The following is a 47,523-nucleotide window of genomic DNA, read 5'->3' as shown; positions in this document are numbered from 1 at the left end:
CCGCTTTAAGGCGACAACGCGGCGGGGAAACTAATTGAGAACGCCCCCTAGGGGCCAGTTATTATTGGTGACGCCGATACTCCGTGGCTGGCGCTACTCTACCTCGCTGCTTGCACGGTTTGAATAGGGCGGATGTGCTGCTTTCGGATAGTGGCGTTTGGCTATGGTTCGGGCGCCAGCATCTTTGTTCGAGGCTTTCCATCCGCGTTGTGTTGGTAAATCTCATCCGGCTGGCCCTGTTCATTGAAAAACACCTGGCCAATTCCCGCGCTATTCCACAGCCGCTCACCCGCCTCGGCATGGTCCGGAATATACGGGACTACCTGCATGGTACGGCGGCGGGTAAACCAGTTAAGCGGCGAGCGTGGGGAATACAGCCAGCGGTTGAGACGGTCGAACCATTCCAGCAGGCGCGGCGGGAACTCATTCTTGATGCCGCTGCTGGTGATTTGCCAGATCCTCGGGCCGCCGTTGCGGTGACGGATCAGCACCTGGTAGACGAACGAGTAATGCACATCGCCGGAGAGGATCACGTAGTTACCGGGCGTGCGCGAGTGGCGGAAGATGTTCAGGATCACTTGGGCGGCGCCGCGATGAGCCATCCAGTTTTCGGCGTCCACCAGCAGTGGGAAGCCGCACCAACTGAAGACCTTTTGCACCGTTTCGATCAGCTTGACGCCAAAGATCGGCGCAGGCGAGACGATAATGGCCGACGGATGGTCGAGCAGCTCCTGTTGCAGTTCGCTCAAGGCTTCCCAGTCCAGCAGGCCGGAAGGTTGCTTGAGGGTAAATTCGCTGCGCCAGCGCCGAGTACGGGTATCGAGTACCACCAGGGCAGGGGTGGTGGGCAAAACGTAATGCCATTGCTGGAATTTCAGAAGCACCTCCAGCAGATCATCCTGGGCAGCAGCGTCCAGATGATTGCCCTGCGCCTGGCCAGTCAGTGCCTGGGTCTGGGTCAGCAGTTCGCCGAACACCTGGGGTTGGTTGCCCCAGCCCTGGCATAACAGGTACGCCAGCAAGGCATTGCCGATGATGCGTTTGGAGAAGGGATGGCCGTAGGCGGTTTGCTCCCACTGAGCGCTGAGGTTCCAATCGTCGGTGATGTCGTGATCATCGAAGATCATCAGCGTCGACAAGTGGGCGAACACCCGGGCTACCCCCGGCAAGCCGGTGCGCAATTGATCGATCTGCACTTGTTCGCGGGCATAACGCAGTTGTTCTTGCGCGCTCAGTTGCGGCGGTCGTGGTGTGATCAGCGTCCACGGGGTGGGCGACCAGACCAGCAGGTACATCGCGATGACTTCGGCGAAGGTCACCAGGTGATTGTCAGCGGTGCTGCTGGTGAAGATCGGCTTCTTCACGCCGCCGAAAAAGCGTTCGCGCAGGGTCTCGTTACTGTCCAGCGCCGGAAGCAGGTCGGCGCGGTGGTAATAGCTGGCGCGATGCCCATAGAGGCTGACGCTGTCGTCTACCACGGCGCCCTCCAGGAACTCGTCGAACAGGCCCAGGTGCGCGATCAGCGCATGGATGGCCCGCAGCATGGGCCCGGCGACATCGTCGGCGTAGACCTGGTCGCCGCTCATCATCAGCAAGGCGGGGCGTTCGAGCGGGGTGCGGGCCTGCGCCAACAGGCGGTCGACGCACAACAAACCTTCATCTGCACGGTGATGGGGTTTACGGCAGGAGCCATGTACCAAGTGGTTGATGCGGCTATGCAGCACGAAGCTCGGCGTTGTGGCGTCGGCATACAGCAAGTGCGGCGCCCATTGTGCGATGCCGATGCCGTCGACGATCAGGTCGTAACCGATGACCTCGTCCTGGGGCAGAGCGTCGCTCAGCGCTACATCGATCAAGTGGATAACGGCATGGCGCCCGACGGGCACGACTTGGCAGTGCGTTGCATCGAGCGGGATATTCAGCGTCTCGCCCTGGGGTAATTGCAGCCTCAAGCACAGTGGCAGGGCACGACTGCCCACCAACCAGATAACCAGGCGTTGCGGCTCCAGGCGCCGTAGCAGGGGGCCGGCGATGACGGCGGGCAGGGTGTCGGGTTGATGCATGAATAATGCAGCTCATACCAAGTTGAACTGGAGAGGGTAACGCAGAGGATGTCAGTGTTTCGTCAACAGAGTGCAACGCAGGGCGCTGCACTTATCGCTGGTGACTCGTAACGCTTTAAAGTTAAAGCACTTGGCCCTTTCCAAGGGAATCCAGGTTTGAATCTTTACGTTTTGTTGGTTGCGTATTTTGTTCCTGTTGGTTGCTGGCAACCGGCGAAGATGTTTGCGTAGGATTGACTGGGGACTGAGTGTTCTGTGTAGCACGCTCGATGTTGTAGCTGTGGAATGAACTACCGATGATCATGGTAAAACCCCTTACTCAATTGGAGGACTGTTGTCGCATCAATACTCCCTTTGAGTGCGCACTGATTGAGTGGAGTTGGCCGGGTTTTTCGTTCCCGGCCATAGGTAACCATATGTTTGGCTAGTAGGAATTTGGTGTGTCTCAAGCAGGCTTAGGCACCGTAAACCTGAATTCACTGCCGCGCCCCAATTCACTGTCGGCTTCGATCCGACCACCATGGGCCTGGACAATCCCCTGGGTGATATACAGCCCCAGCCCGCTGCCGGTGGGATTGTTCTCGGACTGGGTCCAATAGCGGTCGAACACATGGGGCAAATGATCCGGCGCAATGCCTTCACCGGAATCGCGTACCGAAAACACGATCTCTTCGCCGTTGCTCATGGCGCTGATACCGATGTTGCCCTGGCGGGGGGTGAATTTAATGGCGTTGCCGATCAGGTTCGACAGCACTTGGAACAAGCGCTCCGGGTCGGCGCTGATCTGCAGGCCAGGCTCGGCGTTGAACGACAGGTCGATACCTTTTTCCGAGGCCAGTGGCGACAGCAGCGAGTATGCCTCTTCAAATATCTGGCTGACGTCCAGCGCAACCGGCTTGACCACATAGCGTCCGGCTTCGATTTTCGAGGTGTCGAGCAAGTCCTCCAGCAGCACATTCATGCGCCCGGCGGCCTGTTGCATGGTGTCGATGGCCGAGGAAATCCGCCGTGAGGTGTGTGGGCCGTCGGAGCTGAAGGCTTTCTGCATCATGCCGCAGAGCATGGAAATGACTGTCATCGGGTTGCGCAGGTCGTGGGAAACCACTGCGACCAACTCGTCTCGGGCACGCACCGCTTGTTGTTCGCGCAGCACCTGGCGGGCCAAGTCATTCTCCAGGGCCGAGCGGCGCAGGTCATTGGCGGCAAACAGGTCGCCGTGGCTCCACTTGGTGGAAATGCCGGCCATTTCCACTTTCCAGATTTCAAACGACGTGCGTGGGCGAAGGCGTAGGCCAGTGTCAGAAGTTTCCAGATTTAGCGGCTTGCTCGGGTCACCGCTCCAATTGATGTTCTCTTTGACTTCCGGGCGAAACCACAACACACCGTTATCCACAGGCTTGGGCAGGCTCATGGCGAGCACACCACTGGCCACCGCCTGATACTCGGCGGCCGGTGGGTACACCGAAGCCAGGTTGTGGTTGGAAAATACCGGCTGGCCCAGCGTTTGCAGCCACTTGTGCAGCGCCCGGATTTGCGCTGGTTCCGGGCAGTTGCCGTAACGGTGCAACTGCTTGTCTTCGATGATCGCCACACCGCCCGACAAGGTCAGGTCCATCAGTTTTTTACCGTGGTGGGCCAGGCTGTCGAACACATTGTCGTCGCTGGCTTTCATCGCCCGATCAAGCAACGCCAGGGTTTCGACTTTCTCCTCTCGCTGGCGGCTTAACTCCAAGGCTTCCATGGCACTGATCTGCAACGACAGCACCTGACCGATGGTCTGGCAGGTCATACGCAGATCGTTCGGCACCAGCAGCGGCTCGCGGTTGCCGCAGCTGATCAGGCCCCAGAGTTTGTCGCCCTTCATCAGCGAAATACTCATGGACGACAACACGCCCATGTTCTGCATGTATTGGCAGTGAATCGGCGACACGCTGCGCAGGGTAGCGAAGCTCAGGTCCAGCGGTTGGCCGGTGTCCGGGCGCAATTTTGGCAATAGCGGTACGGGTTCGTAGGACGCATTCGGGATGATCCGAAGCCAGTTGGTGCGATACAGCTCACGGGCTTGTTCGGGGATGTCGGACGCGGGGAAGAACAGGCCGTTGAATAATTCCATGGCCGGCGCCGAGGCTTCAGCGATTACCTGACCATGGCCTTCGTCTTCGAAGCGATAGATCAGCACTCGGTCATAACCGGTCATGGCCTGGATTTCATCCACGCTGATGGCGTACAGCGCTTGCAGTGTCTTGGCCGATTGCAGGCGTTGCAGCATTTTGCTCAGGTTGCTGGTGAGACCATTGCGTACCTGGGGTTTGAAATCCGCGAGCAAGGGTTCGAATTCCAACACCAGCACGTTCTGATGACGATGCAGCAAACCTTCGAACTGAGCACCGTTGAGCGTGACATGCAGGGGTGGGGCGTCGATAAAGGTATTGTGCTCGGCCATCGACTGCACCACCTGAGCGTGTTCACTGCCAATCAACGTGTGCAACGGTTGATTCAACAAGGCCTCGGGCGTGTGGCCGAACAAGGTGCCGACGTTGGCACTGACCTGAATGATGTTCAGCTCAGGCTCCGACAGCGTCAGCAACACGCCATGAGGCTGGATTGCCCCGGGGAAGCGGATGGGCTCGTCGGCACAGTTGGCAAGCAGCTCTTCAAAATCTTCGGGTTTCATAGCAGTACCTCCTGGCGTTCGAGCCATTGCTCAAAGCCGCTGAAAGTGGACCGGGCAGCCATCACTGCGCGCGCTCGAGCGCTCGCATCCAGTGGCTGATGAGCCAGGTAGTCGAGAAAGTCTTTCCAGCGCCGGCCGGTCTCGGCACCGTAGACATCGAGAAACGCACCGCCGTTGTCGGCTTCGATCGCCAGGCGTGACGCCATCTCCCGGCGTAATACCTGGCCGCCGAGCGTTGCACCTTCCAGTACATACAGGGCGCCGAGGCAAGCGGCAGGAGTGTCCAGCGCGGGGAGTTGGGTGCAGCGGGGAAGGGCATCGAGGGTGGGACTATCCAGGCCCAGGGCGCGCAGATCGTTGACCAGCGTCGGCGTTTTCACACGTGATGCAATGTCAATTCCATCTGGAATCAGGCCACCGTCGTACAGCGCCGCCTCCATGGGTTGATAAAAACCGTAGTACGCCTGCAGCAATCGCCGATACCACTGGGCATCCAGGCGTTCGGAAAAAAACGGCAAACGCTTTTCCAACGCGACATGCAACAGGCCGGTACCCGTGCGCAACGTTTCCAGCAAGGATGGCGCACCAACGTCATGGGCCTGTGAGTGCATTCAATGAGCTCGAACTGTGGGCCTGTCGGCCAGGAATGACGCATGAAAATGGGCGACAATTCTACACAACTCGTTGTCGTCAGCTGAGCGCAAGAAGCGAAAAGGCTGACCAGTGGATCAGAAAAGTCGCTCCCTGTATTCCAAATGACCCCACGGCACGCCACGAGTTCGGTCCGGATGATATCGCGACGCTATCAATGCATGGGCGTTCCCTGCTGGGTCAATGCCGTTTGCACGCACTCAAGCAAGTGATCGGTGCTCCATGGTTTAGGTAGAAACCGCACCGAGCTGCCCAATTGAGTGGCGATCTTCGTATTGCCGGAAGTCAGCACCACCTGCACCTCAGGCCAGCGATGAGCCACTACGCGGCTCAAGTCGTAGCCATTGAGCAGGCCGGGCATTTGAATATCACTGACAATCAAGTCCACAGGATCGTCGCCCCGCTCCAGATAAATCATCCCTTCATCCGCCGAAGGGAATGAAGTCACCACCGCACCGAAATCCTCCAGCACATCCACCATTAACGCCCGAATGATCTCGTCGTCTTCCAATACTAAAATCGATGGCTGAACCATGATCCTTACTCCACCATCAGGGGTTCAGTAAGGTGGAGTGGGGGTTGGGTATATAGGTTCGATTGGATGTTTTTTAAACGATGGGTGGTCATTCGGCTGGTTCCAGCATGTGGTCTTGCCCCACGCCGTCAGCACGATAATCCGTTAAGGTAAGCGCCACTGCGACGTCCAAGGAATGCCATGTTTAAGCGTAATCCCCTCGTGCCAGAACTCATCGTTACCCACCTCGGTGCCAGCCTGGCATTCTGGGTTGACCAGTTGGGTTTCGGCATCGCCTATCAGCGCGCTGAAGAAGGCTTTGCCTACCTCGACCTGCACGGTGCGCAAATCATGCTGGAACAATACGAGCCGCACGCCGGGCAGTGGTTGACCGCGCCCTTGCAGCAGCCTTTCGGGCGTGGCATCAACTTGCAAATCGACGTGCCTGCCGTAGCGCCTATCTTGCGGCGCCTGTCGGAGATCGGCCGCCCGTTGTTCCGTAACGTCGAGGATGCCTGGTACCGCGCGGGCGACGTAGAGGCCGGGCAGCGCCAGTTCATCGTGCAAGACCCGGACGGTTATCTGGTGCGCCTGGTGGAACGGCTGGGGGAGCGGCCGTTCAAGCAGGCATAATTGACGGCAATAACCCATAGGGAGACCCTGATGAAGTACGTGTTATTGACTCTCGCCCTCACCGTTGTCGCTGCACCCGCGTTTGCAGCTGGCGACTCCGAAGCGGGCGGCAAACTCTTCACCAAGACCTGCGGCGGCTGCCACAGCATCGGTGAAGGTGCGCGCGGCGGTTTTGGGCCGCAGCTGAACGGCATTATCGGCCGACCTGCCGGTACGACCCCGGACTATCAGTATTCGGATGCGATGAAGAATTCGGGAGTGGTTTGGACGCGGGACAAACTAACGGCCTACATCGAAGACCCGAAATCGGTGGTAAGTGGGACGCGGATGATTTTCTGGGGGATCAGTGATCCGCAGAAGATTGAAAATATCCTGGCGTACTTAGATACATTCCAGCCCAAGTGAGCTGCCCAGGCTGACGGCTACCACCGGGCACAACGCGATCAGAAGGTGCCGGGGCTTGCCGTCATGCCAGTCAGTTAAGCGCAGGCTCCCACATTGAACTGGGTTCGGCTTAAGGTATCGCCGTCGGTTGTCATTAGGCTCAAGCATCAATAGCGAACCCGCGACGCAAGCTCCGGGTAATGGGTCGCAAGCTCAGCCAAGCACTGCCGCAGCATCTTGGCATCGTGGGGTAGGTGCTCTGAAAAAATATCCCAACCAGAAAACTCAAGCGTCTCCGGCATTTCTACCAAGCCGCTGATGGCGTCCCAAAAGGCATCCCAGTTTCGGCCATACCAGTTGGGGAAGTTGAGTGAAGTGCACAGTGTGGCGTGAAGTTCTTTGGGGTTTTGGATGCGGCTCAGGTCTATTTTGATGATGGATGATCGGGTCACTTGTGCACCATTTGCTGATTTACAGGCGCCTTGAATATAACCAGGACAAATGCACCCGTCCTCATGTTTCACAGCACGTGATTTTAGGCCTTTCATTAACATTATGAGCCTTGGCCTGCATCCAAAGCCTACACGCAAGTAGGACCGTTCTGATTTGCGCCTGACCTCAGTATTAGCGGCAAAGCGTTTGCTACGTTCGTGTGAAAAATACGCGATGGAAGCGCTTAATGCTGACGTTCAACTCCCTATGGAAAAACCATCCGGAAATCTTCGGAGACGCCGCCCCTTGTAGAACCAACGGCGCCAAAAATTTCAGTGACCAATGCGCCATTAACCTGGGCGTAGCACTGCGCAGGTCAGGCGCCGACCTGAGCAGGTTGAGAGGTGTGCGCTATTGTTGGCAGCATGCCAAGAGTGAGGGCCATGTGTTGGCAGCTGAGGAGATGGCCAAACCTCTAAGTGACGCGAATATCCCCGGTTTGCAGCGCCCGAAGAAGATAAAACCTGAGGATTTCGAAGAGGTGTTGGCGGGGCAGCAAGGCATTATCTTTTTCAAAGACTTTTGGCGCCGAGGGAATGAGACGTCTGGCAATCGCAGTGGTGACCACATTGACCTTTGGAATGGGCGGCGGTTGACGAATTGGCTGAGTTATCCGCGTATTCAGTTGGGGTTTTCGATTGAGGGGACGTTCTCGGACTATCACGAGTCCAGGGAGATAGGGTTTTGGAAAGTCATATGAAGGTGGTTAAGGGCGTGCTCTTTGTGATCGGGATGGTTGTGGTGGCGCTGACGGTGTTTAACGGATTGGTTGTGGCAGTGTCGGCTTATTTCGGGCCGTTTTATGAGGGGGATGCGCAACAGAATCGAAATTTTGGATTTTGGTTGGTGGGTAATGGGGTTGTGATGCTGGCTACGGTGTTGCTGGGAGTGGGTTGGTATCGCAGATATTTGCGCAGGCGTGGGGTGTGAGTTCTCAAGTGTTCGGCGGATCATGTATTCATGGGAGGGCGCCATCGGGAGCAAGCCCCCTCCCACATTATGATCTGGTACATCTGTTGAATCGTGTAGGCAAAAAAAAGGCCTTGGTGCGCCAAGGTCTTTTTTTGCCCAAGGTTCAGGTCAGCAGATGCTTTGAAATCAGCCGCGAGATCTCCACAATCGAGGTTTTCCCAGTGAACTCGAACTTCACCTTCCCCAGCGACGAAAAGTAAATCTCCAGCTCCGAATCCAGATCAAACGTCCCTGACGTTTCCACCGAATACGCCACGATGTTTTTGTAAGGCAGCGAAGTGAAGTCCTTCTTGCTGCCGGTAATCCCCTGCACGTTCACTGCGATGATGCGCTTGGTGGTGAAGACCACGCCGTCGCGCATGGCCTTGTACGCGTCGACCACTTCTTCGCCGTCCATCAGCAGGGCCGAAACGCGTTCGGCGTATTCGTTGTTTTGTTTGAGCTTGAAGAAGCCTTTGTTGTTGAAGTCGATCATGTGCCTGTCCTGGTTGAAGGGTGCCGCTGGTGTATGGCGTTTTGCTCGCGGATCTGTATCTAACGGCTGAGCCTGCAAGGCTCTAGCATGGCGCGTAACACTACAGTGCTGGCGAAGGATTTTACGCCGGCAGCATAGAAATCCAGGAGCTAAACAATGCCCGATATATCCAGCTTGCTTGCCTACGGCCTGATTTCACTCGGCATGGTGCTCACGCCCGGGCCGAATATGATTTACCTGATTTCCCGCTCGATCTGCCAGGGGCGCACCGCAGGGCTGATCTCACTTGGCGGGGTGGCGCTGGGCTTTTTGATCTATATGGTGTGCGCGGCGCTGGGTATCACCGCGCTGGTGATGGCGGTGCCGCTTGCCTACGACGTGCTGCGGTTCGGCGGTGCGCTGTATCTGGTGTACCTGGCGTGGCAGGCGGTCAAGCCGGGCGGGAGTTCACCGTTTCAGGTGCGGGACTTGCCCAAGGACAGCCCGCGCAAGTTGTTCACCATGGGCGTGGTGACCAACCTGCTCAATCCCAAGGTGGCGGTGATGTATCTGTCGCTGCTGCCCCAGTTCATTGAACCGAACGGCCATGGCAGCGTGCTGTTGCAATCGTTGGTGTTGGGCTCTCTGCAGATTTTCATCAGCGTCAGCGTCAATGCGGTGATTGCTTGTATGGCCGGCTCCATCGCGGTGTTCTTCGTGACTCGGCCGGGGTGGCAGGTGGTGCAGCGCTGGGTGATGGGGTCAGTGTTGATGGGGTTGGCAGTACGGATGGCGGTGGAAGGGCGCAAATAAGGCTGCTTTCAGCGTGCCATGACGTTGACAATCACATGCAGGATGAATGCAGGTCCATAGCAGGGGCGCCCGTGTTCATCTTCGATACGCCATATCGAAGTGACCGTGCAGGTCTCTTTCGGCGCTCCAAACTCTACGGTGATATGCACCGGTTGGCCGGGCAGGGTTTCGGCAATCGGTACCTCGTTGTTAAGGCTGCGCAGGTGGCTGTCCATCACCACTTCCAGGGGCTCGCCTGTAGCCGTGCGACGGGCGATGACGTATTCACCGTCCACTCGAACCAATCGTCGACCGCGCCAGGGGCGGGTACCGACGTTCTGGATCTCCCAGGTTTTCTGAAACGTTTCGCCAGGCAGCACGACGGTTTGGTCGGGCGTGGTGACGTCGGCGTTAAACACCACAATGTCGCCAAGATCATGCAGGCCGATGGCTCGGTTGGTGGTTGCCATTGAATGGGTATCGACCGGTGCGCCTGCCAAATCGGCGAAGTAGCGGAACAGCAATAACGGGGACACCTGCAGCGCCTTGGCCAGTTTGATCAGGGTGCGTACCGAGGGATCCTGTGAAATGCCACCCGCTAATCCGTAAAGATAGGTACGCGAAATACCGGCTTCCTTGGCCAGGGTTGTCATGGATTTGCCCAGTTCCCGGCTGCGTCTTACGACCAGTGCTCGGAGTGTGTCGCGGGTTTTGATGCTCATATCCGTACGTTGATCCCCGTCCTTGAAAAATCATCATCTTGTTCGCCAAAAAGGACAACTTGCTCGCCGTTGCGTGTAGTGAGCCCTGCACACTCGCAACCTGCTAGCGCCGTTGTGAAGGACATGGATCAGTCCCTTTCTGTTTGGCTATATCCAGTGTCGCGGTTTCTCGCATGCTTGCGAACCTAGTGTGTTGCATTCCTTTACAACTATCTTTGGGTATAGCTATGTCTCGATTAAAAGCATGCTGCGAATCCATAGCCCGATCAGGCTTTGGCATTCTGCAAATTCCTGATGCGATGTTGCAGGACTACAAAAAGATCATCGATGGGTATTCGGCCATTCCCCAGGCCATCAAGGATGAATTTTCCTTTGCCCAGGACACGGATGGGTTTTTCCCTTTTGGCGCCGAGTACTCCCTTGTCGAGGATCACCCTGACCTGTGCGAGCGGTTTTGTTACTGGCCCGCGCACGCTTCAAAAAGAACCGCTTTCGAATTCACCCGAAGTACTTTCGTTGCCGCAGTCGGCAGTTTTGAACGACAGATGAGCGAGTTGGCCCAGGGGGTGATGGATGGCATTTGCGAGGAATTTGGCGTGGCACCCTTGGCCCCCTTTCGCGCGGCATCGTATATCCAGTTGTGTGTCTACGGTCCACAGGCCAAAGACCATTCTCGTAAATTTGCTCAAGATCCTCATGAAGACGGGCATATGCTTTCGTTTATCAAGCCTACCCGCGAAGGGCTGGTCTTGATGAAGGGACGATCGTTGGAACCTGTACGCCTTCTGGAGAACGAGGTCGCGGTGCTGGCCGGCTCCTTGCTGACAGAGCTCTCCGATCATGCCGTGCCTGCCGCCTACCATGCTGTACTTGCGCCCAGCAAACCGGTCGCCAGAAGCTCATTGATTTACTTTGCAAACCCCAATCCGGACCAGTTGCTGACGACCTTTTACCGCCAGAAACCCATTGACCTGGGCAGCACGGTGAATGCTCGTCATACCGGTTTCGGTAATCAGCCGATTCAACTGCGCTAAATAGTCCTGGAGGGCTCGAACAGTCCATGTTTCCTCATTTCAATGCCCTTTACATCGAAGGTTTGCTCTTGGGCATCGGACTGTTCGCCGCCCCAGGCCCGAAAGACACCCTGGTGATCCGCCAAGGTGTCGGTCGCGGGCCGATCTGGGGCGTTGTCGCCATTTGCGTATTGGCCGATATTTTCCTGATCGCTTTCGGGGTCACGGGTTTAGGGTCGTTATTGGGAAGTCGGCCTGAGGTGATGGCGCTATTGCTATTGTCCGGAGCGGCCTATCTGCTTTGGTTTGGTGGCCAGCGTCTGTTGGCTTGTATCCGGGATCAGTCCATGCCGGATGCTCAAGGCGGCAATTCGCAAAGAGGGCTGTTGCGCTCGGCGGTCATACTCGGCTTTGCCAACCCTTATGCATGGCTGGATACCGTGGTGCTGATTGGTTCTATCGGGGCCACGAAACCTGCGGGCCAACAGGCACTGTTCGCGACAGGCGCCATGACGGCATCACTCGTGTGGTTTGTGGTGTTGGCGCTGTGCTGTCAGCGGTTGACAGTATTGTTTCGCAAGCCAGCGGTCTGGCGTTGGCTGGATGCAGGGGTGGCGGTATTGATGGTGTACCTGGCCGTTATGCTGATCACCGATTCATTGCACATCTTTCAGATAGCCCTTTAGAACGGTCAGCGGACAGATCAACTCATCAAGGTGAGAGATGTTTTGCACAGGGGTGGATAGCTTTAGCAATTCACGCCCGAGCACGCTGTCCGCTCCACCCAATGCAATCAACGCCTGGGTGATGCACTCATCGAGCTTCAACTGGATCTCAGCCAAGTTTCCCTGGCGCACCAACAACCCAAACACTTCACGCTCATAGCCATCCATTGCAGGATCATCGCGCAGCAGCGGGCTGCCGTCCTCGGTTTCATGCGCCAGCTTCAGGGCGAACAGTGCAACCGCTTCAAGCATCAATTCCATGGTCTCACTAACCCCCCACTGCCACGCCCGGCACTTTTTCACAGGCGAAAAAAAAGACCTTGAATTTCAAGGTCTTTCTTTAAGATGGTGCCCCGAGGGAGACTCGAACTCCCACTCCTTTCGAAAACGGATTTTGAATCCGCCGCGTCTACCAATTCCGCCATCAGGGCTCAATGGCGGCGAAGTATAGAGATGAGATTACCGTTGGTCAATCACGTTTCATGGTCTATTTTCACTATTTCCGCTAGACTTCCCGGCCCTGCTAGACGAACCCCATCATGCGCGTTGCTGACTTTACTTTTGAGCTCCCTGATTCGCTGATCGCTCGCCACCCTTTGGCCGAGCGTCGCGCCAGTCGACTGCTGACCCTGGACGGGGTCAGCGGTGCCCTCGCACACCGTCAATTCACTGATTTGCTTGAGCATTTGCGCCCGGGCGATTTGATGGTTTTCAACAACACCCGGGTGATTCCGGCGCGGCTGTTCGGCCAGAAAGCTTCCGGCGGCAAGCTGGAAATTCTGGTGGAGCGGGTGCTGGACAGCCATCGTGTGCTGGCCCATGTGCGCTCCAGCAAGTCGCCCAAGCCGGGTTCGAGCATCCTCATTGATGGCGGTGGCGAAGCCGAGATGGTTGCGCGCCACGATGCCTTGTTCGAGCTCAAGTTTGCCGAAGAAGTGCTGCCGTTGCTGGATCGCGTCGGCCATATGCCGTTGCCTCCTTATATAGACCGCCCCGACGAAGACGCGGACCGCGAGCGCTATCAGACGGTGTACTCACAGCGCCTCGGCGCTGTAGCGGCGCCGACTGCCGGGCTGCATTTCGACCAGCCGCTGCTGGATGCGATTGCCGCCAAGGGCGTCGAGACGGCCTATGTGACCCTGCACGTGGGGGCCGGTACGTTTCAGCCGGTGCGTGTGGAGAACATCGAAGACCACCACATGCACAGCGAATGGCTGGAGGTCAGCCAGGACGTCGTGGACGCGGTCAATGCGTGCAAGGCGCGCGGCGGGCGAGTGGTGGCCGTGGGCACCACCAGCGTACGATCACTTGAAAGTGCGGCGCGTGATGGTGTGCTCAAGCCGTTCAGTGGTGACACCGATATCTTTATTTTCCCGGGCCGGCCATTCCATGTGGTTGATTGCCTGGTCACCAATTTCCATTTGCCCGAATCCACGCTCTTGATGCTGGTGTCGGCATTTGCCGGTTACCCGCAAACCATGGCTGCTTACCAGGCCGCCATTGCCAACGAGTACCGTTTTTTCAGCTACGGTGATGCGATGTTTATCACCCGTAACCCGGCGCCACGCGGCCCAGAGGAACAACTATGAGTCGTATGTCGTTTGAATTGTTGGCCACCGACGGCAAAGCCCGTCGCGGTCGCCTGACCTTCCCGCGCGGCACCGTGGAGACCCCGGCGTTCATGCCGGTCGGCACCTACGGCACCGTCAAGGGCATGTTGCCGCGCGACATTGTCGCTACCGGTGCCGAGATTATCCTCGGCAACACCTTCCACCTGTGGCTGCGCCCGGGCACGGAAGTGATCAAAAAGCACGGCGATCTGCATGACTTCATGAAGTGGCAAGGCCCGATCCTCACCGACTCCGGTGGTTTCCAGGTGTTCAGCCTGGGCGCCATGCGCAAGATCAAGGAGGAGGGCGTAACCTTCGCCTCGCCGGTGGACGGTGCCAAGGTGTTCATGGGCCCGGAAGAGTCGATGCAGGTGCAACGTGACCTGGGCTCCGACATCGTGATGATTTTCGACGAATGCACGCCGTACCCGGCTGACGAAGACGTAGCGCGCATCTCCATGGAGCTGTCCCTGCGTTGGGCCCAGCGCTCGAAGAACGCCCATGGTGACAACACCGCGGCGCTGTTCGGGATTGTCCAGGGCGGGATGCACGAAAGCCTGCGTAAACGCTCGCTGGAAGGCCTCGACAAGATCGGCTTCGACGGCCTGGCCATCGGCGGTTTGTCGGTGGGCGAGCCCAAGCACGAAATGATCAAGGTGCTCGACTACCTGCCGGGCCTGATGCCCGCTGACAAACCTCGTTACCTTATGGGCGTTGGCAAACCGGAAGATCTCGTAGAGGGTGTGCGCCGCGGTGTGGACATGTTCGATTGCGTGATGCCAACCCGTAATGCCCGCAATGGGCATCTGTTCATCGATACAGGCGTGCTCAAGATCCGTAACGCGTTCCATCGCCATGATGATTCGCCGCTGGATCCCACCTGTGACTGCTACACCTGCCAGAACTTCTCCCGTGCCTATCTGCATCATCTGGACAAGTGCGGGGAAATGCTGGGTAGCATGTTGAATACCATCCACAATTTGCGTCACTACCAAGTCCTGATGGCTGGTTTGCGCGAGGCTATTCAACAGGGTACATTGGCCGCCTTCGTCGATGCCTTCTATGCCAAGCGCGGGCTCCCTGTGCCGCCCTTGGACTGAGTTTTCCGACCCTAAGATTCACTATTTGCAACTGGAGTGCTAAATGAGCTTTTTTATCTCTAACGCCATGGCTGACGCCGCTGCGCCTGCTGCTGCCGGCCCTATGGGCGGTGGTTTCGAGTGGATTTTCCTGGTCGGCTTCCTGGTCATCTTCTACCTGATGATCTGGCGTCCACAGGCCAAGCGCGCCAAAGAGCAGAAAAACCTGCTGGGCAGCCTGCAAAAAGGCGACGAAGTCGTGACCACTGGCGGCATCGCCGGCAAGATCACCAAGGTTTCCGATGCTTTCGTGGTACTGGAAGTCTCCGACACCGTAGAAATGAAGTTCCAGAAGGGCGCCATCGCCGCCACGCTGCCTAAGGGCACGCTCAAAGCGATCTAAGTAACAACCTTTACCAATCGACGGGGCGCGCAAGGCGCCCCGCGTTATAAGCGGGCGGCGTGATGCTGAACAAATACCCTCTGTGGAAATACGTACTGATCCTGGCGGTGCTGGCGATCGGTTTTATTTATTCCGCTCCCAATCTCTATCCTGATGACCCGGCGATCCAGATCTCTGGCGCCAGCACTTCGCTGCAGGTCAATCAGGCTGATCTGGAACGCGCTAGCAAAGCGCTGACTGACGCGGGCATCCAGGTTAAAGCGGCAACCTTGGCAGCTGGTTCCAAAGGCGGCTTGTTGCGCCTGACCAAGCAAGAAGACCAATTGCCGGCCAAGGACGTTGTACGCAAGGTCATGGGTGACGACTACGTCGTTGCATTGAACCTGGCACAGACCACGCCTCAATGGCTGCGCAGCATTGGCGCGCACCCGATGAAGCTGGGCCTGGACTTGTCCGGTGGCGTGCACTTCCTGCTGGAAGTCGACATGGACAAGGCCCTCGACGCGCGTCTGAAAGTCTATGAAGGCGACGTGAAGAGCCTGCTGCGCAAAGAGAAACTGCGTTATCGCAGCTTGCCGCAGCTCAACGGTGCCATCCAGCTGGGTTTTGCTGACGAAGCTTCCCGCGAGCAGGCCCGTGCGCTGATCCGCAAGAATTTCAATGACTTCGACATCGTGCCGGCCGACTTGAATGGTCAGGCTGTGTTGCGCCTGGCGATGAGCCCGGCCAAGATCGCCGAGATCCGCGAGTACTCCATCAAGCAGAACTTGACCACGGTACGTAACCGCGTCAACGAGCTGGGTGTGGCCGAGCCGATCGTGCAGCGCCAGGGCGCCAACCGTATCGTGGTTGAGTTGCCGGGCGTACAGGACACTGCTGAAGCCAAGCGTATCCTGGGTAAAACCGCCAACCTGGAATTCCGCCTTGCAGCTGATCCGGGTGCCACTCGTGCGACCTCCGAAGAGTTCGAGTTCCGCGAGGGCAATCGTCCTCCTGCGTTGATCGAGCGTGGCTTGATCATCACTGGTGACCAGGTGACCGACGCCAAGGCTGGTTTCGGCGAGCACGGCACCCCTGAAGTGAACATCCGCCTGGATGGTCACGGTGGCGAGCTGATGAGCCGCGCCACGCGCAGCAACGTCGGTCGCAGCATGGCGGTGATCTTCATCGAGCAGCGCCCCGTTACCACCTATACCAAGCAGATGGTCAACGGCGTCGAGAAAGACGTGCCGGTGCAGACCTTCAAGGAAGAGAAAAAGATCATCAGCCTGGCGACCATCCAGTCGCCGCTGGGTGCGCAGTTCCGCATCACTGGCCTGAACGGCCAGGGTGAGTCCTCCGAGCTGGCGCTGCTGCTGCGTGCTGGTGGCCTGGCGGCGCCGATGTACTTCGCTGAAGAACGTACCATCGGCCCGAGCCTGGGTGCCGACAACATCACCAAGGGTGTGGATGCGGCGCTGTGGGGCATGTTGTTCGTGTCGCTGTTCATCATCGCCATCTACCGCTTCTTCGGCGTTATCGCCACCGTCGCACTGGCGGGCAACATGGTGATGCTGCTGGCGCTGATGTCGCTGCTGGGCGCGACGCTGACCTTGCCGGGTATCGCCGGTATCGTGCTGACCATGGGTATGGCGGTTGACGCCAACGTGCTGATCTTCTCGCGTATCCGTGAAGAGATCGCCGCCGGCATGACCGTACAGCGTGCTATCAACGAAGGCTTCGGCCGGGCATTTACCGCGATTCTCGACTCCAACTTGACCACTTTGCTGGTCGGCGGGATTCTCTTTGCCATGGGCACCGGCCCTGTCAAAGGTTTTGCGGTGACCATGTCCCTGGGTATCTTTACCTCGATGTTCACGGCCATCATGGTGACCCGCGCAATGGTCAACCTGATCTTTGGCGGGCGTGACTTCAAGAAGTTGTGGATTTAAGGGGCTGCCATGTTACGTACAATCAACTTCATGGGCGTTCGCAACGTTGCGTTCGGCGTCACCGTGCTCCTTACCGTTCTGGCGTTGTTCAGCTGGTTCCATAAGGGCCTGAACTACGGGCTGGACTTCACCGGCGGTACGCTTATCGAGCTGACCTACGAGAAGCCGGCCGATGTCACCCTGGTGCGCAATGAGCTGGTCAAGGCCGGCTATCACGAGGCGGTGGTGCAGAGCTTCGGCGCCACTACTGACCTGCTGGTGCGTATGCCTGGCGAAGACCCGCAACTGGGTCACCAGGTAGCGGAGGCCTTGCAGAAGGTCGGCGGCGACAACCCGGCATCGGTCAAGCGCGTCGAGTTCGTCGGCCCGCAGGTCGGTGAAGAGCTGCGCGACCAGGGCGGCCTCGGCATGCTGATGGCGCTGGTCGGCATCATGATCTACCTGGCCTTCCGCTTTCAGTGGAAGTTCGGTGTCGGCGCCATTGTGTCGCTGATCCACGACGTGATCGTGACCGTGGGGATCCTGGCCTACTTCCAGATCACCTTCGACCTGACCGTATTGGCGGCCGTGCTGGCGATCATTGGTTACTCGCTCAACGACACCATCGTGGTATTCGACCGGGTTCGTGAGAACTTCCGGGTGCTGCGCAAGGCGACGTTGATCGAGAATATCAACATCTCCACCACCCAGACGCTGCTGCGGACCATGGCGACGTCGATCTCCACCTTGCTGGCGATCGCCGCGCTGATGATCTTCGGGGGCGACAACCTGTGGGGCTTCTCGCTGGCGCTGTTCATCGGTGTTCTGGCGGGTACCTACTCGTCGATCTACATTGCCAACGTGGTGCTGATCTGGCTCAACCTCAACAGCGAAGACTTGATCCCTCCTGCTGCTACTGGCAAGGAGGTCGACGACCGCCCTTGATGGGCGTTAGTTGATCGGCTGTTACAAGAAGGGCGCGAGTATTGAACTCGCGCCTTTTTTTTTGCTCCAAGGCTGGGTATAGCGCGGATCTTTCGATCCGTTTGTGATGGTCAGGAGGTTCAACGTGAACAAGTCGTTGCTGGTTGGTGCGGTATTGGGTGCTGTCGGTGTGACTGCCGGGGGTGCTGTTGCCACCTACAGCCTGGTAAAAAGCGGCCCTGAGTATGCGCAAGTACTGGCGGTACAGCCGGTTAAAACCCAGATCAAAACCCCGCGTGAGGTCTGCAAGGACGTCACTGTGACCCGGCAACGTCCGGTGCAGGATCAACATCAAATCGCCGGTACCGTGGTCGGCGCCCTTGCAGGTGGCCTGTTGGGTAACCAGATCGGTGGCGGTAATGGTAAGAAGCTGGCCACCGTGGCCGGTGCGGTTGGTGGCGGTTACGCCGGTAACAAGGTTCAGGAAGGCATGCAGAACCGTGATACCTACACCACCACGCAAACCCGCTGTAACACTGTTAACGACATCAGCGACAAGGTTGTCGGTTATGACGTGCGTTACAACCTGGATGGCAAGGAAGGGACTGTGCGTATGGAGCGTGATCCAGGCGGCCAGATTCCAGTCGACAAAGAAGGTCGTCTGATCCTGGGTCAGAACCAGCAGTAATCCCCAGGCCTGGCTTCGATCCAAATGTGGGAGCTGGCTTGCCTGCGATAGCGGTGGGTCAGCAACTAATCAGTTGGTTGGCAGCCCGTCATCGCAGGCAAGCCAGCTCCCACATTGGATTGTATTGAGCAGTTGGAATTGGTTTTTTGCTAAATCCCACGCATAAAAAAAGCACCCCTAGGGGTGCTTTTTTGTGCTCGCTCGCTTAACGCTTCAGCGAAGCCGGCAGGTGCGGCTGGATCGCCGTCAGTACGGCCTTGAAGCATTTGGTGTTGCCGGCAACCACGTGGCCTTTCTCCAGGAAGTCGTGACCGCCGGTGAAATCGCTCACCAGGCCGCCTGCTTCCTGGATCAGCAGAGCGCCTGCTGCCATGTCCCACTCGGACAGGCCCGATTCCCAGAATGCATCGAAACGACCGGCGGCGACATAGGCCAGGTCCAGGCTGGCTGCACCGGCGCGGCGGATACCGGCGGTCTGGCCAACCAGGGCACGGAACATGCCCAGGTAGTTTTCCAGGTTGTCCATCTGGTCGTCACGGAACGGGAAGCCGGTGCCCAGCAGGGCGCCTTCCAGGCTGGTGCGACCGCTGACGCGCAAGCGACGACCATTGAGCTGGGCGCCACGGCCACGGCTGGCGGTGAACTCTTCCTGGCGCACCGGATCCAGCACAACAGCGTGTTCCAGGCGGCCACGGTATTTGCAGGCGATGCTCACAGCAAAGTGCGGGATGCCGCGCAGGAAGTTGGTGGTGCCATCCAGTGGGTCGATGATCCACAGGTAGTCTTCGCCTTCGCCGCTACCTTTGTGCAGGCCGGTTTCTTCGCCGAGGATGCCGTGGGTAGGGTAGGCCTTGCGCAGGGCGTCGATGATCTTCTGTTCGGCGGCGCGATCCACCTCGGATACATAATCCTTGGCGTCTTTTTCGTCGACCTTGATGGTATCCAGGCGCTCGATGGAGCGGAAGATCAATTCACTGGCGCTGCGGGCGGCGCGCAGCGCGATATTCAGCATGGGCTGCATGGATGTGTCACCTAAGGTTGTTAAAGAAAGCCGGGCATTCTAGCAGAAACTTTCCTCAGGTGAAGGACGACGTTAGCTTTCATGGCATAACCTTAGGCTGTTCTGTAAGATTTGCTCCCCTTTCCCGTGTCCGAGAGCGCCTCCCTTGCTGCAAAACATTCGTGTCGTCTTGGTCAATACCAGTCATCCCGGCAATATCGGCGGGGTGGCGCGAGCCATGAAAAACATGGGGCTGACGCGCCTGGTGCTGGTCGAACCGCGGGTGTTCCCGCACCACGAGGCCGATGCCCGTGCATCCGGCGCCAATGACCTGCTGGCAAACGCCCAGATCGTCGCCACCCTGGAAGAGGCTCTGGTCGGCTGCAACCTGGTGCTCGGCACCAGCGCTCGCGATCGGCGTATCCCCTGGCCGCTGCTGGATCCGCGTGAGTGCGGCACCAAAGTGGTGGAAGAGGCCATCGGCGGTGCCGAAATTGCCTTGGTATTTGGCCGTGAAGATTCCGGCCTCACCAACGAAGAGCTGCAGCGATGTCATTATCACGTGCATATCCCCTCAGACCCTGAGTTCAGCTCGCTGAACCTCGGGGCGGCGGTGCAAGTGTTGACGTACGAAGTGCGCATGGCCTGGCTGGCTGCTGCCGGCCAGCCGAGCAAAGTGGAAAAGGACGAAGTGGCGTCGACCAAAAGTGGTGAGCTGGCCACCATGGACGAGCTGGAGCGGTTCTATGAGCACCTGGAGCAAACCCTGGTGGCCATCGAATTCCTCGATCCTGAAAAGCCACGGCACTTGATGGCGCGCCTGCGTCGTTTGTACGGTCGCAGCTCGGTGAGCCGGGCGGAGATGAATATATTGCGTGGCATCCTCACGGAAACCCAGAAAGCGGCCCGTGGTGAGCTTCTTAAGCGGAAGGATTAAAAATGTTCGAGCGTTTGCGAGAAGATATCCAGAGTGTTTTCCATCGTGACCCGGCGGCGCGCAACGCCTTTGAAGTGCTGACCTGCTATCCGGGCCTGCACGCGATCTGGATTCACCGTCTGTCCGGCGCCTTGTGGGGCATGGGCTGGAAATGGCTGGCCCGGCTGGTGTCGAACTTCGGTCGCTGGTTGACCGGCATCGAGATTCATCCGGGCGCCAAGGTGGGCCGTCGCTTCTTTATCGACCATGGCATGGGTATTGTCATAGGCGAGACCGCCGAGATCGGTGATGACGTGACGCTTTACCAAGGTGTGACCCTGGGCGGTACTACATGGAATAAAGGCAAGCGTCACCCGACCCTGGAAAATGGTGTGGTGGTGGGGGCGGGCGCCAAGGTGCTGGGGCCCTTTACCGTGGGTGCCGGTGCCAAGGTAGGTTCCAACGCCGTGGTGACCAAGGCTGTACCTGCTGGCGCCACCGTGGTGGGTATTCCGGGTCGCATCATCGTCAAACCAGAGGTCGGCGACGAGCAGGAGGCCAAGCGCAAGGCCATGGCCGAGAAGATCGGTTTTGACGCCTATGGCGTCAGCGAAGACATGCCCGATCCGGTGGCTCGCGCCATTGGTCAGCTGCTTGATCATCTGCAAGCAGTGGACGGCAAGCTGGACGGTATGTGTGGTGCGCTGAAGGATCTGGGCAGCCCATACTGTGCGAAGGATCTGCCTGAGTTGCGCGAAGAGGACTTCGCCGAGATCAAGGACGAGGCCGCCACCAAGGCAAGCTGAGGTCCCCTGTGGGAGGGGGCTTGCCCCCGATAGCGGTAGGTCAGTTGATGCCTGATTGGCTGACACTCAGTCATCGGGAGCAAGCCCCCTCCCACATTTTGATCTCCATTGGTCTCGAGATCTCTGCCAGGCCTTGTTCCCGCTGGTCCATCCCACCCCATCCTGCTATGATTCGCGCGCCCTTTTTACGGGTATTCCTGACTAAAGTACTAGGTCTTATAGTTGACTTAAATACTCGGGAATCGCATACTTGCTCCCATTCTGAAACACCTTGGTACTTGTCCATGAGACTGACTACAAAAGGCCGATACGCGGTGACCGCCATGCTTGACCTGGCCCTGCACGCGCAAACTGGGCCGGTGTCCCTGGCCGATATCTCCGAGCGCCAAGGCATTTCCCTGTCCTACCTCGAGCAGCTGTTCGCCAAATTGCGCCGCAGCAATCTGGTTTCCAGCGTTCGTGGTCCAGGTGGTGGCTATCAATTGTCCCGCGACATGCAGGGCATTCAGGTGGCCCAGGTGATCGACGCGGTCAACGAATCCGTCGATGCCACCAAATGCCAGGGTTTGGGTGATTGCCACGCCGGCGACACCTGCCTGACACACCACTTGTGGTGTGACTTGAGCCTGCAGATCCATGAGTTTTTGAGTGGTATCAGCTTGGCTGATCTTGTGACTCGCCGTGAGGTGCAAGAAGTAGCCCAGCGTCAGGACCAGCGCCGTTGCAATACCAAGGCGCCGCGTCTGGACAAGATCGAAGCGTCCGCCGTCGAGTGACAGCCGAAGAGCTAACGGCGTGCCAGCCAGCCTGATTTAGGAGAAAGTCCATGAAATTGCCGATTTACCTTGATTACTCAGCGACCACCCCGGTTGATCCGCGTGTTGCGCAAAAAATGAGCGAATGCCTGCTGGTTGACGGAAACTTCGGCAACCCGGCCTCCCGTTCCCACGTATTCGGCTGGAAGGCCGAGGAAGCGGTCGAGAACGCGCGTCGCCAGGTCGCTGATCTGGTCAACGCCGACCCGCGTGAAATCGTCTGGACGTCCGGTGCTACCGAGTCCGACAACCTGGCTATCAAGGGTGCGGCGCATTTCTACGCAACCAAGGGCAAGCACCTGATCACCACCAAGATTGAGCACAAGGCTGTCCTCGACACCATGCGCCAACTGGAGCGTGAAGGTTTCGAGGTGACTTACCTTGAGCCCACCACCGACGGTATCGTCACCCCTGCGATGATCGAAGCCGCGATGCGTGAAGACACCATCCTGGTTTCCGTGATCCACGTGAACAACGAAATCGGTACCATCAACGACATCGCCGCCATCGGCGAGCTGACGCGCTCCAAGGGTGTGTTGCTACACGTCGACGCTGCTCAGTCTACCGGCAAGGTCGATATCGACCTGTCCAAGCTGAAAGTCGACCTGATGTCGTTCTCGGCCCACAAGACTTACGGCCCTAAAGGCATCGGCGCTCTCTACGTCAGCCGCAAGCCACGCGTGCGCATCGAAGCGACCATGCACGGTGGCGGCCACGAACGCGGCATGCGTTCGGGCACCCTGGCGACCCACCAGATCGTCGGCATGGGTGAAGCCTTCCGCGTAGCCAAGGAAGACATGGCTGCCGAAAACGTACGTATCAAGGCCCTGAGTGATCGCTTCTACAAGCAGGTCGAGAACCTTGAAGAACTGTACATCAACGGCAGCATGACTGCCCGTGTACCGCACAACCTGAATTTGAGCTTCAACTATGTCGAAGGCGAGTCGCTGATCATGGCGCTCAAGGACCTGGCGGTCTCGTCCGGTTCGGCCTGTACCTCGGCATCCCTTGAGCCTTCGTATGTATTGCGCGCCCTGGGCCGCAACGACGAACTGGCACACAGCTCGATCCGCTTTACGTTCGGCCGCTTCACCACTGAAGAGCAAGTCGACTATGCCGCGCAGAAGGTCTGCGAAGCCGTCAACAAGCTGCGCGTTCTGTCGCCGCTGTGGGACATGTACAAAGACGGTGTCGATATTTCCAAGATCGAGTGGGCGGCACACTAAATATAGAAGCCGCCACCCAAGCTCTGTAGGAACGTGGCGGTAAACGCAGGCGTTTCTACAGGGTTCCAGAGCGGCCCTGATGAGTGAGGATTCAGTACCATGGCTTACAGCGAAAAGGTCATCGACCACTACGAAAACCCGCGCAACGTCGGCAAGATGAACGCGGAAGATCCTGATGTCGGCACCGGCATGGTCGGCGCTCCGGCGTGCGGCGATGTGATGCGCCTGCAGATCAAGGTCAACGATGCTGGCGTTATCGAAGACGCCAAATTCAAGACTTATGGCTGCGGTTCGGCAATTGCCTCCAGTTCCCTTGCGACCGAATGGATGAAAGGCAAGACCCTGGATGAGGCTGTCACCATCAGCAACACCCAGCTGGCCGAAGAACTGGCACTGCCGCCAGTGAAAATCCACTGCTCGGTACTCGCTGAAGACGCCATCAAGGCGGCGGTTCGCGACTACAAGCAGAAGAAAGGCTTGATCTAAGCATTTGGCGACGAGTAAGGAGTCAACGATGGCTATCAGCATGACAGAAGCGGCAGCGCAGCACATTCGCCGCTCCCTGAATGGGCGCGGTAAAGGTGAGGGGATTCGTCTGGGTGTACGCACCACGGGCTGTTCCGGCCTTGCCTACGTGCTGGAGTTTGTCGACGAGGTGGTTGAAGAGGACCAGGTGTTCGAAAGTCACGGCGAGAAAGTGATCATCGACCCCAAGAGCCTGACCTACCTGGACGGCACCGAGCTCGATTTCGTCAAGGAAGGGTTGAACGAAGGCTTCAAGTTCAACAACCCCAACGTGCGCGGTGAATGTGGCTGCGGCGAAAGCTTCAACATCTGAGGCTACTCGTGGGTACTCCTTGTCATTTCGCTTTATTCGAGCTGCAGCCGAGCTTTCGGCTGGACCTCGAGCAGCTTGCCACGCGCTATCGAGAACTGGCGCGTGGGGTGCATCCGGACCGCTTTGCCGACGCTTCCGAGCGTGAGCAACGCCTGGCCCTGGAGCAATCGGCCAGCCTCAACGAAGCCTATCAGACGCTCAAAAGCCCCCCCAAACGCGCGCGCTATTTGCTGGCGATGAAGGGCGGTGAGTTGCCGATGGAAGTCACCGTGCATGACCCGGACTTCCTGATGCAGCAGATGCAATGGCGTGAGGAGCTCGAAGATCTGCAGGACGAAGCCGATGTGGCGGGTGTCGCGGTCTTCAAACGTCGTCTGAAAACTGCCCAGGACGAGCTCAACGAAAGCTTTGCGGCCTGTTGGGATGATGCTGCGCAACGTGAACAGGCCGAGCGCCTGATGCGGCGTATGCAGTTCCTCGACAAGCTCACCTACGAAGTGCGCCAGCTAGAAGAGCGCCTCGACGATTAACCCAGTGCTGCCCGTGATGCACGCCTGATAGACAGATAAGACCTGATTACCATGGCCCTACTGCAAATCGCCGAACCCGGCCAAAGCCCTCAACCGCACCAGCGTCGCCTGGCGGTCGGGATTGACCTGGGCACCACCAATTCCCTGGTTGCTGCCTTGCGCAGTGGCCTGTCCGAGCCTCTGCCCGATGCCGATGGGCAGGTGATCCTGCCGTCCGCCGTGCGTTACCACCCTGATCGTACCGAAGTGGGTGAGTCGGCCAAGTTGGCCGCGTCCTCGGACCCCCTGAACACTGTGCTGTCGGTCAAGCGCTTGATGGGTCGTGGGCTGTCCGACGTCAAGCAGTTGGGCGACCAGTTGCCGTACCGCTTTGTCGGCGGTGAGTCCCATATGCCGTTTATCGACACCGTCCAGGGCCCGAAAAGCCCGGTCGAAGTGTCGGCTGATATCCTCAAGGTGCTGCGCCAGCGTGCGGAAAAAACCTTGGGCGGCGAGCTGGTCGGGGCGGTGATCACCGTTCCGGCGTATTTCGATGACGCCCAGCGCCAAGCCACCAAGGACGCGGCGAAACTGGCGGGCCTGAATGTACTGCGCCTGCTCAACGAGCCGACCGCTGCGGCTGTGGCCTACGGCCTCGATCAGCACGCTGAAGGCCTGGTTGCCATTTATGATCTGGGCGGCGGCACCTTCGATATTTCGATCCTGCGCCTGACCGGCGGTGTTTTCGAAGTGCTGGCCACCGGTGGCGACAGTGCCCTGGGCGGCGATGACTTCGACCACGCCATCGCCGGCTGGATCATCACCAGCGCCGGTTTGTCTGCCGACCTGGACCCGGGCGCGCAGCGTAACTTGCTGCAAACTGCCTGTGCGGCCAAGGAAGCGCTGACTGATGCTGCATCTGTTGAAGTCAAGTATGGTGATTGGTCGGCACAGCTGACCCGCGAAGCGTTTGACGCGCTGATCGAGCCGATGGTCGCCCGCAGCCTGAAGGCTTGCCGTCGTGCTGTGCGTGACTCCGGTATTGAACTGGAAGATGTCGGCGCTGTGGTCATGGTCGGTGGCTCCACTCGCGTGCCCCGTGTGCGTGAGGCGGTTGCCGAAGCCTTTGGTCGCCAGCCGTTGACTGAAATCGATCCGGATCAAGTGGTGGCCATTGGCGCCGCAATCCAGGCCGATACCCTGGCTGGTAACAAGCGCGATGGTGGCGAACTGCTGCTGCTCGACGTGATTCCTTTGTCCCTGGGCCTGGAAACCATGGGCGGCCTGATGGAGAAGGTGATTCCACGCAACACCACCATCCCCGTCGCGCGCGCCCAGGATTTCACCACCTACAAAGACGGCCAGACGGCCATGATGATTCATGTGCTGCAAGGCGAGCGCGAGCTGATCAGCGACTGCCGCTCCCTGGCGCGTTTTGAATTGCGCGGCATCCCGGCGATGGTGGCTGGTGCAGCGAAGATTCGCGTCACCTATCAGGTCGACGCCGATGGCCTGCTCAGCGTGGCTGCGCGTGAACTGGCCTCGGGCGTTGAGGCCAGCATCCAGGTCAAACCGTCCTACGGCCTGACCGACGGCGAAATCGCCAAAATGCTCAAGGACTCGTTCCAGTATGCCGGTGACGACAAGGTTGCCCGCGTACTGCGTGAGCAGCAAGTGGATGCCCAGCGCCTGCTCGAAGCGGTGCAGGGCGCCCTTGAAGCCGACGGCGAGCGCCTGCTGGATGCCGAAGAGCGCATGGTCATCGACCTGCAGATGCAGGAATTGGCCGAACTGATGAAAGGCAACGATGGTTACGCCATCGAGCAACAGACCAAGCGCCTGTCGCAAGTGACTGATGCCTTTGCCGCCCGTCGTATGGATCAGACGGTGAAAGCCGCACTGGCGGGCCGCAACCTGAATGAAATCGAGGAATAACTGATGCCGCAGGTCACTTTTCTACCGCACGCCGAACACTGCCCGGATGGCATGGTCGTGGAGGCAGAGACCGGCAAGTCCCTGCTTGACGTCGCGCACGACAACCATATCGAGATTGAAAGTGCGTGTGGTGGCGTCAATGCCTGCACCACTTGCCACTGCATCATTCGTAAAGGTTTCGACAGCCTTAATGAGGCTGACGACCTGGAAGAAGACTATCTTGATAGGGCGTGGGGGCTGGAGCCGACGTCGCGTCTGAGTTGCCAGGCGAAAGTGGGGACTGAAGACCTCACCGTTGAAATTCCGAAATATTCGCTCAACCATGCCGCCGAAGCGCCGCATTGATTCAAGGAACTGTCATGAGCCTGAAATGGGTTGATGTACAAGAAATCGCTATACAACTTGCCGAAGCTCACCCTGAGGTCAATCCTCTTACCGTGAACTTCGTCAAGCTGCGCAACCTCGTAATGGCGCTGCCGGATTTTGACGACATCCCTGACCGGGGTGGCGAAAAGGTCCTGGAGGCGATTCAAGGCCTGTGGATCGAAGAAGCAGACTGAGCCGCCTTTTTACGCAGTTAGGCAATACCCAATAACCCGCGTATAATTCGCGGGTTTAATTTTTCGTAAATTACCGTTTCTGGAGTTACACCATGGCTGTTCAACGTACTTTCTCCATCATCAAGCCTGACGCTGTTGCAAAAAACGTCATCGGCGAGATCACCACTCGTTTCGAAAAAGCCGGCCTGAAGGTTGTAGCTTCGAAACTCAAGCAACTGTCCAAGGCTGAAGCTGAAGGCTTCTACGCTGAGCACAGCGCTCGTGGCTTCTTCGGCGACCTGGTTGCCTTCATGATCTCCGGTCCTGTTGTTGTTCAGGTTCTGGAAGGCGAAAACGCTATCGCTCTGAACCGTGAGCTGATGGGCGCTACCAACCCTAAAGAAGCGGCTGCCGGCACCATTCGTGCTGACTTCGCTGAGTCCATCGATGCCAACGCTGTTCACGGTTCGGACTCCGAAGCCGCTGCTGCTCGCGAAATCTCGTACTTTTTCGCTGCTACTGAAGTAACCGCTCGCTAAGCATCGGCTTAAAGAGTGAGGGTGAATCCATGACTACATCGACTGTTAAAACCAACCTGCTGGGTCTGACTCAGCCGGAAATGGAGAAATTCTTCGACTCAATCGGGGAGAAGCGTTTCCGTGCCGGTCAGGTAATGAAGTGGATTCACCACTTTGGCGTCGACGATTTCGACGCCATGACGAACGTCAGCAAGGCCCTGCGCGACAAGCTCAAGGCCATTGCCGAGGTGCGTGGTCCCGAGGTTGTCAGCGAGGACATCTCCAGCGACGGCACCCGTAAATGGGTGGTGCGCGTGGCGTCCGGCAGCTGCGTCGAGACCGTGTACATTCCCCAGGGCAAACGCGGCACCTTGTGCGTTTCGTCCCAGGCAGGCTGTGCCCTGGATTGCAGTTTCTGCTCCACCGGCAAGCAAGGCTTCAATAGCAACCTCACCGCCGCCGAAGTCATCGGCCAGGTGTGGATTGCCAACAAATCCTTTGGCAGCGTCCCGGCGACCGTCGACCGTGCCATCACCAACGTGGTGATGATGGGCATGGGTGAGCCGCTGCTGAACTTCGACAACGTGATTGCGGCCATGCACCTGATGATGGACGACCTGGGCTACGGCATCTCCAAGCGCCGTGTGACCCTGTCGACCTCCGGCGTGGTGCCGATGATCGATGAGCTGGCCAAGCATATCGACGTCTCCCTGGCGTTGTCGTTGCACGCACCGAATGACGCATTGCGTAACCAATTGGTGCCGATCAACAAGAAGTATCCGCTTAAGATGCTGCTCGAATCTTGCCAGCGTTACATGGCGACCTTGGGTGAGAAGCGTGTGCTGACCATTGAGTACACCATGCTCAAGGACATCAACGACAAGGTCGAGCACGCGGTCGAGATGATCGAGTTGCTCAAGAACACGCCGTGCAAGATCAACCTGATCCCGTTCAACCCGTTTCCACATTCTGGCTACGAGCGGCCGAGCAACAACGCCATCCGCCGTTTCCAGGATCAACTGCACCAGGCCGGCTACAACGTCACCGTACGCACCACCCGTGGTGAAGACATCGACGCCGCCTGTGGCCAATTGGTAGGGCAGGTGATGGACCGCACCCGCCGCAGCGAACGTTATATCGCCGTGCGCGAACTTAACGCCGCCGAAGATTTGCCGCAAATTGCTGTGAATCGAATCTGAGAGAGGATCTCTATGCCCTTGCGCCTTGCGCTGCTTTTACTGCTTACCGGCCTCGTTGCCGGTTGTGTTTCATCGGGCCATGACAGCCCTTTGCACACCACTAAAGGCCGTGATGAGGCGCGGGTTGCCTATGTGCAATTGGGCTTGGGGTATTTGCGTCAAGGTATGAGCGAGCAAGCCAAGGTGCCGCTGAAAAAGGCCCTTGAACTGGACAGCGCGGATGCCGATGCCAACGCCGCACTGGCTCTGGTGTTTCAGGCCCAGGCAGAGCCTGAGCTGGCCGACCGCTATTTCAGCAAGGCCCTGGCTTCCCGTCCTGCCGATCCCAGGTTGCTGAACAACTATGGCAGTTTCCTGTTCGAGCAGAAACGGTATGACCAAGCCGCCGCTTATTTCCAGCAAGCCAGCGCCGATACTCTTTATCCTGAGCGTTCGCGGGTGTTCGAGAACCTCGGGGTGACCTCGATGCGCCTGGGTCAGCGCGACAGCGCGCGTCAGCAGCTGGAAAAAGCCCTGCATCTGAACAGTCGCCAGCCAAGGGCTTTGCTCGAAATGGCTGAGTTGTCTTACGAAGACAGGCATTATGTGCCGGCACGAGACTATTACGAGCGTTTTAGCCTGCTCAGCGGGCAAAATGCACGTAGTCTATTGCTCGGTGTGCGCCTGGCGACGGTTCATGAAGAACACGACACGGCCGCACGTTTTGGCCAGCAACTCGAACGACTCTATCCCGGTACGCCGGAATATCAGCAATACCTGTCGGAGCAATGATGAAAGCCGCGCACCCGGAAGATGTAGCAGCTAATCGCGTAAACCCAGGCGAAACCTTGCGTCAGGCCCGCGAAAGCAATGGTTGGTCGCTGGCGGAAGTGGCCCTCAAGCTCAATTTGACCAGCACGTCCCTGGCCAATCTGGAAGCCGGCGCGTTCGACAAGCTGCCTGGGCACACCTTTGCCCGTGGCTATATTCGCGCCTACGCCAAATTGCTGGGTATTGACCAGGCCGTGCTGGTGCAGGAATTCGACCAGTTCACCGGTACCGATGCCCAGGGCAGCAATGTCCATGGCCTTGGGCGCATCGAAGAGCCAACGCGGGTTTCCCACACGATTTTGCGGATTGTCAGCCTGTTGCTGCTGGTTGCCGTGGTCGGCGGCGGTTTCGTCTGGTGGCAAGACCAGGCCTCCCAGCGCAACAAAGACCTGACCAGCAACGCCATGGAGCACGTCGAAGTCGAAAGCGCCGATGGCACCACCCAGATTCATCCGCTGGACGAGCCGGAAGACCAGGCGGTTGCCGAAGGGCAGGCCGCACCGCAAGTGCCGGCTACGGCTGAGCAGCCGGCGCCGCAAGTGGGCACCACGCCTGCTGACACTGCGGCGGTACAGGCGCCGGTGACCCCGGCAGCACCCGTGGTTCAAGCTCCTGCGGCACCCGTACCCGTACCCGCACCCGCGACGCCTGCGCCAGCCGCACCGGCAGCGCCAGCAATGTCGCCTCCGACCACCCCTGCGTTGATCGCCGGTGACGGGCGCGTACAGATCACCTTCATCGCTGACTGCTGGACGCAGGTCACCGATGGCAACGGCAAAGTGCTGTTCAGCGGTTTGAAGCGTAAGGGAGATACGCTTGACCAGGGCGGCAAGCCTCCTTTGACGCTGCGTCTGGGCTTTGCCCGTGGCGCGCAAGTGGCCTACAACGGCCAGCCTGTAGACGTGGCGCCGTTCACCAGTGGCGAGACCGCTCGCCTCAAGTTGGGACAATAGTCATGCACGGCGAATCTCCAATCAAACGTCGCGTATCGCGCAAGATCTGGGTCGGCTCGGTGCCGGTGGGGGGCGATGCCCCCATTGCAGTGCAAAGCATGACCAACAGCGACACTAACGATGTGGCCGCCACCGTCGCCCAGATCAATCGCCTGGAAGCGGCCGGCGTGGACATCGTGCGGGTTTCCGTACCGGACATGGATGCCGCCGAGGCTTTCGGCCGCATCAAGCAGTTGGTCAAGGTGCCGCTGGTTGCCGACATTCACTTCGACTACAAGATTGCACTGCGCGTGGCCGAGCTGGGTGTGGACTGCCTGCGTATCAACCCGGGCAACATCGGTCGCGAAGACCGCGTGCGCGCCGTGGTGGACGCTGCCCGTGATCGCGGGATTCCGATCCGCATTGGCGTGAACGCCGGCTCCCTGGAAAAAGACCTGCAAAAAAAATACGGCGAGCCTACCCCGGCGGCGCTGGTCGAGTCGGCACTGCGCCACGTTGAGCACCTGGAGCGCCTGAATTTCCAGGACTTCAAGGTCAGCGTAAAGGCCTCCGATGTGTTCATGGCGGTAGAAGCCTACCGCCTGCTGGCCAAGGAAATCGTGCAACCACTGCACTTGGGTATCACTGAAGCTGGCGGTTTGCGCTCAGGCACAGTGAAATCTGCGGTGGGTCTCGGTATGCTGCTCGCCGAAGGGATTGGCGATACTATCCGCATCTCCCTGGCGGCAGACCCCGTAGAGGAAGTGAAGGTCGGCTACGACATTCTCAAATCCCTGCGTTTGCGTTCCCGTGGTATCAACTTCATTGCCTGCCCGAGCTGCTCGCGGCAGAACTTCGACGTGGTGAAAACCATGAACGACCTGGAGCTGCGCCTCGAAGACCTGCTGGTGCCGCTGGATGTCGCAGTCATCGGTTGTGTGGTCAACGGGCCGGGTGAGGCCAAAGAGGCTCATGTGGGCCTGACCGGTGGTACGCCGAATTTGATTTACATCGACGGCAAGCCGTCGCAGAAGCTAACGAATGACAATCTGGTGGATGAGCTGGAAAAGCTGATCCGCGAGAAAGCGGCCGAGAAGGTCGCCGCTGACGCAGCGCTGATCGCTCGCGGCTGATTGAACGAATTTAAGGATTTGATGTGAGCAAGTCTCTGCAAGCCATTCGTGGCATGAACGACATCCTGCCGGAGCAGACGCCACTGTGGCGCTACTTCGAAAGCACTGTCGCGCGCCTGCTGGATAACTACGGTTACAAGCAGATCCGCATGCCGATCGTCGAGTTCACCGAGCTGTTCAAACGCTCCATCGGTGAAGTGACCGACATCGTCGAAAAAGAGATGTACACCTTCGAAGACCGCAACGGCGACTCCCTGACCCTGCGTCCGGAAGGCACTGCCGCGTGCGTGCGCGCCGTACTGGAACATGGCATCACCGGTGGTGGCCAAACCCAGAAGCTCTGGTACATCGGCCCGATGTTCCGCCACGAGCGCCCGCAGAAAGGCCGCTATCGCCAGTTCCACCAGATCGGTTGCGAAGTCTTCAACCTTGACGGCCCGGACATCGATGCCGAGCTGATTGTGCTGACCTGGCGCCTGTGGGGCCAACTGGGCATCCGCGATGCGGTCAAGCTCGAACTCAACAGCCTGGGTACCAGCGAGTCCCGGGGCCGCTATCGCGAAGCCCTGGTCGAATACCTGTCGGCTCACCTGGATAAATTGGACGAAGACAGCCAGCGCCGTCTGAAAACCAACCCGTTGCGCGTTCTGGATACCAAGAACGCCGACACCCAGGCCGTATTGGTCAATGCACCGAAAATGGCCGATTACCTGGACGACGAATCCCGCTTGCACTTCGAGGGCCTCAAGGCTCGCCTGGATGCCGCGGGGATTCCCTACGTGATCAACCCCAAGCTGGTGCGTGGCCTCGACTACTACAGCAAGACCGTATTCGAGTGGGTCACCGACAAGCTCGGCGCCCAAGGCACCGTGTGTGCCGGTGGTCGCTACGACGGCCTGGTCGAGCAAATGGGCGGCAAGCCGACTACGGGCGTGGGCTTTGCCATGGGTATCGAGCGACTGATCCTGTTGCTGGAAACCCTTGAACAGGTTCCCGAAGAAATTTCCCGTCAGGTGGACGTGTACCTGTGCGCTTTTGGCGAGGCTGCCGAACTGGCCGCCCTGGCCTTGAGCGAGAAGGTGCGCGACCAACTGCCGAACCTGCGCCTGCAGATCAATGCCGGCGCCGGCAGCTTCAAGAGCCAGTTCAAGAAGGCCGACAAGAGCGGTGCGCTGTACGCACTGATCCTTGGCGATGACGAATTGGCCCAGCAAGTGATAGGTTTCAAACCCCTGCGTGGCCAGGGTGAACAACAGAACGTTGCCTTTGATGCGCTCGCTGCGCACTTGGCCACCTGCGTCGTGCAGGGTTGAAGCTGTCGAACAGCCGAATTTAGCGATTAAGGAGTATTGGGGTGTCGAGTACTGATGATGAGCAACTGGCCGAGTTCAAGGACTGGTGGCAGCGTAACGGCAAGCCCCTGGTCACTGGCGGCCTGCTGGCTTTAGTGGTGGTGTTCGGCTGGCAAGCCTGGACCAAGTATCAGGCCAACCAATCCCAGGGCGCCTCGATCGTTTACCAGCAATTGCTGGAAACTACCCTGACGCCGGACGGCAAGCCTGACCCTGCGCAGGTGGCAGACCTGGCCGGCAAGCTGAAAAACGAATTCGGCGGTAGCACCTACGCCCAGTACGGCAGCCTGTTCGTCGCGAAAGTCGCGGTCGATACCGGCAAGCTGGATGACGCAGCCACCGAGCTGAAGGCCATTGCCGACAAGCCGACCAACCCGACCCTGGGTGAAATCGCACGTCAGCGCCTGGCACAGGTATTGGCGGCACAGAACAAGGCTGACGAAGCACTCAAACTGCTCGACGGCGATGCTGACAAGGCATTCGTGGCCACTCGCGAAGAGCTCAAGGGCGACCTGTTGGTCCAATTGGGTCGTACCGACGAAGCCCATGCTGCGTACCAAAAAGCCAAGGCGGCGCTGTCTGATGAAGCGGCGGTCGGTGGCTTACAAATCAAGCTCGACGACTTGGCCAAAGGGGATGCGTGACGTGATCCGTTGGAAACATGCAGCATTGCTGGCTCTGGCCGTTTTGGCCGCGGGTTGCAGCAGCAACAGCAAAAAAGAACTGCCGCCTGCCGAGCTGACCAGCTTCAAGGAAGAAGTGGTCCTGCAAAAACAATGGAGCCAATCCATTGGTGACGGGCAGGGCGACCTCTACAACCTGTTGCAGCCGGCGATCGACGGCGACAACATCGTGGCCACTGATTCCACTGGCGTCGTGGTTGCCATGGATCGCATGAACGGCGACGTCAAGTGGAAGAAAGACCTCGAACTGCCGGTTTCCGGTGGTGTGGGTGTCGGCTACGGCATGGTGCTGATCGGTACGCTCAAAGGTGATGTGGTCGCACTCGACTCCAGCACCGGCGAAGAGAAATGGCGCGCTCGCGTGACCAGTGAAGTGCTCTCGGCGCCAGCGACCAACGGCGATATCGTCGTGGTGCAGACCCAGGATGACCGCGTAATCGGTCTGGATGCCTCCACTGGCGACCAACGCTGGTTGTACGACAGCACCCCGGCGGTGTTGACCCTGCGTGGTACCAGTGGTCCGATTGTGACCAACAATCTCGCTGTGGCTGGCCTGTCGACCGGTAAAGTAGTCGCCCTGGATACCCAGAACGGCGTGCCGGCGTGGGAAACCCGTGTGGCTATCCCGCAAGGCCGTTCCGAGCTGGACCGCGTCGTGGACATCGACGGTGGCCTGCTGCTGTCGGGTGAAACTCTCTACGTGGCCACCTATCAGGGCCGTGTTGCCGCGCTGGACCTGCAAAGCGGCCGCATCAACTGGCAGCGTGATGCTTCCAGCTATGCGGGTGTCGCCCAAGGGTTTGGCAGCGTCTACGTGAGCCTGGCCTCCGGCACCGTTGAAAGTGTCGATGAGCGTTCCACCACTGCACTGTGGAGCAACGACTCGCTGGCTCGCCGCCAACTGTCGGCACCGGAAGTCTTCTCCAGCTACGTAGCAGTCGGTGACTTTGAAGGTTACCTGCACCTGCTGAGCCAGGTGGATGGTCGCTTTGTCGGTCGCCAACGTATCGACAGCGACGGCCTGCGTGCGCGTCCGCTGGTGGTAGGTAACATGCTTTATGTGTATGGCAACGGCGGCAAGCTGGAAGCCCTGACCATCAAGTAAGAACCATGCTTGGGGTAACACCCAGGCGGCCCTGCTTTTGCGGGGCATGCGGCATCTGACGATGCTGCCCCGAGCACCAGCCGCTGCCCTGCAGCGGCTTTTGTATTTTCTGAAATAACGAAGTGGAGAGCCGCATGGTTCCCGTAATCGCCCTGGTGGGCCGACCTAACGTCGGCAAGTCCACCTTGTTCAACCGCCTGACCAGGACTCGCGACGCCATTGTCGGCGACTTGTCCGGTCTGACCCGTGATCGCCAATACGGTGAGGCAAAGTGGCAAGGGCGCTCCTACATTATTGTCGACACCGGTGGTATCTCCGGTGACGAGCATGGCATGGACGAAAAAATGGCCGAGCAGTCGCTGCTGGCCATTGAAGAAGCCGATGTCGTGTTGTTCCTGGTGGACGCCCGCGCGGGCTATACCGCCGCTGACCAGATGATTGGCGAGCACCTGCGCAAGCGCAACAAGCGTTCCTATCTGGTCGCCAACAAGATCGACAACATCGATCCTGAGGCGGCCCGTGCCGAATTCAGCCCGATGGGCCTGGGTGATGCGATCCCGGTCGCGGGTGCCCACGGCCGTGGCATCACCCAGATGCTGGAAATCGCCCTGCGCGACTTCCCCAAGGATGATGTCGAGGAAGAAGAGGGCGAGGAAGAGATCGTCGCTGAAGGCGAGGAAGCCAAGCGCATTCCTGGCCCGAGCGAAAAAGACGGTATCAAGATCGCTATCATCGGCCGCCCGAACGTCGGCAAGTCGACCCTGGTCAACCGTATGCTCGGTGAAGACCGCGTTATCGTCTACGACCAGCCCGGCACCACTCGCGACAGTATCTACATCCCGTTCGAGCGTAACGACGAGAAGTACACGCTGATCGACACCGCTGGTGTGCGCAAGCGCGGCAAGATCCACGAAGAAGTTGAAAAGTTCTCCGTGGTCAAAACCCTGCAAGCGATCAAAGACGCCAACGTGGTGATCTTCGTGATGGACGCCCGCGAAGGCGTGGTGGACCACGACCTCAACTTGCTGGGCTTTGCCCTGGAAGCCGGTCGGGCCCTGGTGATCGCGATCAACAAGTGGGACGGCATGACGCCGAGCGAGCGCGATTTCGTCAAGATCGAACTGCAGCGTCGGTTGTTCTTCGTCGAGTTCGCCGATATCCACTTTATCTCGGCACTGCACGGTACTGGCGTGGGTAACCTCTACGCCTCGGTACAGAACTCGTTCAAGTCCGCGGTCACCCGCTGGCCGACCAACCGTCTGACCCAGATCCTCGAAGACGCCGTGGGCGAGCACGCACCGCCGATGGTCAACAACCGTCGGATCAAACTGCGTTACGCCCACTTGGGTGGTGCCAACCCGCCGATTATCGTGATCCACGGTAACCAGATCGAGAAGGTGCCCAAGTCCTACGTGCGTTACCTGGAAAATACTTACCGCCGAGTCTTGAAACTGGTCGGTACGCCGATCCGTATCGAGTTCAAGGGTGGCGAGAACCCATACGAAGGCAACAAGAACACACTGACCGACCGTCAGGTGAACAAGAAGCGTCGTTTGATGACTCACCACAAGAAGGCCGACAAGAAGCGCCGTGACAAGAAATAACGGCAGCTTTGCGTTGTAAGCGACACGCTGCAAGAGAGGGCTCCTTTGGAGCCCTTTTTTGTGCGCGGCCGTTTGTGCCTTGACCCGGTGCAATTGGCAGCTTAAAACTTGGGGCTCACCTGCAGGGGCCTCCGATGATCACCAGCAAGCTGCCGAATGTCGGCACGACCATTTTCACCACTATGTCGCAACTTGCGGCTGAAACCGGCGCGCTCAACCTGTCCCAGGGTTTCCCGGATTTCAATGGCCCGCAAGGTTTACTCGATGCAGTGGGCAAGCATATCGCTCTGGGTCACAACCAGTACGCGCCCATGACCGGCTTGCCCGTGTTGCGTCAGCAGGTGGCCGCCAAGATTGCTCGCAGTTATGGCGCCGCAGTCGATGCCGACAGCGAGGTGACCATCACTCCTGGCGCCACCGAGGCGATCTTCTGCGCGATCCAGGCGGTGATTCGCAGTGGCGATGAAGTCATCGTGTTCGACCCCAGCTACGACAGCTATGAGCCCTCGGTGGAGCTGGCCGGTGGTCGTTGCGTGCATGTGCAACTGAGTCTGGACGGTTTTGCCCTCGACTTCGAGCAGATCAAGGCGGCGCTGTCGCCGCGCACCCGCATGATCATCATCAACTCGCCACATAACCCCACTGGTGCGCTGATCAGCCGCGCCGAGCTGGACCAGTTGGCCGAACTGATCCGCGACCGCGATATCTACCTGGTCAGTGATGAGGTCTACGAACACCTGGTGTTCGACGGTGTGCCTCACGTCAGCATATTGGCCCATCAGGAGCTGTATCAGCGCGCCTTCGTGGTCAGCTCCTTCGGCAAGACCTATCACGTGACCGGCTGGAAAACCGGTTACGTGGTCGCGCCGCCGGCCCTGACTGCCGAACTGCGCAAAGTGCATCAATATGTCAACTTTTGCGGCGTGACCCCTTTGCAGTACGCTTTGGCTGACTTCATGGCTGATCACCCGGAGCATGTCGAAGAACTGCCGGCCTTTTACCAGGCCAAGCGCGACATGTTTTGCGACCTGCTGGGGCCATCCCGCTTCAGTTTTACCCGGGTGAGCGGCACTTATTTCCAACTGGTGGATTACTCACAGATTCGCCCAGACCTGGATGACGTCGCCATGTCCCTGTGGATGACCCGCGAACATGGCGTGGCGACGATACCGGTCTCGGTGTTCTACCAGCACCCACCCCAAGGCCAGCGCCTGGTGCGTCTGTGCTTTGCCAAACGCGAGGAGACGCTGCAACAAGCAGCCGAAAAGCTATGCGTGATCTGAGTGCACTGCCCAATCTGAACATCGCCCTGATTCAGACCAGCCTGGTGTGGCATGACCGTCAGGCTAACCTTGAGCATTTTGAGCTGCTGCTGGAGCAGGCCAATGGTGCGGACCTGATCATACTGCCGGAGATGTTCACCACCGGTTTCTCCATGGAGTCAGCCACCCTCGCCGAGCCGGAAAAGGGGCCGACCCATCACTGGCTCCAGGCGCAGGCAACCAAATACAACGCGGTGATCACTGGCAGCGTGATTATCCAGGCCGCCGACGGTAGCCACCGCAACCGCCTGTTGTGGGCAAGGCCGGATGGTGAGGTGCTGCATTACGACAAGCGTCACCTGTTCCGCATGGCCGGTGAGCACGATCACTACACCCCCGGCGAACGCCAGGTGCAGTTTGAGTTAAAGGGCTGGCGCATTCGCCCACTGATTTGCTACGACCTGCGCTTCCCGGTATGGAGTCGCGATGCCCAGGACACCGACTTGCTGCTGTACACCGCCAATTGGCCCGGTGCACGTCGTCAGCATTGGAACCGCTTGTTGCCGGCGCGGGCGATTGAAAACCTGTGCTATGTGGCTGCCGTGAATCGGGTAGGCACGGATGGCAAAGGATTTGCCTATACAGGCGACAGCCAGGTGCTGGATTTCCAGGGTGAAACCTTGCTGAGTGCAGGGGAGGCGGACGGGGTGTTCCAGGTGATTCTGGATGCAGCGGAGCTGGCTGCTTATCGCACCAGGTTTCCAGCGAACCTGGATGCCGATAGCTTTCAGTTTGTCTGATAAACCGCTATCGGGAGCAAGCCCCCTCCCACTTTGATTTGCGAATACATTCAAATGTGGGAGGGGGCTTGCTCCCGATAGGGCCATCAGCGCCACCATAACCCCAAAGCAAAAAGGCCCCTGGATTCACACCCAGGGGCCTTTCACATTTCAGCAGCCGATTACGCCGCTTTGGCTTCCAACTGGCTCAGCGAGCGGTTCAGCGCACTGAACAGCGCCTTGAAGCTGGCGGTGGTGATGTTTTCATCAATGCCCACACCATGCACCGGACGTTCGCCGTTCACGCGCAGTTCAATGTAGGCGGCCGCCTTGGCATTGGTGCCCGCACCGATGGCATGTTCGTTGTAGTCCATGATCTCCACGCCAATCGGCAGGCCGGCCACCAAGGCTTCCAGCGCGCCGTTGCCTTTGCCTTTCCAGTGCAGGTTGGTTTCGCCCTGGCCCTTGCCGGAAACTTCCACCTCGACAAAGCTGTTGCCGTTCTCTTCCTGCAGGCGATGGCTGACCAGCGCGTACGGGGTGTTGGCTTGCAGGTATTCACGCTGCAGCAAGGCGTAGATCTGCGGCGCAGTCATCTCAAGGCCCACGCGGTCGGTTTCGGCCTGCACAACCTGGCTGAACTCGATCTGCATACGACGCGGCAAGCTGATGTCGTATTCCTGTTCCAGCAGGTAGGCGATGCCACCTTTGCCCGACTGGCTGTTTACACGAATCACCGCTTCGTAGCTGCGGCCAATGTCCGCCGGGTCGATCGGCAAGTACGGCACTTCCCACAGCGCATCGTCTTTCTGCTGGGAGAAGCCTTTGCGGATCGCGTCCTGGTGGGAGCCGGAAAACGCGGTGTGTACCAGGTCGCCCACATAAGGATGACGCGGGTGCACCTGGATCTGGTTGCACTCTTCAACGACTTTGCGCACGCCGTCGATATCGGAGAAGTCCAGTTGCGGGTCCAGGCCCTGGGTGTACATGTTCAGGGCCACGGTCACCAGGTCGACGTTGCCGGTACGCTCGCCGTTGCCGAACAGGCAGCCTTCGACGCGGTCGGCGCCGGCCATCAGGCCCAGTTCGGTGGCGGCGACGCCGGTGCCGCGATCGTTATGGGTGTGCAGGCTGATGATCACACTGTCACGACGGTTGATATGGCGACCGAACCACTCGATCTGGTCGGCATAGATGTTCGGTGTGGCGCATTCAACGGTGGCCGGCAGGTTGAGGATCATCTTGTGCTCGGGCGTCGGGTTCCACACCTCGATCACTGCGTCGCAGACTTCCTTGGCGAACTCCAACTCAGTGGCGCTGAACGTTTCCGGGGAGTATTCGAAGGTCCACTGGGTTTCAGGCTGTTGGGCGGCGTATTTGACGAACAGTTTGGCCGCGTTGACGGCGATAGCCTTGATGCCATCCTTGTCCTGGTTGAACACGATGCGGCGGAACGACGGCGACGTGGCGTTGTACAAGTGCACGATGGCCTTCTTGGCGCCGCGCAGGGATTCGAAGGTGCGTGCGATCAAGTCTTCACGGCCCTGGGTCAGCACCTGGATAGTGGTGTCCTCGGGGATGTGGTTGTCTTCGATCAGGGTGCGCACGAAGTCGAAGTCGGTTTGCGAGGCGGCCGGGAACGAGGCTTCGATTTCCTTCACGCCTACAGATACCAGGGTCTTCCAGAAACGCAGCTTTTTCGCGGCGTCCATCGGCTCGATCAGCGACTGGTTGCCATCCCGCAGGTCAGAACTGCACCAGATCGGCGCGGTGGTGATGGTCTTCGATGGCCAGGTGCGGTCCGGAATATCAATGGTCGGGAACGCGCGGTACTTCGACGACGGGTCTTTGAGCATGCTCATCGGGAAATCCTTTGTTGTAGGGGCCGAGAAAAGGCGGCCTGCCGTGAAACTGTTTTTGGGGAGAAAGCTTGGGACGAGGCAGATCGATTCAGCCTGGCAGTCGTGCGCTGACGAGGCACAGGCTGCGGTGCTGGCGAAGCTGAATGAGGGTGTGAGAGGTTTTCATAAGCTCAACCCTAACCGCAGGGGTGAAAGATGGCAAGCAGTCGATAAAAATTGAGATAAGTTCTGCTCTGTGCAGAATAAACGAGATTTTATGCTGGTTTTGAAGTTGATATCTGGTTTTAATTGCGCGCCGGTGATGGGGCGCGCAATCGCGTGTTTCAGGGTTGGAATGCGCCGATAAAGATAGCCGGGTCAACCCGTGCATCGTTCAGGCTGACGTTCCAGTGCATGTGCGGCCCCGTCGCCCGTCCGGTCGAACCCACCTTGCCCACGACCGCACCGCGCACCAGTTGCTGGCCCACCTTCACGTCGATCTTCGACATATGGCAGAACATGCTGATAAAGCCCTGGCCATGGTCGACGAATACCGTGTTGCCATTGAAGAAGTAATTGCCAACCAGAATCACCTTGCCGTTCGCGGGCGTCTTGATCGGCGTACCGGCCGGCACGGCGAAGTCGAGGCCCGAATGCGGGTTGCGCTCTTCACCGTTGAAGAAGCGCCGCACCCCGAACTTGCTCGACAACGGGCCGTTCACCGGTTTGTCCAGCACCAGGTTGCTCGGCAGGGTGGGGCTGAAACTGCGGTAAGCCTTGAGCTGTACCGCCAACTCGCCTTCGATGCGCTTGAGCTGGGCTGGGTCAGGGTTGACCTGGCTTTTATTCTTCAGCGTGATGCGCTGTTCCGGGTACTTCTTGTAACCGACGATAAACGGCAAGTTGCGTCCGCCGCTGCTGATGCGCTCGTTACCAGGCTTGACCGTCAACGGGATACCGACGATGGCTAGCCAGTTGTCCTGTTCTTTGACCACCAGTACCGGTTTGCCTTGGTATGTGGCTTTGGGCGCCGTGGCGGCCGGTCCCAGTTCGACCACGGCCACACCACCGGGCACCGGTTTGTTCAAGGTGCGGGTGATATAGCTGTCCGCGTAGGTATTCATGGACAGGCACAGCAGCAACAAACTCAGTAGACGTGGCATCAATCAATCCAGTAGCGAAAGGGTGACGGGGGTCAGGTGATTGTCTTCCACCCGCACTTGCAGTTGACCTTCACCCAGGCGCGCGGTCAGGCGCTGGCCGGTGTGGGTTTGTGCGGCATTGCGAATCGCCTGGCCGCGTTCATCCAGCAGGATGCTGTAGCCACGGCCCAGGGTCGCCAGCGGGCTGACCACCTGCAACGTCTGCACCTGGCTTTGCAGTTGCAGGCGTCGGGCCTTGAGACCTTCGCGCATGGCTCGGGGCAGGCGTTCGGCGAGGCTGTCCAGGCGCTGGCGCAACAGCGCCAATTGGCGGCCCGGATGCTGGCCGGCGAGGCGGGTCTCCAGGCGAATCAAGCGCTCGCGACGGGTATTGAGGCCGCGCTCGAAGGCGCGGCGCATACGCATGTCCAGGTCATCCAGACGTTGTGCCTGCTGGCGCAAGCGCTCGCCCGGGTGACGCAGGCGCCGGGCCATGCCTTCCAGGCGCAGGCGGCTGTGGCTCAGGCGGTTGCGCATCAGCATCACCAGGCGCCGATGCAGGTTGTCTACCTGGCGCACCAGATGGCTGGCGTCCGGTGCCAGCAGCTCGGCGGCGGCGGAGGGCGTCGGAGCGCGCACGTCCGCCACGAAGTCGCTGATCGACACATCGGTTTCATGCCCGACGGCGCTGACGATGGGCGTGACGCAGGCGTCCACCGCTCGGGCCACGGCTTCTTCGTTGAAGCACCAGAGATCTTCCAGTGAGCCGCCGCCACGGGCCAGGATCAGCGCGTCGAAGCCGCGGGCATCGGCGAGTTTGAGCGCCCGCACGATCTGCGGGATCGCCTCGCGGCCCTGCACAGCGGTCGGGATCAGTGTCAGTTCAATGTTCGGCGCCCGGCGGCGGAACACACTGATGATGTCGCGAATCACCGCGCCGGTCGGCGAACTGATGATGCCGATACGCCGCGGGTGCGCGGGCAGCGGCACCTTGCGCTCGGCGCTGAACAGGCCTTCGGCGCTGAGCTTTTCCTTTAGGGCATCGAAGGCCAGGCGCAGCGCGCCATCGCCGGCAGGTTCCACGGTGTCGAGGATCAGTTGATAGTCGCCACGCCCCTCGAACAACGAGACCTTGCCACGCACTTTGACCGCCAGGCCGTCCTTCAACGCCTGGCGCACGCGTGCAGCGTTGTTGCGAAACAGCGCGCAACGCACCTGGGCCCCGCTGTCCTTGAGGGTGAAATACACATGGCCGGAAGCCGGGCGGGCGAGGTTGGAGATTTCGCCTTCGACCCAGATATTGGTGAACACGTCTTCCAGTAACACCCGCGCGCGGCCGTTGAGCTGGCTGACAGTCAGGACTTCGCGGTCCAGGCCCAGACGGGCAAAAGGATCTTTAATCATGGGCGGCAGTTTATAGGCATTCGTGCAGGGTTTGACAGAACTGCTCTACCAGCGCGTTCGGCGCCTGCGCGCAGGCGAGGGCCACGGTGCTATGGCAGTCCGGGTCGGCCAGGGGTAAAAAGTGCAGGTTGGCGGGGGCGATGTCCTGCATGGATTTTGGTAACAAGGCAATGCCGAAACCGGCCTGGATCAATTGCAACTGCGTGGTCTTGCGCGACATCACCCGTGCGGCCCTGGGGAAAAATCCTGCACGCATGCACAGTTCGGCCGACAGATAACTCAGCCCGCCGCGTTGGGGATGGGGGACCGAGATAAACGCTTGGTCCTTTAGCTGCGCCAACTCCACCGGCGCGTCGCTGCGTGCCAACGGATGATTCGGCGGCACCGCCAGCACCAACGGCTCCGTGTACAACGGCAGCACACGCACGCCGTCGCGCTGGCGCAGTACGGGCAAGCGCAGCAGGCCGACGTCCAGGCGACCCTCGGCGATGTCCTCCAACTGGGCTTCGGAGGAGAGCTTGGCGATATCCACCGATACTCCAGGGCAGCGCTCTAGCCAGGTGCTGATGCCGTGCAATAACGCGCCGCTCATCGGCACTGTGCTCGAGTGACTCAGGCGCAGCGTGCCAAGCTGGCCATTGCCTACTAGGGTCGCCACTTCGCTGGCCTTGAGCAACTCACTCAGTAAATTGCGCGCCCGTGGGTAGAACGCTTCACCGGCCGCTGTGAGCCGCGGTTGGCGTGCGGTGCGTTCGAACAATGGGGTTTGCAGTTGATTTTCCAGTTCCTTGATCTGCCGGCTCAAGGCCGACTGCGCCACAAACAGGCGTTCGGCCGCGGCACTGAAGCTGCCGCTCTCGGCGATTTCGACGAAGTAACGCAGTTGCCGCGTGGAGATCACGAGTCATGCCTTTTTGAGATGAGTGGCTAGCTTTGAAGATATTAGTCGCAACAGTCGACAATGGCTAAAGTGAAGGCCATGTCCAACAAGGGATAACCCATGAGCCTGGTTGAGTTGATGAGTCAGTGGTCGTTCGGGGCTGTGGATTGGCTGGTGATCGGCCTGGGTGTGGTGCTGGCCTATGTGGTGTTTGGCATTGCCGGGTTCGGGACGGCCTTGGTCGCCGGGCCGATCCTGATTGTGTTTATGCCGCTGTCGAAGATCATCCCGTTGCTGGTGCTTCTCGACTTTGTCGCGGCGTTTGGCGGCTTGCTGCAAACGCGGCGCGATGTGAACAAACCAGAACTGTTGCGGTTGCTGCCCTGCATGGCCGTCGGCTGCAGCCTGGGCGTGTTGTTTTTGCTCAACCTGCATTCGGACCTGTTGCTGCTGTTGATGGGCCTGTTTATCAGCGCCTACGCGATTTACAGCCTGGCGGTGAAGGCGCGGCCGACTGAGCTGGCAGCGGGCTGGTCGATTCCCATGGGCACTGTTGGGGGGCTGTTTGGTGCGCTATTCGGCAGTGGCGGCTTTTTATATGCGATTTACCTGAACAGCCGTTTGCCCAAGGACGCGGCGCGGGCCACGCAAAGCGCGCTGATCAGTTGCAGCACGGTCGTGCGTTTGAGTCTGTTCGTGATTGCCGGCGTGTATGCAGATTTGCCGTTATTGATGTTGGCGGTTTGCCTGTTGCCGGCGATGGCCCTGGGGCTGTGGTGTGGACGCAGGCTGACGATGCGGCTGTCCCGTGAGGCGTTCGTGCGGTTGGTGACATGGTTGGTATTGGCCAGTGGTATTGCGCTGATCGGGCGGTATGTGAGTACTTGACCTGATTTTTTCAGGGATTAAGCTGCCGTCCTCCCGGGCGTCATCGCGGGCAAGCCCGGCTCCCACATTGGAATGCGATCAACTGTGGGAGCCGGGCTTGCCCGCGATGGCGCCAATAGCCACACCGCAGGACTCCCATGAATTCCCAAAGCATCCTTGTCCCGAAAATCTCCACCTTGCCCGTCCACGAACCCCGCGCCCGGGCGATTGTGCGCTGGCTGGTGCGCAAGAACATCATCAAGGAAGAGCTCACCACTTGCGGGCGTACCGGCAACCGCATGGGCTACGCCCTGGCCGATGGCGCCCGCGCCGTGGTGCTGCACCCTGAAGCGCTGCCGTTCAACGAGCCGGTCAATGGCCTGGAGATCATCTACAAGCGTTGCATCTACACGCCGGCCAAGGGGTTCCTTGAAGAAGCCGGCTGCCCGGAATGCCTGAAGGAAGTTGGCGAGGCGCTGTTCGAAAGCCTGGAAGACTGGATGCCTGGTCACACCGACAACTTCACCTGCCCGCTGTGTGGGCATGAAGATGACATCAACGGCTTTCTGTTCCTGCAGGAATGCGGGTTTTCCAACCTGGGGTTCATCTTCAACAACTGGGCGGAGGCGGGGTTCAAGCAGAGCTTTATCGACGAATTTGCCGATTGGTTGGACCAGAAAATGAGCTGGGTCAAAGTCGAGCTTTAATCCTTCTATCAGTATTACCAAGTTTGTCAGAGTTTTACATTGAGCCGGGCAGGGCGCATGTATATAATGGCGCGCTTCCATTTTCCCGCTCGGGAGCCCCCGCGATGCTGCGTATCAGCCAAGAAGCTCTGACATTCGACGACATTCTCCTAGTGCCCGGTTATTCCGAGGTGCTTCCTAACGAAGTCAGTCTCAAGACCCGCCTAACCCGTGGCATCGAGCTGAATATTCCCCTGGTTTCCGCTGCCATGGACACCGTCACCGAAGCCCGTCTGGCCATTGCCATGGCTCAGGAAGGCGGCATCGGCATCATCCACAAGAACATGACTATCGAGCAGCAAGCTGCCGAAGTGCGCAAGGTCAAGCGTTACGAAGCCGGTGTGGTGAAAGATCCAATCACCATCGAAGCCGACGCCACCGTGCGTGACCTGTTCGAACTCACTCGCATGCACAACATCTCCGGCGTCCCGGTGCTGCACGATGGCGACCTGGTCGGCATCGTCACTTCCCGTGACGTGCGTTTCGAGAACCGCCTTGAAGTCACCGTCCGTGAAGTGATGACGCCTAAAGAGCGCCTCGTTACTGTCAAGGAAGGCGCCGACAAGAACGATGTGCGCGAACTGCTGCACAAGCACCGCATCGAGCGCGTGCTGATCGTCGATGACAAATTCGCCCTCAAGGGCATGATGACCGTCAACGACATCGAAAAAGCCAAGGCTTACCCGCTGGCCAGCAAGGATGACCAGGGTCGTCTGCGTGTTGGCGCGGCAGTCGGCACCGGTAAAGACACGGGCGACCGCGTTTCGGCGCTGGTTGCTGCCGGTGTTGACGTGGTGGTGGTCGACACCGCCCACGGTCACTCCAAAGGCGTGATCGACCGCGTGCGCTGGGTCAAGCAGAACTTCCCTGACGTGCAAGTGATCGGCGGCAACATCGCCACCGGCGCTGCCGCCAAGGCTCTGGCCGAAGCTGGCGCTGACGCTGTCAAGGTCGGTATCGGCCCTGGCTCGATCTGCACCACGCGTATCGTCGCCGGTGTGGGCGTGCCGCAGATCAGCGCCATCGCCAACGTCGCCGCTGCCCTTGAAGGCACTGGCGTACCGTTGATCGCCGACGGCGGCATCCGTTTCTCCGGTGACCTGTCCAAGGCCATCGTGGCCGGTGCTTCCTGCGTGATGATGGGCTCGATGTTCGCCGGTACCGAAGAAGCGCCTGGCGAGATCGAACTGTTCCAGGGCCGTTCGTACAAGGCTTACCGTGGCATGGGTTCGCTGGGCGCCATGTCCCAGGCGCAAGGTTCTTCCGATCGTTACTTCCAGGACTCCTCGGCAGGCGCCGAGAAGCTCGTACCGGAAGGTATCGAAGGCCGTGTGCCGTACAAAGGCACCCTGAGCGCGATCATCCATCAACTGATGGGCGGCCTGCGTTCCTCGATGGGCTACACCGGCAGCGCCGACATCGAAGAAATGCGCACCAAGCCAGAGTTCGTACGGATCACCGGCGCAGGCATGGCTGAATCCCATGTCCACGACGTGCAGATCACCAAGGAAGCGCCAAACTACCGTGTAGGTTGAACCTTCCAGCAAAATGTTAAGTAACCGGGGCTGTTCTTTCAGCCCCGAGTTGTTTCTGATTCATTAGACGAGACTGACTTCATGGCCCTCGACATTCACGCCCATCGCATCCTGATCCTCGATTTCGGTTCCCAGTACACCCAGCTGATCGCCCGCCGCGTGCGTGAAATCGGCGTGTACTGCGAACTGCACCCGTTCGACATGGACGACGCAGCGATCCGCGAATTCGCCCCTAAAGGCGTCATCCTCGCCGGTGGCCCCGAGTCCGTGCACGAAGCCAACAGCCCGCGTTGCCCGCAAGCGGTATTCGACCTGGGCGTACCGGTGTTCGGTATCTGCTACGGCATGCAAACCATGGCCGAACAACTGGGCGGCAAGGTGGAAGGCTCCGAGCTGCGTGAATTCGGTTATGCCCGTGTGGACGTGGTCGGCAAGAGCCGCCTG

51 protein-coding genes and 1 tRNA gene (1 of these 52 running past the window's edge) are annotated in these 47,523 nt (G+C 59.0%); 38 read left to right on the top strand and 14 right to left on the bottom strand.

What is annotated here, in order from left to right; translation table 11 throughout:
* Positions 1 to 161: 161 nt before the first annotated feature.
* The 4 genes from E4O97_RS23470 to E4O97_RS23455 form a co-directional block, all read right to left on the bottom strand.
* The gene (locus E4O97_RS23470; protein WP_078822268.1) at positions 162 to 2,063 is read right to left on the bottom strand and encodes an alkaline phosphatase D family protein; all 1,902 of its coding nucleotides are present in this window, start codon (positions 2,061 to 2,063) and stop codon (positions 162 to 164) included.
* Positions 2,064 to 2,508: 445 nt separating this feature from the next.
* On the bottom strand, positions 2,509 to 4,737 hold the full coding sequence (locus tag E4O97_RS23465; RefSeq protein WP_032879573.1) for an ATP-binding protein: 2,229 nt from the start codon (positions 4,735 to 4,737) through the stop codon (positions 2,509 to 2,511).
* Complete coding sequence (locus tag E4O97_RS23460; RefSeq protein ID WP_032879575.1) at positions 4,734 to 5,348, bottom strand: biliverdin-producing heme oxygenase; 615 nt, start codon at positions 5,346 to 5,348, stop codon at positions 4,734 to 4,736. The genes E4O97_RS23465 and E4O97_RS23460 overlap by 4 nt, the downstream gene beginning before the upstream one ends.
* Positions 5,349 to 5,542: 194 nt before the next feature.
* A complete protein-coding gene (locus tag E4O97_RS23455; RefSeq protein ID WP_248129143.1) occupies positions 5,543 to 5,923 on the bottom strand; it encodes a response regulator in 381 nt (126 codons plus the stop codon).
* 180 nt (positions 5,924 to 6,103) lie between these two features.
* Between E4O97_RS23455 and E4O97_RS23450 the strand changes: the two genes are divergently transcribed.
* Both E4O97_RS23450 and E4O97_RS23445 read left to right on the top strand, forming a co-directional pair.
* Positions 6,104 to 6,535: a VOC family protein gene (locus E4O97_RS23450; RefSeq protein WP_078822266.1), complete on the top strand. Its 432-nt coding sequence runs from the start codon at positions 6,104 to 6,106 to the stop codon at positions 6,533 to 6,535.
* 30 nt (positions 6,536 to 6,565) lie between these two features.
* On the top strand, positions 6,566 to 6,940 hold the full coding sequence (locus E4O97_RS23445; RefSeq protein ID WP_248162361.1) for a cytochrome c family protein: 375 nt from the start codon (positions 6,566 to 6,568) through the stop codon (positions 6,938 to 6,940).
* 146 nt (positions 6,941 to 7,086) lie between these two features.
* Here the strand turns inward: E4O97_RS23445 and E4O97_RS23440 are convergent, their stop codons facing one another.
* Positions 7,087 to 7,371: a barstar family protein gene (locus E4O97_RS23440; protein WP_078822264.1), complete on the bottom strand. Its 285-nt coding sequence runs from the start codon at positions 7,369 to 7,371 to the stop codon at positions 7,087 to 7,089.
* Positions 7,372 to 7,598: 227 nt separating this feature from the next.
* Here E4O97_RS23440 and E4O97_RS23435 point away from each other — a divergent pair, with 227 nt between their 5' ends.
* Positions 7,599 to 8,111 (top strand): T6SS effector amidase Tae4 family protein, encoded by a 513-nt coding sequence (locus E4O97_RS23435; protein ID WP_248162359.1) that lies wholly within the window; start codon positions 7,599 to 7,601, stop codon positions 8,109 to 8,111.
* Positions 8,108 to 8,341 carry a hypothetical protein gene (locus tag E4O97_RS23430; RefSeq protein ID WP_032879588.1) on the top strand — a complete coding sequence of 78 codons (234 nt, stop codon included), beginning with the start codon at positions 8,108 to 8,110 and terminating at the stop codon, positions 8,339 to 8,341. Before E4O97_RS23435 ends, E4O97_RS23430 begins: the two co-directional genes overlap by 4 nt.
* Positions 8,342 to 8,486: 145 nt before the next feature.
* On the opposite strand, the gene E4O97_RS23425 is transcribed toward E4O97_RS23430, so the two are convergent.
* Positions 8,487 to 8,858 (bottom strand): PH domain-containing protein, encoded by a 372-nt coding sequence (locus E4O97_RS23425; protein WP_032879590.1) that lies wholly within the window; start codon positions 8,856 to 8,858, stop codon positions 8,487 to 8,489.
* Between the two features lie 156 nt (positions 8,859 to 9,014).
* On the opposite strand from E4O97_RS23425, the gene E4O97_RS23420 reads away from it, so the two are divergent.
* The gene (locus tag E4O97_RS23420) at positions 9,015 to 9,650 is read left to right on the top strand and encodes a LysE family translocator (protein ID WP_248162357.1); all 636 of its coding nucleotides are present in this window, start codon (positions 9,015 to 9,017) and stop codon (positions 9,648 to 9,650) included.
* Between the two features lie 8 nt (positions 9,651 to 9,658).
* On the opposite strand, the gene E4O97_RS23415 is transcribed toward E4O97_RS23420, so the two are convergent.
* Positions 9,659 to 10,351, bottom strand: coding sequence for an NBR1-Ig-like domain-containing protein (locus tag E4O97_RS23415; protein WP_005791214.1), 693 nt, complete (start codon positions 10,349 to 10,351; stop codon positions 9,659 to 9,661).
* Positions 10,352 to 10,578: 227 nt separating this feature from the next.
* Between E4O97_RS23415 and E4O97_RS23410 the strand changes: the two genes are divergently transcribed.
* Both E4O97_RS23410 and E4O97_RS23405 read left to right on the top strand, forming a co-directional pair.
* Positions 10,579 to 11,385, top strand: coding sequence for a 2OG-Fe(II) oxygenase family protein (locus E4O97_RS23410; RefSeq protein ID WP_032879594.1), 807 nt, complete (start codon positions 10,579 to 10,581; stop codon positions 11,383 to 11,385).
* A gap of 26 nt (positions 11,386 to 11,411) precedes the next feature.
* Positions 11,412 to 12,050 carry a LysE family transporter gene (locus tag E4O97_RS23405; protein ID WP_005791208.1) on the top strand — a complete coding sequence of 213 codons (639 nt, stop codon included), beginning with the start codon at positions 11,412 to 11,414 and terminating at the stop codon, positions 12,048 to 12,050.
* On the opposite strand, the gene E4O97_RS23400 is transcribed toward E4O97_RS23405, so the two are convergent.
* A complete protein-coding gene (locus E4O97_RS23400; RefSeq protein WP_032879596.1) occupies positions 12,021 to 12,350 on the bottom strand; it encodes a hypothetical protein in 330 nt (109 codons plus the stop codon). The two genes, E4O97_RS23405 and E4O97_RS23400, sit on opposite strands and share 30 nt — an antisense overlap.
* 85 nt (positions 12,351 to 12,435) lie before the next feature.
* Positions 12,436 to 12,520 (bottom strand) — tRNA-Leu (locus E4O97_RS23395).
* A gap of 108 nt (positions 12,521 to 12,628) precedes the next feature.
* Between E4O97_RS23395 and queA the strand changes: the two genes are divergently transcribed.
* The 6 genes from queA (at position 12,629) to E4O97_RS23365 (ending at position 18,703) form a co-directional block, all read left to right on the top strand.
* On the top strand, positions 12,629 to 13,678 hold the full coding sequence (gene queA / locus E4O97_RS23390; protein ID WP_032879598.1) for a tRNA preQ1(34) S-adenosylmethionine ribosyltransferase-isomerase QueA: 1,050 nt from the start codon (positions 12,629 to 12,631) through the stop codon (positions 13,676 to 13,678).
* A 5-nt stretch (positions 13,679 to 13,683) separates the two neighbouring features.
* Positions 13,684 to 14,799 (top strand): tRNA guanosine(34) transglycosylase Tgt, encoded by a 1,116-nt coding sequence (gene tgt, locus E4O97_RS23385; protein ID WP_032803964.1) that lies wholly within the window; start codon positions 13,684 to 13,686, stop codon positions 14,797 to 14,799.
* A gap of 43 nt (positions 14,800 to 14,842) precedes the next feature.
* The gene (gene yajC, locus E4O97_RS23380) at positions 14,843 to 15,181 is read left to right on the top strand and encodes a preprotein translocase subunit YajC (protein ID WP_003175975.1); all 339 of its coding nucleotides are present in this window, start codon (positions 14,843 to 14,845) and stop codon (positions 15,179 to 15,181) included.
* Positions 15,182 to 15,243: 62 nt separating this feature from the next.
* Positions 15,244 to 17,112: a protein translocase subunit SecD gene (gene secD, locus E4O97_RS23375; RefSeq protein ID WP_078822260.1), complete on the top strand. Its 1,869-nt coding sequence runs from the start codon at positions 15,244 to 15,246 to the stop codon at positions 17,110 to 17,112.
* 9 nt (positions 17,113 to 17,121) lie between these two features.
* A complete protein-coding gene (secF, locus tag E4O97_RS23370; protein ID WP_032879600.1) occupies positions 17,122 to 18,036 on the top strand; it encodes a protein translocase subunit SecF in 915 nt (304 codons plus the stop codon).
* Between the two features lie 124 nt (positions 18,037 to 18,160).
* A complete protein-coding gene (locus tag E4O97_RS23365; RefSeq protein WP_005791197.1) occupies positions 18,161 to 18,703 on the top strand; it encodes a glycine zipper 2TM domain-containing protein in 543 nt (180 codons plus the stop codon).
* A gap of 205 nt (positions 18,704 to 18,908) precedes the next feature.
* Here E4O97_RS23365 and suhB read toward each other — a convergent pair whose 3' ends face one another.
* Positions 18,909 to 19,724: an inositol-phosphate phosphatase gene (suhB, locus tag E4O97_RS23360; RefSeq protein ID WP_005791195.1), complete on the bottom strand. Its 816-nt coding sequence runs from the start codon at positions 19,722 to 19,724 to the stop codon at positions 18,909 to 18,911.
* Between the two features lie 145 nt (positions 19,725 to 19,869).
* On the opposite strand from suhB, the gene trmJ reads away from it, so the two are divergent.
* From trmJ to E4O97_RS23255, 21 genes are all read left to right on the top strand, one after another.
* Positions 19,870 to 20,640: a tRNA (cytosine(32)/uridine(32)-2'-O)-methyltransferase TrmJ gene (gene trmJ / locus E4O97_RS23355; RefSeq protein ID WP_032879601.1), complete on the top strand. Its 771-nt coding sequence runs from the start codon at positions 19,870 to 19,872 to the stop codon at positions 20,638 to 20,640.
* 2 nt (positions 20,641 to 20,642) lie between these two features.
* Positions 20,643 to 21,425, top strand: a complete 783-nt coding sequence (gene cysE / locus E4O97_RS23350; RefSeq protein WP_032879602.1) for a serine O-acetyltransferase — start codon at positions 20,643 to 20,645, stop codon at positions 21,423 to 21,425.
* Between the two features lie 284 nt (positions 21,426 to 21,709).
* Positions 21,710 to 22,201, top strand: a complete 492-nt coding sequence (iscR, locus tag E4O97_RS23345; RefSeq protein WP_003194020.1) for a Fe-S cluster assembly transcriptional regulator IscR — start codon at positions 21,710 to 21,712, stop codon at positions 22,199 to 22,201.
* Between the two features lie 50 nt (positions 22,202 to 22,251).
* Positions 22,252 to 23,466, top strand: a complete 1,215-nt coding sequence (locus E4O97_RS23340) for an IscS subfamily cysteine desulfurase (RefSeq protein WP_003194019.1) — start codon at positions 22,252 to 22,254, stop codon at positions 23,464 to 23,466.
* Between the two features lie 99 nt (positions 23,467 to 23,565).
* Positions 23,566 to 23,952: a Fe-S cluster assembly scaffold IscU gene (iscU, locus tag E4O97_RS23335; RefSeq protein ID WP_003175965.1), complete on the top strand. Its 387-nt coding sequence runs from the start codon at positions 23,566 to 23,568 to the stop codon at positions 23,950 to 23,952.
* 28 nt (positions 23,953 to 23,980) lie between these two features.
* Positions 23,981 to 24,304 carry an iron-sulfur cluster assembly protein IscA gene (iscA, locus tag E4O97_RS23330; protein ID WP_003209680.1) on the top strand — a complete coding sequence of 108 codons (324 nt, stop codon included), beginning with the start codon at positions 23,981 to 23,983 and terminating at the stop codon, positions 24,302 to 24,304.
* Between the two features lie 8 nt (positions 24,305 to 24,312).
* Positions 24,313 to 24,834, top strand: a complete 522-nt coding sequence (gene hscB, locus E4O97_RS23325) for a co-chaperone HscB (RefSeq protein ID WP_005791186.1) — start codon at positions 24,313 to 24,315, stop codon at positions 24,832 to 24,834.
* 51 nt (positions 24,835 to 24,885) lie between these two features.
* The gene (gene hscA / locus E4O97_RS23320; protein WP_248132402.1) at positions 24,886 to 26,748 is read left to right on the top strand and encodes a Fe-S protein assembly chaperone HscA; all 1,863 of its coding nucleotides are present in this window, start codon (positions 24,886 to 24,888) and stop codon (positions 26,746 to 26,748) included.
* 3 nt (positions 26,749 to 26,751) lie between these two features.
* On the top strand, positions 26,752 to 27,093 hold the full coding sequence (fdx, locus tag E4O97_RS23315; RefSeq protein WP_005791182.1) for an ISC system 2Fe-2S type ferredoxin: 342 nt from the start codon (positions 26,752 to 26,754) through the stop codon (positions 27,091 to 27,093).
* A 14-nt stretch (positions 27,094 to 27,107) separates the two neighbouring features.
* Positions 27,108 to 27,308, top strand: coding sequence for a Fe-S cluster assembly protein IscX (gene iscX, locus E4O97_RS23310; RefSeq protein ID WP_032879605.1), 201 nt, complete (start codon positions 27,108 to 27,110; stop codon positions 27,306 to 27,308).
* Between the two features lie 92 nt (positions 27,309 to 27,400).
* A complete protein-coding gene (gene ndk, locus E4O97_RS23305; protein ID WP_003175956.1) occupies positions 27,401 to 27,826 on the top strand; it encodes a nucleoside-diphosphate kinase in 426 nt (141 codons plus the stop codon).
* 29 nt (positions 27,827 to 27,855) lie between these two features.
* Positions 27,856 to 29,004 carry a 23S rRNA (adenine(2503)-C(2))-methyltransferase RlmN gene (rlmN, locus tag E4O97_RS23300; protein WP_005791178.1) on the top strand — a complete coding sequence of 383 codons (1,149 nt, stop codon included), beginning with the start codon at positions 27,856 to 27,858 and terminating at the stop codon, positions 29,002 to 29,004.
* 12 nt (positions 29,005 to 29,016) lie between these two features.
* The gene (pilW, locus tag E4O97_RS23295) at positions 29,017 to 29,775 is read left to right on the top strand and encodes a type IV pilus biogenesis/stability protein PilW (protein WP_032879606.1); all 759 of its coding nucleotides are present in this window, start codon (positions 29,017 to 29,019) and stop codon (positions 29,773 to 29,775) included.
* Positions 29,775 to 30,767 carry a RodZ family helix-turn-helix domain-containing protein gene (locus E4O97_RS23290; RefSeq protein ID WP_248162355.1) on the top strand — a complete coding sequence of 331 codons (993 nt, stop codon included), beginning with the start codon at positions 29,775 to 29,777 and terminating at the stop codon, positions 30,765 to 30,767. Before pilW ends, E4O97_RS23290 begins: the two co-directional genes overlap by 1 nt.
* Before the next feature lie 2 nt (positions 30,768 to 30,769).
* Complete coding sequence (gene ispG / locus E4O97_RS23285; protein ID WP_003175952.1) at positions 30,770 to 31,879, top strand: flavodoxin-dependent (E)-4-hydroxy-3-methylbut-2-enyl-diphosphate synthase; 1,110 nt, start codon at positions 30,770 to 30,772, stop codon at positions 31,877 to 31,879.
* Between the two features lie 23 nt (positions 31,880 to 31,902).
* Positions 31,903 to 33,192 carry a histidine--tRNA ligase gene (gene hisS / locus E4O97_RS23280; RefSeq protein WP_216092072.1) on the top strand — a complete coding sequence of 430 codons (1,290 nt, stop codon included), beginning with the start codon at positions 31,903 to 31,905 and terminating at the stop codon, positions 33,190 to 33,192.
* Between the two features lie 41 nt (positions 33,193 to 33,233).
* Positions 33,234 to 33,875 (top strand): YfgM family protein, encoded by a 642-nt coding sequence (locus E4O97_RS23275; RefSeq protein WP_003194010.1) that lies wholly within the window; start codon positions 33,234 to 33,236, stop codon positions 33,873 to 33,875.
* Complete coding sequence (gene bamB / locus E4O97_RS23270) at positions 33,868 to 35,019, top strand: outer membrane protein assembly factor BamB (RefSeq protein WP_005791169.1); 1,152 nt, start codon at positions 33,868 to 33,870, stop codon at positions 35,017 to 35,019. Before E4O97_RS23275 ends, bamB begins: the two co-directional genes overlap by 8 nt.
* Positions 35,020 to 35,153: 134 nt before the next feature.
* On the top strand, positions 35,154 to 36,623 hold the full coding sequence (gene der, locus E4O97_RS23265) for a ribosome biogenesis GTPase Der (RefSeq protein WP_005791167.1): 1,470 nt from the start codon (positions 35,154 to 35,156) through the stop codon (positions 36,621 to 36,623).
* Positions 36,624 to 36,757: 134 nt separating this feature from the next.
* Entirely contained in the window at positions 36,758 to 37,906 is a 1,149-nt protein-coding gene (locus E4O97_RS23260; RefSeq protein ID WP_248129149.1) for a pyridoxal phosphate-dependent aminotransferase, read from the top strand.
* Positions 37,894 to 38,685, top strand: coding sequence for an amidohydrolase (locus E4O97_RS23255; RefSeq protein WP_032879610.1), 792 nt, complete (start codon positions 37,894 to 37,896; stop codon positions 38,683 to 38,685). The genes E4O97_RS23260 and E4O97_RS23255 overlap by 13 nt, the downstream gene beginning before the upstream one ends.
* A 161-nt stretch (positions 38,686 to 38,846) precedes the next feature.
* On the opposite strand, the gene leuA is transcribed toward E4O97_RS23255, so the two are convergent.
* From leuA to E4O97_RS23235, 4 genes are all read right to left on the bottom strand, one after another.
* Entirely contained in the window at positions 38,847 to 40,526 is a 1,680-nt protein-coding gene (leuA, locus tag E4O97_RS23250; RefSeq protein ID WP_032879611.1) for a 2-isopropylmalate synthase, read from the bottom strand.
* Between the two features lie 323 nt (positions 40,527 to 40,849).
* Positions 40,850 to 41,668, bottom strand: coding sequence for a M23 family metallopeptidase (locus E4O97_RS23245; RefSeq protein WP_032879612.1), 819 nt, complete (start codon positions 41,666 to 41,668; stop codon positions 40,850 to 40,852).
* Between the two features lie 3 nt (positions 41,669 to 41,671).
* Positions 41,672 to 43,051, bottom strand: coding sequence for an exodeoxyribonuclease VII large subunit (gene xseA, locus E4O97_RS23240; protein WP_032879613.1), 1,380 nt, complete (start codon positions 43,049 to 43,051; stop codon positions 41,672 to 41,674).
* A 10-nt stretch (positions 43,052 to 43,061) separates the two neighbouring features.
* The gene (locus tag E4O97_RS23235; protein WP_032879614.1) at positions 43,062 to 43,952 is read right to left on the bottom strand and encodes a LysR family transcriptional regulator; all 891 of its coding nucleotides are present in this window, start codon (positions 43,950 to 43,952) and stop codon (positions 43,062 to 43,064) included.
* A gap of 99 nt (positions 43,953 to 44,051) precedes the next feature.
* On the opposite strand from E4O97_RS23235, the gene E4O97_RS23230 reads away from it, so the two are divergent.
* The 4 genes from E4O97_RS23230 to guaA form a co-directional block, all read left to right on the top strand.
* Complete coding sequence (locus E4O97_RS23230; protein WP_248162353.1) at positions 44,052 to 44,819, top strand: sulfite exporter TauE/SafE family protein; 768 nt, start codon at positions 44,052 to 44,054, stop codon at positions 44,817 to 44,819.
* Positions 44,820 to 44,956: 137 nt separating this feature from the next.
* Positions 44,957 to 45,505: a hypothetical protein gene (locus E4O97_RS23225; RefSeq protein WP_005791157.1), complete on the top strand. Its 549-nt coding sequence runs from the start codon at positions 44,957 to 44,959 to the stop codon at positions 45,503 to 45,505.
* A gap of 104 nt (positions 45,506 to 45,609) precedes the next feature.
* Entirely contained in the window at positions 45,610 to 47,079 is a 1,470-nt protein-coding gene (gene guaB / locus E4O97_RS23220) for an IMP dehydrogenase (protein WP_014719807.1), read from the top strand.
* 81 nt (positions 47,080 to 47,160) lie between these two features.
* A protein-coding gene (gene guaA / locus E4O97_RS23215; RefSeq protein ID WP_005791155.1) for a glutamine-hydrolyzing GMP synthase crosses the window boundary here: on the top strand, positions 47,161 to 47,523 show its 5' portion. Its footprint extends 1,215 nt past the window's final position; the window shows 363 of its 1,578 coding nt (coding positions 1-363); it begins with the start codon at positions 47,161 to 47,163; its stop codon lies beyond the right edge, outside the window.

Source organism: Pseudomonas sp. W15Feb34, assembly GCF_023127765.1.
GTDB lineage: Bacteria > Pseudomonadota > Gammaproteobacteria > Pseudomonadales > Pseudomonadaceae > Aquipseudomonas > Aquipseudomonas synxantha_A.
This window is presented reverse-complemented; position numbering and strand designations above follow the sequence as displayed.

Excerpts from the sequence above, each read along its gene's own strand:
- E4O97_RS23470 (WP_078822268.1), bottom strand. The coding sequence starts at position 2,063 with ATGCATCAACCCGACACCCTGCCCGCCGTCATCGCCGGCCCCCTGCTA.
- E4O97_RS23465 (WP_032879573.1), bottom strand. The coding sequence starts at position 4,737 with ATGAAACCCGAAGATTTTGAAGAGCTGCTTGCCAACTGTGCCGACGAG.
- E4O97_RS23460 (WP_032879575.1), bottom strand. The coding sequence starts at position 5,348 with ATGCACTCACAGGCCCATGACGTTGGTGCGCCATCCTTGCTGGAAACG.
- E4O97_RS23455 (WP_248129143.1), bottom strand. The coding sequence starts at position 5,923 with ATGGTTCAGCCATCGATTTTAGTATTGGAAGACGACGAGATCATTCGG.
- E4O97_RS23450 (WP_078822266.1), top strand. The coding sequence starts at position 6,104 with ATGTTTAAGCGTAATCCCCTCGTGCCAGAACTCATCGTTACCCACCTC.
- E4O97_RS23445 (WP_248162361.1), top strand. The coding sequence starts at position 6,566 with ATGAAGTACGTGTTATTGACTCTCGCCCTCACCGTTGTCGCTGCACCC.
- E4O97_RS23435 (WP_248162359.1), top strand. The coding sequence starts at position 7,599 with ATGCTGACGTTCAACTCCCTATGGAAAAACCATCCGGAAATCTTCGGA.
- E4O97_RS23430 (WP_032879588.1), top strand. The coding sequence starts at position 8,108 with ATGAAGGTGGTTAAGGGCGTGCTCTTTGTGATCGGGATGGTTGTGGTG.
- E4O97_RS23425 (WP_032879590.1), bottom strand. The coding sequence starts at position 8,858 with ATGATCGACTTCAACAACAAAGGCTTCTTCAAGCTCAAACAAAACAAC.
- E4O97_RS23420 (WP_248162357.1), top strand. The coding sequence starts at position 9,015 with ATGCCCGATATATCCAGCTTGCTTGCCTACGGCCTGATTTCACTCGGC.
- E4O97_RS23415 (WP_005791214.1), bottom strand. The coding sequence starts at position 10,351 with ATGAGCATCAAAACCCGCGACACACTCCGAGCACTGGTCGTAAGACGC.
- E4O97_RS23410 (WP_032879594.1), top strand. The coding sequence starts at position 10,579 with ATGTCTCGATTAAAAGCATGCTGCGAATCCATAGCCCGATCAGGCTTT.
- E4O97_RS23405 (WP_005791208.1), top strand. The coding sequence starts at position 11,412 with ATGTTTCCTCATTTCAATGCCCTTTACATCGAAGGTTTGCTCTTGGGC.
- E4O97_RS23400 (WP_032879596.1), bottom strand. The coding sequence starts at position 12,350 with ATGGAATTGATGCTTGAAGCGGTTGCACTGTTCGCCCTGAAGCTGGCG.
- queA (WP_032879598.1), top strand. The coding sequence starts at position 12,629 with ATGCGCGTTGCTGACTTTACTTTTGAGCTCCCTGATTCGCTGATCGCT.
- tgt (WP_032803964.1), top strand. The coding sequence starts at position 13,684 with ATGTCGTTTGAATTGTTGGCCACCGACGGCAAAGCCCGTCGCGGTCGC.
- yajC (WP_003175975.1), top strand. The coding sequence starts at position 14,843 with ATGAGCTTTTTTATCTCTAACGCCATGGCTGACGCCGCTGCGCCTGCT.
- secD (WP_078822260.1), top strand. The coding sequence starts at position 15,244 with ATGCTGAACAAATACCCTCTGTGGAAATACGTACTGATCCTGGCGGTG.
- secF (WP_032879600.1), top strand. The coding sequence starts at position 17,122 with ATGTTACGTACAATCAACTTCATGGGCGTTCGCAACGTTGCGTTCGGC.
- suhB (WP_005791195.1), bottom strand. The coding sequence starts at position 19,724 with ATGCAGCCCATGCTGAATATCGCGCTGCGCGCCGCCCGCAGCGCCAGT.
- cysE (WP_032879602.1), top strand. The coding sequence starts at position 20,643 with ATGTTCGAGCGTTTGCGAGAAGATATCCAGAGTGTTTTCCATCGTGAC.
- iscR (WP_003194020.1), top strand. The coding sequence starts at position 21,710 with ATGAGACTGACTACAAAAGGCCGATACGCGGTGACCGCCATGCTTGAC.
- E4O97_RS23340 (WP_003194019.1), top strand. The coding sequence starts at position 22,252 with ATGAAATTGCCGATTTACCTTGATTACTCAGCGACCACCCCGGTTGAT.
- iscU (WP_003175965.1), top strand. The coding sequence starts at position 23,566 with ATGGCTTACAGCGAAAAGGTCATCGACCACTACGAAAACCCGCGCAAC.
- iscA (WP_003209680.1), top strand. The coding sequence starts at position 23,981 with ATGGCTATCAGCATGACAGAAGCGGCAGCGCAGCACATTCGCCGCTCC.
- hscA (WP_248132402.1), top strand. The coding sequence starts at position 24,886 with ATGGCCCTACTGCAAATCGCCGAACCCGGCCAAAGCCCTCAACCGCAC.
- fdx (WP_005791182.1), top strand. The coding sequence starts at position 26,752 with ATGCCGCAGGTCACTTTTCTACCGCACGCCGAACACTGCCCGGATGGC.
- iscX (WP_032879605.1), top strand. The coding sequence starts at position 27,108 with ATGAGCCTGAAATGGGTTGATGTACAAGAAATCGCTATACAACTTGCC.
- ndk (WP_003175956.1), top strand. The coding sequence starts at position 27,401 with ATGGCTGTTCAACGTACTTTCTCCATCATCAAGCCTGACGCTGTTGCA.
- rlmN (WP_005791178.1), top strand. The coding sequence starts at position 27,856 with ATGACTACATCGACTGTTAAAACCAACCTGCTGGGTCTGACTCAGCCG.
- pilW (WP_032879606.1), top strand. The coding sequence starts at position 29,017 with ATGCCCTTGCGCCTTGCGCTGCTTTTACTGCTTACCGGCCTCGTTGCC.
- E4O97_RS23290 (WP_248162355.1), top strand. The coding sequence starts at position 29,775 with ATGAAAGCCGCGCACCCGGAAGATGTAGCAGCTAATCGCGTAAACCCA.
- ispG (WP_003175952.1), top strand. The coding sequence starts at position 30,770 with ATGCACGGCGAATCTCCAATCAAACGTCGCGTATCGCGCAAGATCTGG.
- bamB (WP_005791169.1), top strand. The coding sequence starts at position 33,868 with ATGCGTGACGTGATCCGTTGGAAACATGCAGCATTGCTGGCTCTGGCC.
- der (WP_005791167.1), top strand. The coding sequence starts at position 35,154 with ATGGTTCCCGTAATCGCCCTGGTGGGCCGACCTAACGTCGGCAAGTCC.
- E4O97_RS23260 (WP_248129149.1), top strand. The coding sequence starts at position 36,758 with ATGATCACCAGCAAGCTGCCGAATGTCGGCACGACCATTTTCACCACT.
- E4O97_RS23255 (WP_032879610.1), top strand. The coding sequence starts at position 37,894 with ATGCGTGATCTGAGTGCACTGCCCAATCTGAACATCGCCCTGATTCAG.
- leuA (WP_032879611.1), bottom strand. The coding sequence starts at position 40,526 with ATGAGCATGCTCAAAGACCCGTCGTCGAAGTACCGCGCGTTCCCGACC.
- E4O97_RS23245 (WP_032879612.1), bottom strand. The coding sequence starts at position 41,668 with ATGCCACGTCTACTGAGTTTGTTGCTGCTGTGCCTGTCCATGAATACC.
- xseA (WP_032879613.1), bottom strand. The coding sequence starts at position 43,051 with ATGATTAAAGATCCTTTTGCCCGTCTGGGCCTGGACCGCGAAGTCCTG.
- E4O97_RS23230 (WP_248162353.1), top strand. The coding sequence starts at position 44,052 with ATGAGCCTGGTTGAGTTGATGAGTCAGTGGTCGTTCGGGGCTGTGGAT.
- E4O97_RS23225 (WP_005791157.1), top strand. The coding sequence starts at position 44,957 with ATGAATTCCCAAAGCATCCTTGTCCCGAAAATCTCCACCTTGCCCGTC.
- guaB (WP_014719807.1), top strand. The coding sequence starts at position 45,610 with ATGCTGCGTATCAGCCAAGAAGCTCTGACATTCGACGACATTCTCCTA.